Annotated in this window: 42 protein-coding genes (1 of these 42 running past the window's edge); 30 read left to right on the top strand and 12 right to left on the bottom strand. The window is 69.1% G+C overall.

What is annotated here, in order from left to right; all coding sequences use genetic code 11:
* The first annotated feature begins 424 nt into the window (after nt 1-424).
* The 3 genes from FHX60_RS25680 to FHX60_RS25670 all read left to right on the top strand — a co-directional run bounded on the left by FHX60_RS25680 (nt 425) and on the right by FHX60_RS25670 (nt 2,763).
* A complete protein-coding gene (locus FHX60_RS25680) occupies nt 425-811 on the top strand; it encodes a DUF488 domain-containing protein (RefSeq protein WP_112777110.1) in 387 nt (128 codons plus the stop codon).
* A gap of 64 nt (nt 812-875) precedes the next feature.
* Complete coding sequence (locus FHX60_RS25675) at nt 876-2,120, top strand: spore maturation protein (protein WP_112777109.1); 1,245 nt, start codon at nt 876-878, stop codon at nt 2,118-2,120.
* A gap of 364 nt (nt 2,121-2,484) precedes the next feature.
* A complete protein-coding gene (locus tag FHX60_RS25670) occupies nt 2,485-2,763 on the top strand; it encodes a DUF1488 family protein (RefSeq protein WP_018006086.1) in 279 nt (92 codons plus the stop codon).
* Nucleotides 2,764-2,784: 21 nt separating this feature from the next.
* On the opposite strand, the gene FHX60_RS25665 is transcribed toward FHX60_RS25670, so the two are convergent.
* Nucleotides 2,785-3,255, bottom strand: a complete 471-nt coding sequence (locus tag FHX60_RS25665; RefSeq protein WP_183285025.1) for a universal stress protein — start codon at nt 3,253-3,255, stop codon at nt 2,785-2,787.
* Between the two features lie 201 nt (nt 3,256-3,456).
* On the opposite strand from FHX60_RS25665, the gene paaA reads away from it, so the two are divergent.
* The 7 genes from paaA to FHX60_RS25630 all read left to right on the top strand — a co-directional run bounded on the left by paaA (nt 3,457) and on the right by FHX60_RS25630 (nt 8,993).
* Nucleotides 3,457-4,476, top strand: coding sequence for a 1,2-phenylacetyl-CoA epoxidase subunit PaaA (paaA, locus tag FHX60_RS25660; RefSeq protein ID WP_183285024.1), 1,020 nt, complete (start codon nt 3,457-3,459; stop codon nt 4,474-4,476).
* A gap of 26 nt (nt 4,477-4,502) precedes the next feature.
* The gene (gene paaB / locus FHX60_RS25655; protein WP_012354162.1) at nt 4,503-4,790 is read left to right on the top strand and encodes a 1,2-phenylacetyl-CoA epoxidase subunit PaaB; all 288 of its coding nucleotides are present in this window, start codon (nt 4,503-4,505) and stop codon (nt 4,788-4,790) included.
* Between the two features lie 10 nt (nt 4,791-4,800).
* Nucleotides 4,801-5,652, top strand: coding sequence for a 1,2-phenylacetyl-CoA epoxidase subunit PaaC (gene paaC, locus FHX60_RS25650; protein ID WP_183285023.1), 852 nt, complete (start codon nt 4,801-4,803; stop codon nt 5,650-5,652).
* Between the two features lie 31 nt (nt 5,653-5,683).
* Nucleotides 5,684-6,253 carry a 1,2-phenylacetyl-CoA epoxidase subunit PaaD gene (gene paaD, locus FHX60_RS25645; RefSeq protein ID WP_221210141.1) on the top strand — a complete coding sequence of 190 codons (570 nt, stop codon included), beginning with the start codon at nt 5,684-5,686 and terminating at the stop codon, nt 6,251-6,253.
* Nucleotides 6,254-6,277: 24 nt separating this feature from the next.
* Nucleotides 6,278-7,375 (top strand): 1,2-phenylacetyl-CoA epoxidase subunit PaaE, encoded by a 1,098-nt coding sequence (paaE, locus tag FHX60_RS25640; protein WP_092316564.1) that lies wholly within the window; start codon nt 6,278-6,280, stop codon nt 7,373-7,375.
* Nucleotides 7,376-7,570: 195 nt separating this feature from the next.
* A complete protein-coding gene (locus tag FHX60_RS25635) occupies nt 7,571-8,365 on the top strand; it encodes a DUF1835 domain-containing protein (RefSeq protein ID WP_092316566.1) in 795 nt (264 codons plus the stop codon).
* 10 nt (nt 8,366-8,375) lie between these two features.
* On the top strand, nt 8,376-8,993 hold the full coding sequence (locus FHX60_RS25630; protein ID WP_112777115.1) for a TetR/AcrR family transcriptional regulator: 618 nt from the start codon (nt 8,376-8,378) through the stop codon (nt 8,991-8,993).
* Nucleotides 8,994-9,020: 27 nt separating this feature from the next.
* Here the strand turns inward: FHX60_RS25630 and kefC are convergent, their stop codons facing one another.
* Complete coding sequence (kefC, locus tag FHX60_RS25625) at nt 9,021-10,835, bottom strand: glutathione-regulated potassium-efflux system protein KefC (RefSeq protein ID WP_183285022.1); 1,815 nt, start codon at nt 10,833-10,835, stop codon at nt 9,021-9,023.
* Nucleotides 10,832-11,386, bottom strand: coding sequence for a glutathione-regulated potassium-efflux system oxidoreductase KefF (gene kefF / locus FHX60_RS25620; protein WP_183285021.1), 555 nt, complete (start codon nt 11,384-11,386; stop codon nt 10,832-10,834). Before kefF ends, kefC begins: the two co-directional genes overlap by 4 nt.
* Before the next feature lie 331 nt (nt 11,387-11,717).
* Between kefF and FHX60_RS25615 the strand changes: the two genes are divergently transcribed.
* A complete protein-coding gene (locus tag FHX60_RS25615) occupies nt 11,718-12,416 on the top strand; it encodes a GNAT family N-acetyltransferase (protein WP_012354170.1) in 699 nt (232 codons plus the stop codon).
* 89 nt (nt 12,417-12,505) lie between these two features.
* Here the strand turns inward: FHX60_RS25615 and FHX60_RS25610 are convergent, their stop codons facing one another.
* The 5 genes from FHX60_RS25610 to FHX60_RS25590 form a co-directional block, all read right to left on the bottom strand.
* Nucleotides 12,506-13,000, bottom strand: coding sequence for an Lrp/AsnC family transcriptional regulator (locus FHX60_RS25610; protein WP_010813460.1), 495 nt, complete (start codon nt 12,998-13,000; stop codon nt 12,506-12,508).
* A gap of 415 nt (nt 13,001-13,415) precedes the next feature.
* Nucleotides 13,416-14,036 (bottom strand): EF-hand domain-containing protein, encoded by a 621-nt coding sequence (locus FHX60_RS25605; protein ID WP_115711178.1) that lies wholly within the window; start codon nt 14,034-14,036, stop codon nt 13,416-13,418.
* Between the two features lie 154 nt (nt 14,037-14,190).
* Nucleotides 14,191-14,994: a type II secretion system protein N gene (locus tag FHX60_RS25600; RefSeq protein WP_183285020.1), complete on the bottom strand. Its 804-nt coding sequence runs from the start codon at nt 14,992-14,994 to the stop codon at nt 14,191-14,193.
* 127 nt (nt 14,995-15,121) lie between these two features.
* On the bottom strand, nt 15,122-16,342 hold the full coding sequence (locus tag FHX60_RS25595) for a globin domain-containing protein (protein WP_183285019.1): 1,221 nt from the start codon (nt 16,340-16,342) through the stop codon (nt 15,122-15,124).
* Between the two features lie 93 nt (nt 16,343-16,435).
* On the bottom strand, nt 16,436-16,888 hold the full coding sequence (locus FHX60_RS25590) for an RrF2 family transcriptional regulator (RefSeq protein WP_092316581.1): 453 nt from the start codon (nt 16,886-16,888) through the stop codon (nt 16,436-16,438).
* A gap of 242 nt (nt 16,889-17,130) precedes the next feature.
* On the opposite strand from FHX60_RS25590, the gene gspG reads away from it, so the two are divergent.
* The 11 genes from gspG (at nt 17,131) to gspF (ending at nt 28,742) form a co-directional block, all read left to right on the top strand.
* Nucleotides 17,131-17,592, top strand: coding sequence for a type II secretion system major pseudopilin GspG (gspG, locus tag FHX60_RS25585; protein ID WP_092316583.1), 462 nt, complete (start codon nt 17,131-17,133; stop codon nt 17,590-17,592).
* Between the two features lie 33 nt (nt 17,593-17,625).
* On the top strand, nt 17,626-18,126 hold the full coding sequence (locus tag FHX60_RS25580; protein ID WP_092316585.1) for a GspH/FimT family pseudopilin: 501 nt from the start codon (nt 17,626-17,628) through the stop codon (nt 18,124-18,126).
* Nucleotides 18,123-18,536, top strand: coding sequence for a type II secretion system minor pseudopilin GspI (gene gspI, locus FHX60_RS25575; protein WP_112777098.1), 414 nt, complete (start codon nt 18,123-18,125; stop codon nt 18,534-18,536). The genes FHX60_RS25580 and gspI overlap by 4 nt, the downstream gene beginning before the upstream one ends.
* The gene (locus FHX60_RS25570; protein ID WP_183285018.1) at nt 18,514-19,221 is read left to right on the top strand and encodes a PulJ/GspJ family protein; all 708 of its coding nucleotides are present in this window, start codon (nt 18,514-18,516) and stop codon (nt 19,219-19,221) included. Before gspI ends, FHX60_RS25570 begins: the two co-directional genes overlap by 23 nt.
* Nucleotides 19,218-20,264: a type II secretion system minor pseudopilin GspK gene (gene gspK / locus FHX60_RS25565; RefSeq protein ID WP_183285017.1), complete on the top strand. Its 1,047-nt coding sequence runs from the start codon at nt 19,218-19,220 to the stop codon at nt 20,262-20,264. Before FHX60_RS25570 ends, gspK begins: the two co-directional genes overlap by 4 nt.
* A 270-nt stretch (nt 20,265-20,534) precedes the next feature.
* Complete coding sequence (gene gspL / locus FHX60_RS25560) at nt 20,535-21,980, top strand: type II secretion system protein GspL (RefSeq protein ID WP_183285016.1); 1,446 nt, start codon at nt 20,535-20,537, stop codon at nt 21,978-21,980.
* A gap of 16 nt (nt 21,981-21,996) precedes the next feature.
* Complete coding sequence (locus FHX60_RS25555) at nt 21,997-22,602, top strand: type II secretion system protein M (RefSeq protein ID WP_183285015.1); 606 nt, start codon at nt 21,997-21,999, stop codon at nt 22,600-22,602.
* Nucleotides 22,602-23,411 carry a type II secretion system protein N gene (gene gspN / locus FHX60_RS25550; protein ID WP_112777093.1) on the top strand — a complete coding sequence of 270 codons (810 nt, stop codon included), beginning with the start codon at nt 22,602-22,604 and terminating at the stop codon, nt 23,409-23,411. Before FHX60_RS25555 ends, gspN begins: the two co-directional genes overlap by 1 nt.
* Before the next feature lie 34 nt (nt 23,412-23,445).
* On the top strand, nt 23,446-25,935 hold the full coding sequence (gspD, locus tag FHX60_RS25545) for a type II secretion system secretin GspD (RefSeq protein WP_112777092.1): 2,490 nt from the start codon (nt 23,446-23,448) through the stop codon (nt 25,933-25,935).
* A 98-nt stretch (nt 25,936-26,033) separates the two neighbouring features.
* Nucleotides 26,034-27,509 carry a type II secretion system ATPase GspE gene (gene gspE, locus FHX60_RS25540; RefSeq protein WP_092316792.1) on the top strand — a complete coding sequence of 492 codons (1,476 nt, stop codon included), beginning with the start codon at nt 26,034-26,036 and terminating at the stop codon, nt 27,507-27,509.
* A gap of 15 nt (nt 27,510-27,524) precedes the next feature.
* A complete protein-coding gene (gspF, locus tag FHX60_RS25535) occupies nt 27,525-28,742 on the top strand; it encodes a type II secretion system inner membrane protein GspF (protein WP_092316601.1) in 1,218 nt (405 codons plus the stop codon).
* Between the two features lie 103 nt (nt 28,743-28,845).
* Here gspF and FHX60_RS25530 read toward each other — a convergent pair whose 3' ends face one another.
* On the bottom strand, nt 28,846-30,135 hold the full coding sequence (locus FHX60_RS25530) for an NYN domain-containing protein (protein ID WP_183285014.1): 1,290 nt from the start codon (nt 30,133-30,135) through the stop codon (nt 28,846-28,848).
* A 339-nt stretch (nt 30,136-30,474) separates the two neighbouring features.
* On the opposite strand from FHX60_RS25530, the gene FHX60_RS25525 reads away from it, so the two are divergent.
* The gene (locus tag FHX60_RS25525) at nt 30,475-34,092 is read left to right on the top strand and encodes an indolepyruvate ferredoxin oxidoreductase family protein (RefSeq protein ID WP_183285013.1); all 3,618 of its coding nucleotides are present in this window, start codon (nt 30,475-30,477) and stop codon (nt 34,090-34,092) included.
* 102 nt (nt 34,093-34,194) lie between these two features.
* Here the strand turns inward: FHX60_RS25525 and FHX60_RS25520 are convergent, their stop codons facing one another.
* Nucleotides 34,195-34,806 carry an HD domain-containing protein gene (locus FHX60_RS25520; RefSeq protein ID WP_183285012.1) on the bottom strand — a complete coding sequence of 204 codons (612 nt, stop codon included), beginning with the start codon at nt 34,804-34,806 and terminating at the stop codon, nt 34,195-34,197.
* 207 nt (nt 34,807-35,013) lie between these two features.
* On the opposite strand from FHX60_RS25520, the gene FHX60_RS25515 reads away from it, so the two are divergent.
* The 4 genes from FHX60_RS25515 (at nt 35,014) to FHX60_RS25500 (ending at nt 38,384) form a co-directional block, all read left to right on the top strand.
* A complete protein-coding gene (locus FHX60_RS25515; RefSeq protein WP_092316607.1) occupies nt 35,014-35,364 on the top strand; it encodes a GFA family protein in 351 nt (116 codons plus the stop codon).
* Nucleotides 35,345-35,788, top strand: coding sequence for a VOC family protein (locus FHX60_RS25510; protein ID WP_112777089.1), 444 nt, complete (start codon nt 35,345-35,347; stop codon nt 35,786-35,788). The genes FHX60_RS25515 and FHX60_RS25510 overlap by 20 nt, the downstream gene beginning before the upstream one ends.
* A 110-nt stretch (nt 35,789-35,898) precedes the next feature.
* A complete protein-coding gene (locus FHX60_RS25505) occupies nt 35,899-37,188 on the top strand; it encodes an MFS transporter (RefSeq protein WP_183285011.1) in 1,290 nt (429 codons plus the stop codon).
* Entirely contained in the window at nt 37,185-38,384 is a 1,200-nt protein-coding gene (locus FHX60_RS25500) for an MFS transporter (protein WP_183285010.1), read from the top strand. Before FHX60_RS25505 ends, FHX60_RS25500 begins: the two co-directional genes overlap by 4 nt.
* A gap of 4 nt (nt 38,385-38,388) precedes the next feature.
* Here the strand turns inward: FHX60_RS25500 and FHX60_RS25495 are convergent, their stop codons facing one another.
* A complete protein-coding gene (locus tag FHX60_RS25495) occupies nt 38,389-39,273 on the bottom strand; it encodes a DODA-type extradiol aromatic ring-opening family dioxygenase (protein WP_183285009.1) in 885 nt (294 codons plus the stop codon).
* A gap of 270 nt (nt 39,274-39,543) precedes the next feature.
* On the opposite strand from FHX60_RS25495, the gene FHX60_RS25490 reads away from it, so the two are divergent.
* The gene (locus FHX60_RS25490) at nt 39,544-39,882 is read left to right on the top strand and encodes a hypothetical protein (RefSeq protein WP_183285008.1); all 339 of its coding nucleotides are present in this window, start codon (nt 39,544-39,546) and stop codon (nt 39,880-39,882) included.
* A 78-nt stretch (nt 39,883-39,960) separates the two neighbouring features.
* Complete coding sequence (locus tag FHX60_RS25485) at nt 39,961-41,271, top strand: MFS transporter (protein ID WP_112777113.1); 1,311 nt, start codon at nt 39,961-39,963, stop codon at nt 41,269-41,271.
* Nucleotides 41,272-41,352: 81 nt separating this feature from the next.
* Here FHX60_RS25485 and FHX60_RS25480 read toward each other — a convergent pair whose 3' ends face one another.
* Nucleotides 41,353-41,709: a DUF2314 domain-containing protein gene (locus FHX60_RS25480; protein ID WP_183285007.1), complete on the bottom strand. Its 357-nt coding sequence runs from the start codon at nt 41,707-41,709 to the stop codon at nt 41,353-41,355.
* Between the two features lie 105 nt (nt 41,710-41,814).
* On the opposite strand from FHX60_RS25480, the gene FHX60_RS25475 reads away from it, so the two are divergent.
* A protein-coding gene (locus FHX60_RS25475; RefSeq protein WP_183285006.1) for a DNA-3-methyladenine glycosylase I crosses the window boundary here: on the top strand, nt 41,815-42,235 show its 5' portion. The gene runs 206 nt beyond the window's last position; the window shows 421 of its 627 coding nt (coding positions 1-421); the start codon lies at nt 41,815-41,817; the stop codon falls past the right edge of the window.

The following is a 42,235-nucleotide window of genomic DNA, read 5'->3' as shown; positions in this document are numbered from 1 at the left end:
ACTTATCGGTTGTTTGTTTGTTAAAGAACTTCGCCGCCCGGCTTTGCCGTTCAGCGCGCTGCGTTGTCTGCAGCAGAGAAACGAGATTATGCAGAACTTTCTTCGTTTCGTCAACCGTTTGCAGCAATCTTTTTTGCTGCCGTCAGCGCCGCGAACCTCGCTGCGCCAACCTCCCGGCCGACCCCGCAACCCTTGCTGCGCCTGCCTTGCAGGGGCCGCGTTGTGTTGCGAGGGGGCGAATAGTAAGCGAGCGCGGCGGGGTTGGCAAGCGTTTCAACGAAATAATTCGGTGACGCCGCAAAGCCCTCCCTAATGACACCAGTTTGTCAGCCGCAGCCCCATGATTCATGATCTGGGCCTGGAGCGAGCCAGGCACACCGCCGCCGCGGCACTGCATGGCGGACAGAGCCAAATCGGAATCCTCATGACCATCAGAATCGTAAGACTGGGTACGCCGCGCGCGGCGGACGAGGGCCTGCGCGTCGGGACTGTGCGCCGGCCGCCGCGAGGCGTGTCCAAATCGGAGTTTGCGAGCCGCGATTACTATGATGTCTGGTATCCGGCTCTTTCGCCGTCGCCAGAACTGGTCGCCCAGGCGCTGCATGCAACCGACGACAAGGAATGGCGCGCCTTCGTGCGGCATTTCCGCAAGGAAATGGCCCAGCCGGACGCCAGCCGCACGCTGGACCTGCTGGCGGCGTTGTCGCACCAGACCAATTTCTCGGTGGGCTGCTACTGCGAGAACGAAGCGCGTTGCCACCGCTCTGTCTTGCGCGAGTTGCTCGCCGAGCGCGGGGCCGTGATCGACTGAGTTGCGCGACGTGCCGGGATCTTCCCGGCCTTGTTTTCACGTTTTCCCCGCTTCCCTTCTTCCGATGGCGCTGAACGTAGTCTGGCTCGGCTTCTTCCTGATTTCCTTCTCCGCCGCCTGTGTCCGGGTGGCCCAGGGTGACCTCGCCGTGTTTCCGGCGATGTTGAGCAGTCTGTTCGACAGCGCCCGCACCGCCTTCGAGATCGCGCTGGGACTGGCGGGAGTCATGAGTCTGTGGCTGGGCATCATGCGCATCGGCGAGCGCGCCGGCGTTGTCGACGCCTTTGCCCGGCTGGTGAACCCGCTGCTGCGGCATTTCTTTCCCGGGGTGCCCCAGGGTCACCCGGCACAGGGCGCGATGATGATGAACGTGTCGGCCAACCTGCTCGGGCTCGACAACGCCGCCACGCCGCTGGGCCTGAACGCGATGCGCGAGTTGCAGACGCTGAACCGGCGCCCGGACGTCGCCACCGACGCGCAGATCATGTTCATCGTGCTCAACTCTGCCGGGCTGACGCTGATCCCGACTTCGGTCATCGCCATCCGCCAGGCCATCGCGGTCAAGCAGGGTCTGGTCGGCTTCAACGCCGCCGATATCTTCTTGCCGACGCTGCTGGCCACTGGCGGCGCCTGCCTCGCCGGGCTGCTGGCGGTGGCCTGGGTTCAGCGGATCAACCTGCTACGCCCCGCAGTGCTAGTGGCGTTCGGGCTGGTGCTCGCGCTGCTTGGGGCAATGTTCGCCTGGTTGCAGCATGCGCCGCCCGACCAGGTTGGTACCGTGACGGCGCTGGCGGGTGCCGGCTTCATCCTGTCCTTGATCACCCTCTTCCTGATTTGCGGGGCGCTACGCCGGGTCAATGTCTATGAGGCGTTTATCGACGGCGCCAAGGAAGGCTTCGGCGTAGCCGTACAGATCATCCCCTATCTGGTTGCGATCCTAGTCGCGATCGGCTTGTTCCGCGCCGCGGGCTGCATGGACGTACTGATGGCCTGGCTCACGCATGCGGTCGCGCTGCTGGGTGTCAACACAGACTTCGTCCCTGCGCTGCCGGTCGGGCTAATGAAGATCCTGTCCGGGGCCGGGGCGCGCGGGCTGATGGTCGACGTGATGACGACCTACGGCGTGGATTCGTTCCAGGGGCGGCTGGCTGCGATTATCCAAGGCTCGACCGAAACGACCTTCTATGTTCTCGCGGTTTATTTCGGCAGTATCAATGTACGCAACACGCGACATGCGCTCGGTTGCGCGCTGGTGGCGGACGCCGCAGGAATTGTTTGTGCCGTGGGCGCCGCATATCTTTTCCGATGACCGTGCAGGTTGCCGAATATTGTTGTTCCCATACAACGACATTGTGCGCATCATCCTACATTGACACATTGGACTTGGTGCGTCGCAACAAAGCATGTATAGTGAAGTCTGTCTCCTCCACCACCTCGGTGGATTCCAACCCACGCATAACCTGCGTGGGTTTTTTTTCGCCTGCATCCAACCTCAGGCACTAGGGATTTGCGCAGCGCAACAATAACGCCGAGGGCGACGGCACGGCCCCTCAACCGGACATGGCCGGTGATGGGAAATATCGGCAGGATGGGCCGCCTGGCCGCGGGACTTTACGGAATGCGGGCTTGGCCTATATTGATTGGATACGTCCGCCGCCAGCACGAGGCACGCCATGCCAGACATCACGTTCCCTCGCAGCCTTCCCACCTACTGTGCAGCCAGCCTGACGCTGTCCTGCCCCGCGACGGTCAACGGCAGTCCCACCTTGTATTCCGTCACCGCCGAGGCGCTCGAGGCCCACTTCGGCGCGCGCTCGCCGCGCGAAGAAGACCTGGTGGCGGCCTTCACCAATAACCGCCAGCGCATCGAGCGCCTGGCAGAAAGCCTGTTCGAACTGACCGAGGCGCGCGAAATCGTGCTGCGCAGCGGCCACTTCCGCTTTGCAGGCTGAGCGTAGCTGCGAAGGGCCGCTTCAATCGGCTTTCGCCGCGCCGCGCACCAGCAGCACTGGCACGGTGGACTGGCGGATCACCGCCTCGGCCACGCTGCCCAGCACCAGCCGGCGCACGCCGCGGCGGCCATGCGTGCCGATTACCAGCAGGTCTGCTCCCCATTGACGCGCGGCCTCATTGATGGAAGCACCGATGTCCCCCGGCACCGCAGCCGCGGTCACGAGTTGGGTTTCATGCGTGACGCCGGCACCAGCCAGTTGCTGTGCTGCAGCCTGCAGGGCGCGTTGCCCGCTTTCTTCGAAGGCCTTCTGCAACTGGCTTGGGTCATAGTAGCCGGCGTCGAACATGGGCGTGCCGGTATCGACCACATAGAGCGCCAGCACGGTGGCACCGCCGGGGGATGCCACGCGAATGGCTTCATCAACCGCCAGGTCCGACGTGCTGCTGCCGTCCACCGCCACCACGATCTTGCCGTATGCCGCGCTTGTCATGAGCGTACCTCCGTTGATGGACAAGAGATGCGGCATAGTGCCGCCTGTCTTGGATAGTACACATCGGGCGAAACCGGCGTCATGCGCCGAGGCAAACCTTCGCGGTCCCGGCCCCTTTAATTGACCGACCGGTCGGCTTTTATATAATAGGGCCAGCCGCGCCGGACCGAGTTGCCGCGGCGCCCCGCCAGAGGAGACGCTATGTACACGCAGAGTCTTGACCTGCCCGGCCAGCACGCCGATGCAGCGCAGGCCAGCGCGCCCCCCGATGAAGCCGCCTGCCAGGCAGCGTTCGACACCTGCATGGCCGCCGACGGCAAGATCGAGCCGCAGGACTGGATGCCGCAGGCCTACCGCAAGACCCTGGTGCGGCAGATCTCGCAGCATGCGCACTCCGAGATCGTCGGCATGCTGCCGGAGGGCAACTGGATCAGCCGGGCGCCGTCGCTCAAGCGCAAGGCGATCCTGCTGGCCAAGGTCCAGGATGAAGGCGGCCACGGCCTCTACCTGTATTCGGCGGCCGAGACCCTGGACGCCTCGCGCGACGACCTGGTCGACGCGCTGCACAGCGGCAAGGCCAAGTATTCGTCGATCTTCAATTACCCGACGCTGACCTGGGCCGACGTCGGGGTGATCGGCTGGCTGGTCGACGGCGCCGCGATCATGAACCAGATCCCGTTGTGCCGCTGCTCGTACGGGCCGTATGCGCGCGCCATGATCCGCATCTGCAAGGAAGAATCGTTCCACCAGCGCCAGGGCTTCGACGCGCTGCTGGCCATGATGCGCGGCACCGACGCCCAGCGCGAGATGGTGCAGGACGCGGTCAACCGCTGGTGGTTCCCGGTGCTGATGATGTTCGGCCCGCCCGATGCGGCCTCGACCAACAGCGCGCAGACCATGGCCTGGGGTATCAAGCGCATCTCCAACGACGACCTGCGCCAGAAGTTTGTCGATGCCACGGTCGAGCAGGCGCGCGTGCTGGGTGTGACCCTGCCCGACCCCGGGCTGCAATGGAATGCCGAGCGCGGCCACTATGACTACAGCCCGCTGGACTGGGACGAATTCTGGCGTGTTATCAACGGCGACGGCCCGTGCAACAAGGAACGCCTGGCCACCCGCGTGAAGGCGCACGAGGACGGCGCCTGGGTGCGCGAAGCCGCGCTGGCGCACGCCGCCAAGCTGGTCGAACGCGAAGCCGGCGCCGGCCGCGCCGCCGCCTGATCATTGACCTCGCCGAGGAGACCACGATGCAACGCAAGGAATGGCCGCTGTGGGAAGTGTTCGTGCGCAGCAAGCAAGGCCTGGAACACAAGCATTGCGGCAGCCTGCACGCGGCCGACGCGCAGCAGGCGCTGCACATGGCGCGCGACGTCTATACGCGGCGCCAGGAAGGCGTGTCGATCTGGGTGGTGCCGTCCGCGGCCATCACGGCCAGCGTGCCTGAGGAAAAGCCGGAGCTGTTCGATCCGATGGCGGACAAGATCTACCGGCACCCGACGTTCTACCAGCTGCCCGACGAAGTCAATCACATGTAAGGCCCGCACCATGACCGCGTCCCCACAGCCTGCCGTGCCTGCCTTGCTCGACCACCTGCCGCCGGCGCGCACCGCCGCGCTGCGCTACGTGCTGCGCCTGGCCGACAACGCCCTGATCCTCGGCCAGCGCAACGCCGAGTGGTGCGGCCATGGGCCGGTGCTGGAAGAAGACATCGCGCTGGCCAATATCAGCCTCGACCTGATCGGCCAGGCGCGGCTGCTGTATGGCCGCGCCGGCGAACTGGAGGGCGAGCTCACCGGCCTGCCCCGCCATGAGGATGACTACGCCTACTGGCGCACCGAGCGCGAGTTCCGCAACTGGACGCTGCTGGAACTGCCGCATCGCGGCCCGCTGTCCGGCAACGCCGCCGCCGAACGCGACTACGCCGTCACCATCGTGCGCAACTTCCTGTACAGCGCGCTGATGGTCGAGCTGTGGCAGGCCTTGCAGGCAAACCGGGACGAGCAGCTGGCGGCGATCGCCGCCAAGGCCATCAAGGAAGCGCGCTATCACCTGCACCATGCGGCCGGCTGGGTGGTGCGGCTGGGTGACGGCACCGAGGCCTCGCACGCGCGCATGCAGCACGCGCTGGAACACCTGCTGCCGTACATGAACGAGTGTTTTGCGGAGGACGCGGTCGAAAGCGAGGCCGCCGCGCAGGGGATCGGCGTAGTCACCGCCATGCTGCGCCCGGCCTGGGACGCCACCGTCGCCGAGACGCTGCAGGCGGCCACGCTGGCCTTGCCGGCGGCCACCGGCTTTGTCTCGGCCGGCAAGCACGGCGTGCATTCGGAACACATGAGCTACCTGCTGGGCGAGATGCAGGGGTTGGCGCGGGCCCATCCGGGCGCGCAATGGTGAGCGCACGCTTCAGCGCAAAGGGTTGATCCACATGAACGTCACCCCCCTCCCTTCCCACAACGTGAACGACGCAAGCGCCACCGGTGCACGCGTCGCGCGCGCGTGGGCGGCGCTCGAGGCGGTGCCGGACCCGGAGATCCCGGTGGTGTCGATCCGCGAACTGGGCATCCTGCGCGAGGTCGTGGCAGCGCCGGACGGCGCGTTGGAGATCGTCATTACGCCCACCTATTCCGGTTGCCCGGCGATGTCGCAGATCGGGGAGGACATCGGCCAGGCGCTGGACCGCGCCGGGCTGGCGCCGTGGCGCATCCGTACCGTGCTGGCGCCGGCCTGGACCACGGACTGGATCACACCGGCCGCGCGCGAGCGCCTGCGCGCGTTCGGCATCGCGCCGCCGGGACAGTGCGGCATGCCGGCCGGGGCGCAGCCGCTGCGCTTCGTGCCGCGCGCCGCGCGCGCCGGCGCGCCCGATGCCGTGGCCTGCCCGCGCTGCGGCAGCGTTCATACGCAGGAGATCTCGCGCTTTGCCTCGACCGCCTGCAAGGCGCTGTACCGGTGCCTGGACTGCCGCGAGCCGTTCGACTATTTCAAACCCTACTGAGCCCCCGGGCCGAGCCAGGCTGCCATGACTCCACAGTTCCACCCGCTGCGCGTGGCGCAGGTGCGCCCCGAGACCGCCGACACCATCTCGATCGCGTTCGAGGTCCCGGACGCGCTGCGCGACGCCTATCGCTTCACGCAAGGGCAGTTCCTGACGCTGAAGGCGCCGGTCGACGGCAAGGACCTGCGGCGCTCCTACTCGATCTGCTCGGCGGTGCAGGACTATGACGCGCACGGCGAATTGCGCGTGGCGGTCAAGCTGGTGGAGGACGGGCTGTTTTCCAGCCATCTGCACGATTCCATCGCCCCCGGGCAAGTGATCGACGTGATGACGCCCGACGGGCGCTTCCACGTGCCGCTCGACGCCAAGGCCGCGCGCCACTATGTCGCCTTTGCCGCCGGCAGCGGCATCACCCCGGTGCTGTCGCTGGTCCGCACCACGCTGCAGGCCGAGCCGCACAGCCGCTTTACGCTGGTCTATGGCAACCGCAATGTCGACAGCATCATCTTTTCCGAAGCGCTGGAGGACCTGAAGAACCAGTACCTGGCGCGCTTCACGCTCTACCACGTGCTGTCGCGCCAGCCGCAGGAGGTGGACCTGCTGCACGGCCGGCTCGACCATGCGCGCGTGACCGCCTTCCTGCAGACGCTGATCCCGGTGGACGACATCGACGCGGCCTTTGTCTGCGGCCCGGCCTCGATGATCGACGAGGTCGAGGCGGCGCTGCGCGATGCGGGCCTGGACCCGCACCGCATCCACGCCGAGCGCTTCGGGGTGCCGCTGGCACCAACCCGGCGCAAGCCGGCCGCCGCCCATGCCGCGCACGCGGACCATGCCGGCACGGCGGAGCTGGTGGTGGTGCTCGATGGCAAGCAGCACAGCATGCGCCTGCCGCTGGAGGACGCCAACGTGCTCGACACCGCGCTCGCCGCCGGGCTGGACCTGCCCTACGCCTGCAAGGGCGGGGTCTGTTGCACCTGCCGGGCCAAGGTGCTGGAAGGCAAGGTCGAGATGGAGAAGAACTACACGCTCGAGCCCTGGGAGATGGACAAGGGCTTCGTGCTCACCTGCCAGGCACGCGCGCTCACGCCGCGGGTGGTGGTCAGCTACGACGAACGCTGATCCCGGCACGCGCTCGCGTGCGTCGTCAGACAATCGCCGACATTGGCCAGCACTGGCCGTGACTACAATGGCGGCAGGCGGCGCCCTGCTGGCGCGATGCTTGCAGGCGGGTGATCGGGCGCGCGGTGCGGTCCGCTGTCGCGCCGCCGCCGCGGCGGCGCCAGCGAACCGCCCCACCCATATACAATCACGGCCATGCAATATATCCACGTCGTCAACGGTGATGTAGCAGGCACGACCCTGCGCCAGGCGCTGGCCCAGGCGGCGCGGCCGGACCCTGTCGTGGTGCTGCGCGACGATCTCGCGGTCGGTCCGCTGGCGGACATCGACAGCACCGGCATGATCCGCTCCGGCTTCTGGCAGCGCGTCGCCCCGCACACCGACATCGACTTTGCCGCCGAGATGCGCCAGGCGCTGGACCAGCTGCTGGCGCTGCGGCAGGACGACATGGAAGTGGCTATCTGGCACGGCCAGAGCGCGGCCGACCAGCTGATGCTGCGCCGGGTGGTATTCCACCTGTACCAGGCGCCACAGCGCATCAACGAGGTCGCGATGGACCTGCGTGAACTGGAAACGCCCGCGCAGGGCAACCTGGCGGCGATCGGCATGTACTCGCCGGCGCGGCTGGCGCGACGCTTCTCCACCATCGCGCCGGTCTCGGTGCTGCGGCTGGGGCGCCTGGGTTACGAATGGCAGCAGAACGTCAAGGAAAACGCCGACGTACGGCTGTGGAAGGGCAACACGCTGGTGCCGGCGGCCTACCGCACCATCGACGACATCATCATGGAGCGCGCCCCGGCCGACTGGACCCCCGCGGCGCAGGTGGTCGGCAGCGTGATGGGCGCGATCGAGGGCCTGCTGGCCAGCGACTGGTTCGTGTTCTGGCGCTGCCGGGAACTGATCGCCATGGGCCAGCTGGTGCTGCGCGGCAACGCCGACTCGCTCGATACCTGCGAGCTGCGCCGCCATGCCGGCGGCGGGGGCGAATAAACAAGAATATATGGCCCGTACCAAGGCACCCGATTTCGAGGCGCAGCGCGAGCAGATCCTGGACCTTGCCGCCGCCGCCTTTGCCAACAGCAGCTACCCCAGCACCTCGATGGCCGACCTGGCCGCGGCCTGCGGCACTTCCAAGGCGCGGCTGTATCACTACTACGAGAGCAAGGAAGCGATCCTGTTCGACCTGCTGGACCGCTACACGCGCCGGCTGATGCTGCTCGTCACCGAAGTCGAAGCCGACGCCGAGCGCCATGCGCGCACCGACAGGGACGCCTTCGGCAACCTGATCCGCGCCTTCCTGGCCGAGTACGAGACCTCGCAGACGCGCCATATCGCGCTGATCAACGACGTCAAGTTCCTGGCCGAGACCCAGCGCGACCTGATCCTGGGCCGCGAGCGCGACGTGGTCGCGGCGTTCTCGCGGCTGCTGCGCCGCGCCTACCCGGAGCGCGTCACGCGCGAGAACCAGACCGCGCTGACCATGACCATCTTCGGCATGATCAACTGGACCTTCACCTGGCTCAAGCCGGGCGGCCGGCTCTCGTACGCCGACTTTGCCGAGATGGTGGTCGACCTGCTCGAAGGCGGCCTGCCCGGGCGCGCGGCCGCCGGGCGCTGAGCCGCCGGGGCCGGGCTGCGCCCGCGCCTACATCCACTCGGCCTCTTCGCGCTGGCGCCGCTGCTCGCGGTCCTGGCGGAACATCTCTTCCAGCTCGTCGCGCGCCTGGCGCGCCAGCGAGACCAGCTTCTTCTGGTCGGTGTAGTGCGGGTAGAAGCGGTCGATTGCCTCGATATTGTGGCGGCGGAAGCGCAGCGCCACGTTGCGCGCCTCGCCCGGGTCGAAGCCCAGCCCTTCCAGCACGCGCCGGCCCAGCATCAGCGAGCCCTCGAACATCTCGCGCTCGAACAGCTGCACGCCGCGGTCCTTGAGCTGGTAGACATGCGAGACATGGCGCGCGCGGGCGTAGATCTGCAGATCGGGGAAGCGCTCGCGCACGCGGTCGATCAGCGCCAGGCTGTCGTCCATGCTGTCGATGGCCACCACCAGGATGCGCGCGTCCGCAATGCCGGCGGCCTCCAGCAGGTCCAGCCGGGTGGCGTCGCCATAAAACACCTTGAAGCCGTACTGGCGCAGGAAGTCGATCTGGTCGGGATCGTGGTCCAGCACCGTCACGCCCACGCCCTGGCTGTACAGCAGGCGCCCGATGATCTGGCCGAAGCGCCCGAAGCCGGCAATCAGCACCGGGTTTTGCTGCGGCGTGATGACTTCGTCCGGCCGCGCCTTGCCGGCGCCGATGCGTGGCGCTACCAGCCGGTCATAGGCCAGCAGCAGCAGCGGCGTGGCCACCATCGACAGCGCTACCACCAGCACCAGCAGGGCCTCGGTCTCGCGCGGCAGCAGTCCGGCGCCGCCGGCGACGCCGAACACCACGAAGGCGAATTCCCCGCCCTGCGAGATCAGCAGCGCAAACAGCAGGCGCTGGCCGCGGGCGATCGAAAAATGCCGCGCCAGCAGCGCCAGCACGGCGGTCTTGGCCACCACGAAGGCCGTCACCAGGCCCAGCACCAGCCACGGCGAGCGTGCCAGCACGGCGAAGTCGATCGACATGCCGACCGCCATGAAGAACAGCCCCAGCAGCAGGCCCTTGAACGGCTCCAGATCGGCCTCGAGCGCGTGCCGGTATTCGGAATCGGCCAGCAGCACGCCGGCCAGGAAGGTGCCTAGCGCCATCGACAAGCCCACTGCGTCCATCATCAGCGCGATGCCTACTACCAGCAGCAGCGCAAAGGCGGTGAACATCTCGCGCATGTCGGTGCGGGCGATAAACCGCAGCGCCGGGCGCACCAGGTAGCGGCCCCCGGCCACCACCGCGCCGATGACCGCCACCGCCTTGCCCGCCGCCAGCCACCCTGCCGCGCCGGCGCCGGCCCCTGCGGCGCCTTGCGTGGCCAGCAGCGGCAGCAGCGCGATCATCGGGATCGCGGCGATGTCCTGGAACAGCAGGATGCCGAAGCTGGCGGCGCCCGCCGGCGTGCCGAACAGGTTGCGCTCGGTCAGCGTCGCCAGCGCGATCGCGGTGGACGACAGCGCCAGCCCCAGGCCCGCCACCAGCGCCACCTGCCAGGGCGCGCCGGCCAGCGCCGCGACCGCGCCGATCATCAGCGCGCAGGCGGCAAGCTGCGCGCCGCCGTAGCCGAAGATGCTACGCCGCAGCGCCCACAGCTTGCGCGGCTCCAGCTCCAGCCCAATCACGAACATCATCAGCACCACGCCGAACTCGGAGAAGTGCAGGATCGATTCGACATCGGTCACCAGACGCAGCGCGAACGGCCCGATCGCCGCCCCGGCCAGCAGGTAGCCCAGCACCGCCCCAAGCCCGCCGCGCCGCGCCAGCGGCACCGCCACCACCGCGGCGACCAGGAACACCAGCAGCGCAACCAGGAAATCGTGCTGGTTCATGCCTGCACCTCCGCCGGCGCCGGATGCGTGCCCAGCCGCCCGCAGACGTGGGCGATATGGTCGACCAGCGCCTGGGCGTCGGCATTGTTGGCGTCGTGCAGCACCACCGGCGGCAGCCACGTCATGCCGCACAGCAGGGCGGTCTGCTCCAGCGGCAGCAGGAATTCGGCGATCGGGTGGCCATGCGTGCCGTCCGGCCCGTACGCGTCGGCCGTGCCGCCGGTGCTGACCACCGCCAGCAGCGACTTGCCACGCAGCGCGGTGCCGCCCGGGCCATAGGCCCAGCCGGGCTCGAGTACTTCATCCAGCCACAGCTTGAGCATGGCCGGCACGCTGTACCAGCGCACCGGGAACTGCAGCACGATGGTGTCCGACACCGACAGCACGCGCTGCTCGGCCACGACATCGATGTCGTAGTCGACATAGCTGCGGTAGAGGTCGCGTACCTGGACCTGCGGCAGTGCGTCCAGCGCGTCGGCCAGCGGCCGGTTCACGCGCGAGCGGCTGGGCGTCGGGTGCGCGTAGATCACAACGATGGGGGGCTCGGTCATGGAAAGACGTCAGGGCTGTCTGGATGATCGGAAAATTCACCGGGATATCGATGAATTGTCGCGTTGCACCAAATCCACACCTGATGGCGCGCAACAATTCATCACATTTTTTTAAGTCGTTGTTTTAATTGATTTTTATTTCACGGCGTGGGCGGAAGGATTTCTGCTGCGGCGCAGGAAGCTTACGTCAAACTGACAATTCCACTACAATACTTTTCGTGCTGCATCAAGTTGGTGTTTCCCCGAGTCTCGCACGGTTTCCCGGAAAAGTGCCTGGAAAAACACCACCGCAGTGCCTATTTTTTATCTGACTGCACCGGAAGGAATCATCGTGAACCCGCTCGAACTGAGCAAGGCCGTCGGCGCACTGACCGACGAAGATCTGCGCAAGGCAGCCGAAGCCGCCCAAGCCGCCCACCGCGCCACTGTCCTGGTGCGCGAGCTGTCGGCCCACCACCGCTCGCGCCTGCTGAAGCATTTCCTCGCCCTGGGCGAGGAGGATCGCCTGCTCCGTTTCGGCCAGTCGGTGGGCGACCATGTGATCGAGGCCTATGTCGACAGCATCGACTTCGACCATGACAGCGTGTTCGGCGTCTACGACGACAAGCTCGAGCTGATCGGCGTCGGCCATTTCGCCAACCTGCGCGACAACGCCCAGGGTCGCGTGGCGGAGTTCGGCGTGTCGGTGTCCGGCAGCGCGCGCGGCCGCGGCATCGGCAGCGCGCTGTTCGAGCGTGCCGCCATCCATGGCCGCAATACCAACGTGCGCACGCTCTACATGCACTGCCTGTCGCGCAACGCCGCGATGATGCATATCGCCAAGAAGGCCGGCATGAAGGTCCAGTATGCCTACGGCGAAGCCGACGCCTACCTGGAACTGCCGCCGGCGGATACCGCCAGCCGCCTGAGCGAGGCGCTCGACGAGCAGCTTGCCGACCTGGACTACGCGGTGCGCCGCAACCTGCGCGACGCACGCCGCTTCGGCCTGCGCTTCTGGCGCACCATGGTGCCGCAGAAGCATACCGCCTGAGCGGCCGGACCTCCGGTCCGCACGGCATCGACAAAAACGGCGCATCGCAACGATGCGCCGTTTTGCTTTGCCGGCCCGGGCCGCGCTGTTCAGGCCGCGCCGCCCACCGGCAGCGCCGTGGTGTCCTTGATGCTTTCCAGCGCGAAGCTCGAGCGCACGTCGATCACCGACGGGTGCGCCAGCAGCTGTTCCTGCATGAAGCGCGCGAAGTGCTCCATGTCCTCGACATAGACCTTGAGCAGCAGGTCCATCTCGCCGGTCATGGCATGGCACGCGGCCACCTCCGGCCACACGGCGATCGAGGCGCGGAACAGGTCCAGCGGGGCCTTGCCCTTGGGCGCGCCGCCATGCTTTTCCAGCCGCACATTGATATAGGCCAGCAGGCCGAGCCCGATCTTGTTGGGCTCCAGCAGTGCCGCGTACTGCCGGATCACGCCGATCTCTTCCAGCCGCCGGATGCGGCGCAGGCACGGGCTGGGCGACAGGTTCACGCGCTCGGCCACCTCCAGGTTGGTTAGCCGGCCGTTGGTCTGCAGCACTTCCAGGATCTTCCGGTCGATCTTGTCCAACTCCACCTTGCTCACGATATTGTTGCTCCGCAATATGTTTATTGGCAATTTTTTTGCGCAAATTTAGCAAGCCGTGCACAAGTACGCAATTTTTTGTGAAATTACATCCGATCCGCGCCCGATTTTGTGGGGTGGGCGGCCTTATCGGTCACTCGCGCGTCAGCCGTTCGGGCCGGGCAAATCCCAGTCTGGCGGCGCTGCCGGGTGTCGCGGAGGCGCGCTGACCGGAGAACGGGCGAGGTGGCGCGCAGGTTCCGGCAAACAGGGAAGCGGCATTCTACGGGCGTTTGCGTCCGCGCCAGTGCGTTCCTGTGCCGGAGCGATCCACGTTGTCCGCTGAACGGACAAAAAAAGCGCGCGGCCCTCGGGCTCGCGCGCTTGGTCGGTAGGCTGGCAGCGGCGCTCAGGCGGCGCTGCCGGGGCCGCCCGCTCAGCCGCCGCTGGTCGACGGCGCCGCCGGGTTGGCGGGTGCCGGCTGGTTGTCCGGGGCGGCCTGGCCGCGCGGACCGCGTTCGCCACGCTCGCCGCGATGAGGACGATCGCGGTGCATCTTCTCCATGCCGGCGCGGATTTCATCGCGGGTCAGCTTGCCGTCGCGGTTGGCGTCGAGCTGGTCAAAGCGCTTGGCCAGGCGCGGCAGGCCGGCGTTGGCCTCGGCCTTGGTCAGCGCGCCGTCGCCGTTCTTGTCGGCGGCCTTGAACTTCTCGTCGAAGGCGGCCTGCATGCGTGCGTGATGTTCGGCCATGGCGGCCTTGCGCTGCGCGTCCATTTCGGCCTTGTCGATCTTGCCGTCGCGATTGGTGTCGAGCTTGTTGAACCACGCGTCGGCCTCGGCCTTGGAAATGGCGCCGTCGCCATCGGTATCGATCGCCTTCATCCACATGCCGCCGCCGTGGTGGCGGTGGTGGTGGCCCATGCCGGGCTTGCCGGCCGGTGCTGCGCCCGGTGCAGCGGGAGCGCTGGCCTGGGCAAAGGCGCCGCCGGCGACCAGCAGCGCGGCCGAGGCGGCCAGGAACTGTTTCAGGATCTGCGGCTTGTGATTGCGTTGCATGTCGTGCTCCTTTTCATCACGTTGGCATGTACGGATTAGAACGCAGACGATGCAGCGAAGTTGGCGCTTTTAATACGATGTTACCCGCCTCACAGAAAGCCGGGAGCGGCGTAAGGGAACGCAAGCAAGGGCGAATATTCGATGTGCCGGCAGCCTAGGGCTGCGCTTTCGGCACGATCTGGCCTTCATCCGCCGCCTCGGGCGACATGCCGGGCTGGTACTGGCGCGGATCGACGGGTTGAGGCTGCGGCTGGGCCGGCTGGACCGATGGTGCCGGCTGAACCGGTTGTGGCTGGGGCTGGGGCTGGGGCTGGGGCTGGGGCTGGGGCTGGGGCTGGGGCTGGGCTTGCGGCTGCGGCTGGGCCTGTTGCCCTGGCGGCTGGCCGCGCGGCGGCTGGGCCGGTGCGGGCTGCGCAGCAGCCTGCGCCGGCGGCGGCATGGGCGTTGCCATGGGCGCCGCCGCGCCGGCGGGCGGCGTCGGCAGCGGGCTGGCGGCACGCGGCGCACCGCGCGTGGCAGCCGCCTGCAGCGGCAGGGCAATTTCCTGGCGCACGCCATTGCGCTCGATCACCACGCCGCGCTGGCGCACTTCCACCAGCCGGATCTGCGGCGCCAGGTCGGCACCCATGCGCACCGCCTTGGCCGGACCGCCGTCGATGGAGACGATTGCCGCGCTGGCGCCACCGCCGAGCTCGGCCACCACGCCGAGCAGCTGCACGTTGCTCGGTCCGGCCTGGGCCGAGCCGCCGAACAGCGTCGCGATCGCGCCGGTCTCGACCGCCTCGGTCTGCGCCACCCGCGCGCTCTTGGGCACCGGGATGGTCCGCATCGCACTGAACGTCAGCACCCAATAGGTGACCAGCGCGCACAGCGCGATAAACAGCGCCACGCTGGCCAGGCGCGGCAGCCACAGCGCGGAGGCATCGAAGCGGAACGAAGGCCGGAGGGACAATTGCATGGATCGGGACCCTGGAAACCCCGCCGCGGCGGGTCATGGCGCGAGAGCGCGGACGCGCCAAGCGTACCAGAGCCCCATGACGCTGTCTGCCGCGCCGGCGATGCTGCCGCCGGCGCCGCCGGGACGCTTACAGCAGGTCGTCCAGCAGGTCGGGGCCGAACACTTCGCGCTCAACGTGCGCCGCCGGCACGCCCGCGCTGAGCAGCGCGTGACGCTGCGCCTGCATGAAGCCGAGCGGTCCGCACAGGTAGAAACGGCCATCGACAAAGCGTTGCAGGTCGGGCTGGCGCAGCATCTCGTCCAGCGGCATGGTGCCGGCGTGGTCGTAATCGCGGCCCGCAAGGTCTTCCGCTTGCGGGGACTCATAGCTGATGTGCGTGACCAGCCCCGGCAGGCGCTCGCGCGCCCATTGCAGGTCGGCGCGATGGGCATGGTGCTGGCCGTCGCGGGCGGCGTGGGCGAACAGCACCGCCCGCTGCGAGCCTTGAGTGGCCAGCGTGCGCAGCACCGACAGCATCGGCGTGATGCCGATCCCGCCCGACAGCAGCACCAGGGGCCGGCGGCTTTCGAGCGCCGGCGTGAACTCGCCGAACGGCGCGCTCACCTTGAGCTCGGCGCCCTCGTGGGCGTTGGCGTGCAGCCAGTTGGACACCGCGCCGGCCGGCGTAGCCTGCCCGCCGTCCTCGCGCTTGACCGAGATGCGCCAGGTCGGCAGTCCGGCCTCGGCCGACAGCGAATACTGGCGCAGCTGGCGCGTGCCGTTGTCCAGGCGCGCCTCGACGCTGATGTACTGGCCCGGCCGGAAATCACGCAGCGGCTGGCCGTCGGCCGCGGCCAGCGTCAGCGCCACCACCTGGCCGCCCTGCGCCTCGCGGCGCACCACGCGCACCGGCATCAGCGCGCCGGCGGTCACGCCGGTGCGCTGGTACAGGCGCGCCTCGGCGGCGATCAGCTCGCCCGCCAGCAGCCAGTAAGCCTCGTCCCAGGCCGCCAGCAGCGGCGGCGTGGCGGCTTCGCCCAGCACCGCGGAGATCGCGCCGAGCAGGTGGCGGCCGACGATCGGGTAGTGCGCGGGCGTGATGCCCACGGCCGCGTGCTTGTGCACGATGCGCTCAACCACCGGCCCCAGGGCCGCCGCGTTGTCGATGTTGGCCGCGTAGGCGAACACCGCCGACGCCAGCGACTGCTGCTGGCTGCCGTTGGCCTGGTTGCCCATGTTGAACAGCTGGGTCAGCTCGGGCCGGTCGGCGAACATCTCGCGGTAGAAATGCGTGGTGATGGCCAGGCCATGCTCGCGCAGCACGGGCACGCTTGCATCGATATAGGGGCGGGAAGCGGCGGACAGCATCAGGTATCACTCCGTTTTATTCATGCAAACAGGATGCATGTTTTAGCACAACAAAAAACCGGCATTCGCCGGCCACGCGCGGATCCCGTCCGCTCAGGCCGAACGCCGGTTCAGGAAATCACGATGCAGGCGAATGATCGATTCGGCGGTGTGGCTGCCGGTGACATCGGCCAGCGTGACGTCGTCGAGCGCGCGGTAGAAGGCTTGCTCGGCCACGTCCAGCGCGCGTTTCAGGTGGCAGTTGCCGTTCAGCGCGCAGGGCGGGTTGTCGCAGTCGATCACAGGCCGGTGCCCTTCCAGCTCGCGCAGGATGGTGCCGATGGTGAGGCGCTCGGCGCCGGGGCCCAGCTGCAGGCCGCCATGGCGGCCGCGCGTGGCGCTGACCCAGCCCAGCTTCGACAGCCGCGCCGCCACCTTGACCAGGTGGTTGTGCGAGATGCCGAACTGCTGGCCCACCTCGGCGATCGTGATCGGCCGGCTGCCGTCGCCACGGGCGACGTACATCAACAGGCGCAGCGCATAGTCGGAGAAGCGGGTCAGTTGCATCGTGGCGTCATGTTAAAAAAGATGCATCCTGGATGCAAGTTATATTTTTCCCCGGCGTGCTAGGGTTCGGGTTCGCCAAAAAGCGCTGGCCGGCTTTGTGATTCATATCAGACATTGCCGCGACCCCGACGGGGGCTGCCCATAAAAGAGTCATAAGGCGCCGGTTATACTGATTGGCGAACCCGGCCCCGCCAGCCCCCTGGCGCGGGTCCCGCCATTCCAGCAACGAGGTCTTACCAACAATGCGCAGAATCACTTCCCAGCTTGCCCGCCCCGCCCGTCCTGCCCGCCGCGCGCGCGGCTTTACCCTGATCGAGATCATGGTCGTGATCGTGATCCTCGGCGTGCTGGCGGCACTGGTGGTGCCCAAGATCATGAGCCGTCCTGACGAAGCCCGCATCGTCGCGGCGCGCCAGGATATCTCGTCGATCATGCAGGCGCTCAAGCTGTACCGCCTCGACAACAGCCGCTATCCGACCACCGAGCAGGGCCTGGGCGCCCTGGTGGCCAAGCCTACCACCGAGCCGGTGCCCAACAACTGGAAGGGCGGCGGCTACCTGGAAAAGCTGCCCAAGGATCCGTGGGGCCATCCGTATCAGTACCTGAACCCCGGCGTGCGCGGCGAAATCGACGTGTTCAGCTTCGGTGCCGACGGCCAGGCCGGCGGCAACGCCAACGACGCCGATATCGGCAACTGGGAGTAAGCGCCCCTGCCGCCCGCCCCTGCCGCTTCCCTGATGACCACGGCGCCGCGCCGCCGCGCCTCCCGGCAGCGGCACTCCGGCTTTACGCTGCTGGAACTGCTGGTGGTGATGGTGATCGCCGGCATCGTGATCTCGCTGGTCGCGGTCAATGCCTCGCCCAACGAGCGCGGCCGCGTGCTTGACGACGGCCAGCGCATCGCGCGGCTGTTCGAGCTGGCGCAGGAAGAAGCGCAGCTGGGCGCGCGCCCGCTCGCCTGGGAAGGCGACGCCGGCGGCTGGCGCTTCCTCGAATCGACCCCCAACGGCTGGATCCCCCTGCGCACCGACGTGTTCGCGCCCGGCACCTGGCGCCTGGCGCTGGACCAGGTCATCGTCGCCGAAGGCGGCCGCAGCACCGGCACCAACAGCCCGCCGCGGCTGATTTTCGGGCGCGAGCTGATCGATGCCCCTCAGCGCCTGGTGCTGGTGCGCGGCGATATCCGCGTCGACGTGGCCGGCGACGGCAGCGGCCGCTATTTCGCCAGCACGCCATGACGCCCCCGCGCTTCCCCGCACGCCGGCGCGCCCGCGCGGCCGGCTTTACGCTGATCGAAGTGCTGGTGGCGCTGACCATCCTGGCGGTGGCGCTGACCGCGGCGATGCGCGCGATGGGCTCAATGATCGATGCCGGCGCGTCGCTGCAGACCCGCATGCTGGCCGAATGGAGCGCCGAGAACCACCTGGCCTCGGTGCGCCTGGCCAAGACCTGGCCCGAGCCCGGCGTCAGCGGCTATGCCTGTCCGCAGGGCGGCACGCCGCTGTACTGCGAGCAATCCGTGTCGGCGACGCCCAATCCGGTGTTCCGCCGCGTCGAGATCGCGGTCTATCCGTCGGCCACCGACAAGTCGGTGCGGCTGGCGTGGCTCGTCACCATCGTTCCCAATGAAATCCGCAACGTGCTCTGAGCGCCGGCGCGGGCGCCGATCCGCCGGCGGCTTCACGCTGCTGGAAATGCTGGTCGCCATCACGCTGCTGGCGGTGATGGCGGTGATCGGCTGGCGCGCGCTGGACAGCCTGACGCGCGGCCGCGAACGGCTGATCGACCATGACGCCCGGCTGGATGCGCTGAAGGTGCTGTACGGCCAGATGCAGGCCGATTGCGAGCACCTGGCCAACCCCACGCTGCTGCAGGGCAGCCCGGTCGAGATCGGCCAGAACCGCGTGCTGCTGGTGCGCGACCGCCGCGACGAAGGCCAGCCGCCGGCATGGCAGGCTCTGTCTTACCAGCTGGACGGCAACACGCTGGTGCGCGTGGCTGCGCCGCCGGTGAGCAACCGCGCCGCGCTGCAGTCGTCGCTGCTGGCACTGCGTCAGGGCGGCGGCAACAACGCGCAGGTGCGGCGCCTGCTGGCCAACGTCGACGGCATGAGCGCGCGCGCCTGGGTCGAACCCGGCGGCTGGCAGGCCGACAGCAACCGCATCCGCAACGTGCTGTTCAGCGGCAACGCGGCCAGCGCGGTGCAAGCGTCGGAGGCCGGCGCGGCGGTGCCCAATACCGCGGTGCGGGCGGTGGAACTGACCATCCTTGCCCGCATGGGCGACGGCGACGCGCCGCGGCAGTTCCAGAAGATCTGCATGTCGGGGCTATGACGTACACCCGCAGCCCCCTCCGCTTCCGGCCTTTGCGCCGCGCGCGCGGCGCGGCCGTGGTTACCGCGCTGCTGATGGTGACGCTGGCCGTGGTGGTGGTGTCGGGCATGCTGTGGCGGCAGCAGGTGCAGATTCGCGCCATCGAGAACCAGCGGCTGCTGGCCCAGGCCACCTGGATCGAGCGCGCCGCGGTCGACTGGGCGCGGCTGATCCTGCGCGACGACCAGCGCCGCAGCAACGTCGACGAACTGGGCGAGCCGTGGGCAGTGCCGATCGCCGAGACCCGCCTGTCGGATTTCCTGGGCGCGTCGCTGCGCACCGACGTTGCGGGCGAGACCTCGTTCCTGTCCGGGCGCATCCTCGATGCGCAGGCGCGCTTCAACCTTGCCAACCTGGTGACATGGTCAGCCACCGGCGGCCAGGGCGCGCCGGTCGGGCGCGTTGCCAATATCGACCAGTCGGCGCAGGCCGCCTATGGCCGGCTGCTGCGCACCGTGGGCCTGAACCCGGCGCTGGCCGAATCCACCGCGCGCCACATGCTGCAGGCCGCGCAAGGTGGCCACGGCGGCGAGGGCTCGGGCCGGCAGGCGCCGCGCCCGCTCGACAGCGTGCAGGGCCTGCTGGCGCTGCCCGGCTACACGCCCGAGATGGTGGCGGTGCTGGAGCCCTTCGTGATCGTGCTGCCCGAGCGCACCCTGGTCAATGCCAACACCGCCGAGGCCGAGGTGCTGGCCGCGATGATCGACAAGCTGCCGCTGGAACGCGCGCGCGAGCTGGTGCGCCAGCGCGACCGCGCCTACTTCAACAACATCGGCAACCTGCAGACGCAGCTGTCCGCGCTGGCGCCGCAGGCGAGCAGCGGCAACCTCGGCAACCTGCTCGACGTGCGCTCGCATTACTTCCTGGTCTACGGGCTGGTGCGGCACGAGCGCGCCAGCCGGCTGCAGGTGTCGCTGATCTATCGCGGCGAACCGCTCGGTGCGGCCAACACCACCCGCGTGGTCTGGATCCAGGACGCGGACCGGCTGCCGGACCTGCGCTGAGCATGGCAAGGCGGCCTGGCCCACATATGAATACAGCACACCGGGGCAACCGGGGAGAATGGTATTGACGCGATTTTGTCACGCAGGCAAGGTATGCTGCGGCGCTGGCGCGAGCCTGACACCAGCCCGCTCGCCGCTGATCGGCCTCCCAGGCCGCCCGCCGGCATCCCCGCACTCCGGCAAGTTTCCTGCGCCGGGGCGTTCCCGGGCGCACCCCCATGGGCCATGCGCCTTATCGAGCCGTTCTACTGAAGCCAAAGCAAGGACACCTTGAGCACCACTCTGTACGTGCGCTTGCCGCACCGGCCGCATGACCAGCCGCAACCGTGGCAGTTCGGCGCCCTGCCCTTTGCGCTGGTGCGCACGGCGGCAGCCGATGCCACGCGGCGCGGCTTGCCCCGTGCCGCACCGGAAGTGTTGCGAGAAGGCCACGCCCGCATCACTGACCTGCCCGCGGCGGAGCGGTTGGTGCTGATCCTGGCCGCCAGCGACGTACTGCTGACCAGCGCCAGCGTGCCGCCGCTGCCGCCGGCGCGTTTGAAGCAGGCGCTGCCCAACCTGGTCGAGGATGCCCTCGCCACTGACGCGCAGCCCTGCCATATCGGCATCGGCCCCACCCTCGACGGCGCCGCGTCCGCGCGCGGGCCGCGCCAGCGCCTGTTGATGGTGGCGGACCGCGCCTGGCTGCGCGCGGTGCTCGATGCCTTTGCCGAGCACCGCCATCGCCGCCGCCACGTGCTGCCCGCGCAGCTGTGCGTGCCCCTGGCCGTGCCCGCAGAAGAGGAAGCCGGCGCCGAGCCGACGCTGGCGCCGCCCGGGGCGGCGCCGGCTGCGGTGCAGCCGGCCACGCTGGTGGTCGAGGCCGCCGCCAGCGCACTCGCCGAAGGCGGCGCGCTCGGCGACGCATTGGGCGAAGCCTTGCCGGACACCGCCAGCAGCACCGCACGCCAGTGGCAGCTGACCGTGCGCACCGGTGCGTACACCGGATACGGCCTGCTGCTGGGCGACGACGCGCTGGCCGCATGGCAGGCGCTGGCGCCTGAAGGCACCTGGTATGCCGATGGCGAGGCCGCGGCAATGGCGCCGGTGCCCGGGCTGCGCCAGGCCGGTCGCACCGGCTGGCGGCTGTGGATCGACGGTGCGCAGGAATGCCTGCGCGAGCCGGGGCTGAACCTGGCCCAGTTCGAATTCGCGCAGGGCCGCGCCGACCGCTGGAACCTGGTGGCGTGGCGCCTGCCGCTGGCACTGGCGGCGGGCCTGGTGCTGGTCCAGCTGATCGGCATGAACACCCACTGGCTGCTGCTGCGCAACGAACAGCAACGGCTCGAAGCCGCGCAGGCGCAGACGCTGCGCGGCACCTTCCCGCAGACGCCGACGGTGATCGACCCCCCGCTGCAGATGCGCCGCCAGGTCGAGCAGCTGCGCATCGCCAGCGGACGCAGCACGCCCGATGATTTCCTGCCGCTGGCCGACCGCTTCGCCCAGGCCGCGCGCCGGCTGCCGCCCGACGCGCTGCAGGCGCTCGAGTACCGCGGCCGCATGCTGGTGGTGACGCTCAAGCCCGGCACCGACACCGCCGGCCTGCGCAGCGCGGCGCGCCAGGCCGGACTGCAGATGGATGAAGACAAGGCCGGCAATGCCGCGGGCAGCACCGGCTCCAGCGCAGGCACGCCTGTGACACCCGGCTCGCGCTGGACCATCAAGCCTGGCCTTTGACCGGCGCACGCCCGACATGAACCCATTGAAAGACTCCACCCGCAGCCCTTCGCCCGCCGCCCGCCGCAGCGGCGCCGCCACGCTGCGCACGCGCATGGCGCGGCTGCGCCCGTCGGTGCCGCAAGCCTGGCGGGAACGCTTCGACGCCTTCTGGTCGGCGCGCAACCCGCGCGAGCAGGCCATCCTGGGCGGCGGTGCCGCGGTGCTGGCACTGGTGCTCGGCTACCTGCTGCTGTGGGAGCCGGCCGCCGACGGCCGCGCGCGGGCCGCGCGCAACCTGCCGCAACTGCGCGCCGACCTGGCCGAGATGGAAACGCTGGCGCAGGAAGCCCGCGGCCTCAAGGCCACGCCGGCGCCGTCGCTGCGCGGCGATGCGCTGACCGAGGCGCTGCAGGAAAGCCTGGGCCAGTACGGCCTGGAAGCCACGCGCCTGGCGGCCGCCGCCGACAACAGCGTGCAGGTGCAGCTGGACAAGGTCCCGTTCGGGGCGGTCAGCACCTGGCTGCAGGACGTGCGCCAGCAGCAGCGCATGAAGGTGATCGATGCGCGCGTGGTCTATGTCGGCGCCACGGCGCTGGTGAACGTTACCGCGACCCTGCAGGGTCCGGGCGGCCGCAGCTGATGGTGCGGCTGGAAACCCTGCGCCTGCCGCGGCGCGCGCTGCGACAGCCGGCCGCCGCGCGGCGCCTGCGCTGGCTCGGGCTGGGCCTGGCTACGGCCGCGGTGACCACGGTGGCGATGCTGCCGGCAACATGGATCGCCACGCGCGTCGCCACGCAGACGCAGGGACGCGTCCTGCTGGCCGATGCCAGCGGCTCGCTGTGGCGCGGCAGCGCCACGCTGGCGCTGTCGGCCGGCGCCGGCAGCCAGACCGCCACCGTGCTGCCCGGGCGGCTGCACTGGACGCTGGCGTTCTGGCCGCTGCTGACCGGCCGCGCGCGGCTGGTGCTGACCCATGCCGAGGCCATGGCCGCGCCGGTCGCCATTACCGCGACCCCGGGCGGCTGGACCGCGCAATCCGGCGCGATGCGGCTGCCCGCGTCGCTGCTCGAGGGCGTGGGCGCGCCGTTCAACACGCTGCGCCCGGACGGCCTGATGCGGGTGGACTGGTCCACGCTGCAGGGCCGGTTTTCCGGCCAGGGCATGACCGGCCATATGACGCTGCGCATCGAGCAGGTATCGGCCGCGGTCAGCCGGCTGCGCCCGCTCGGCAGCTACCGCGCCGAGATCGACTGGACCGGCGCAGGCGGCGGCAAGCTGCAACTGAGCACCATCGATGGTCCGCTGCACCTGGAGGGCAGCGGCACCCTCGGACGGCAGGCGCGCTTCGAAGGTACCGCGCATGCCGAACCCGAGGCGGCGACGCAGCTGACCAGCCTGCTGAGCCTGCTGGGACGACGAGACGACAATGTGACTAGGCTGCGTTTCTGATGCCACGCAGAGCGCACAGCCCACGGAAATGACTATGACCACCCACGCCAACCGACCTGTTTTCAAGACCGCCTGCGCCCGCGCCGTGGCATTGCTCTGCGGGCTCTCCTTGCTGGCGCCCGCGCCGCTGTGGGCCCAGCCCGGCGCGCCGGCCGCGCGCAGCCAAGGCACGCCACCGGCGCCGCCCGACGTCACCCCGGCCAATCGCGACCAGGTGGTGCTGAACTTCGTCAACGCCGACCTCGACTCCGTGATCAGGGCGGTCGGCCAGGCCACCGGCAAGAACTTCGTCATCGACCCGCGCGTGAAGGGCACCGTCAACCTCGTCACCGAGCAGCCGGTCTCGCGCGCGCAGGCGCTGCAGACGCTGGGCTCGGTGCTGCGCATGCAGGGCTATGCGATGGTCGAGAGCAACGGCTTCACCAAGGTCGTGCCCGAGGCCGACGCCAAGCTGCAGGGCTCGCCCACCGTGATCGGCGGCAGCCCCAGCCGCGGCGACCAGGTGGTGACGCAGGTGTTCCGGCTGAACTACGAGTCGGCCAACAACCTGGTGCCGGTGCTGCGGCCGATGATCGCGCCCAACAACACCATCACCGCCTATCCGGCCAACAACACCCTGGTCATCACCGACTACGCCGACAACCTGCGCCGCATCGCCCGCATCATCGCCGCGGTCGATGCGCCGGCCTCGGGCGAGGTCGAACTGGTGCCGCTCAAGCATGCGCTGGCCAGCGATACCGCGGCGGTGCTGCAGCGCCTGCTGGACCCGGCCGCCGCGGGCGCCGCCGGCGGCGGCGGCGGTGGCGCGGCCGTCGACGCCAGCCTGCGCACCTCGGTGGTGGCCGAGCCGCGCAGCAATTCGCTGATGATCCGCGCCACCAGCCGCGCGCGCCTGCAGCAGGCGCGCCAGCTGATCGAGAAGCTCGACCAGCCCTACGCGCGCCCCGGCAATATCTGGGTGGTGCCGCTGAAGAACGCCGATGCGATCAAGCTGGCGGCCACGCTGCGCGCCATCGTCGCCGCCGACAGCAGCTTCGCCACCTCGACCCAGCCCGGCGGACAGCCTGGCGGCATCGGCGGCGCGGCGGGCATGACCAATGTCTCGACGCCGACCGGCGGCCAGTTCACCGGCGGCGCCACCACCACCCAGACCGGCATGCGCAGCGGCACCGGCACCGGGAGCGGCACCGGCGCCTCTGGCAGCTCGGCCTTTGCCGCCTCGTTCGGCACCAATACCCAGCCGACCACCGGCGGCATCATCCAGGCGGATCCGTCGACCAACTCGCTGATCATCACCGCCAGCGAACCGGTCTACCGCAACCTGCGCGGCGTGATCGACGACCTCGACGCGCGCCGCGCGCAGGTCTACATCGAGTCGATGATCGTCGAGGTGACCGCGACCCAGGCGAGCGAGCTGGGGATCCAGTGGCAGGGCCTGATCAGCTCGCCCGGCGGCAACAACAACGTCTTTGCCGGCACCAACTTCGGCACCGGCGGGCAGAACATCCTGAACCTGACCCTGGCCGGGGCGCTGGCCGACAGCAACCGCACCGCCGGCATCGCCGCGGCGCAGGGGCTGGTGCAGGACATCGGCGGCCTGAACCTGGGCATCGTCAACCGGGCCATGGGGCTGGGTGCGCTGCTGCGCGCCCTGGGCACCAACGGCAGCGTCAACCTGCTGTCCACGCCTAACCTGATCACGCTGGAGAACGAAGAAGCCAAGATCCTGATCGGCCAGAACATCCCGATCACCACCGGCTCCTACGCCCAGACCGGCGGCGCCGCCTCGGTCACGCCGTTCCAGACTTTCGACCGCAAGGACGTCGGCATCACGCTGCGGGTGAAGCCGCAGATCACCGACGGCGGCCTGGTGAAGATGCAGATCTTCCAGGAGTCGTCGAACGTGGTGCAGGCGACCGCCAACCTGATCCAAGGCCCGACCACCAACGTGCGTTCGATCGAGACCAACGTGCTGGTCGACGACGGCCAGATCATCGTGCTGGGCGGCCTGATCGAGGACTCGTACGGCGACGGCGTGCAGAAGGTGCCGCTGCTGGGCGACATCCCGCTGATCGGCGGCCTGTTCCGCTACGAGAACAAGAACCGCTCGAAGACCAACCTGCTGGTGTTCCTGCGGCCCTATGTGATGCGCACGGCCGGCGCGGCCGACCGCCTGACCGCGGACCGCTACGACTATATGCGCGCGCAGCAGCAGGGCTTCGTATCGCCTAACATCATGGTGCGGGACACCAACACGCCGATGCTGCCGCCGGCCGACGCGCCGACCACGCCGTTCGTCAACCCGCGCACCAACGGCGCCGTGCCCGGGCCGCTGCCGCTGCCCCAGACGCTGCCGCAGAGCGCGCCGCAAGCGGGCGTGCCGGGTCAGCCACAGCCGCTGCAGGCGGCCCCGCAACCGGTGCCGGAACCGGTCCCGCAACCCCTGCCGCAACCCGCGCCGCAAGCGCCGGTGAGCGCCCCGCAACCGCTCAACCAGCGCGGCGAAGCCGCACTTCCGTACTGAGGCCCGTCATGGCCAGCGAAGTCCAAACCGCCCTTTCCACCGGCAGCGCCGGCATCGCCGGCATCAACCCGCCGGCCGAACTCGAGCCACCCTCGCCGATGGCGGCGCGGCTGGTTTCCTACGGCTTCGCGCGCGAGGCGCCGCTGCTGATCGCGCACCAGCGTCCCGACGGGCTCGAGGTGTGGGTCAGCCGCGCCACCTCGCCCACGGCGCTGGCCGAAGTGGCGCGCGTGCACGGCGCGCTGCGCCTGCGCGTGCTGGAACCCGAGGCGCTCGAGCATGCCATGTCCGACGCCTACAACCGCCAGGACGGCAGCGCCGCGCAGGTGGTGGGCGAGGTCGAGGGCGAGGTCGACCTGTCGCGCCTGATGCAGGACATTCCCGCGGTGGAAGACCTGCTGGAATCCGAAGACGATGCGCCGATCATCCGCATGATCAACGCGCTGCTGACGCAGGCCGCGCGCGAGGGCGCCTCGGATATCCATATCGAGCCGTTCGAATCGTCGTCGGTGGTGCGCTTCCGCGTCGACGGCACGCTGCGCGACGTGGTGCGGCCCAAGAAGGCGCTGCACGGCGCGCTGATCTCGCGCATCAAGATCATGGCGCAGCTCGACATTGCCGAGAAACGCCTGCCGCAGGACGGCCGCATCACGCTGCGCGTGGGCGGGCGGCCGGTCGACGTGCGTGTGTCGACGCTGCCCACCGGCCACGGCGAGCGCGCGGTGCTGCGCCTGCTGGACAAGGAAGCCGGCCGGCTGGACCTGGCCAAGCTGGGCATGGCGCCCGACACGCTGCGCGGCTTCGACCACCTGATCCGCCAGCCGCACGGCATCGTGCTGGTGACCGGGCCGACCGGCTCGGGCAAGACCACCACGCTGTATGCCGCACTGTCGCGGCTGGATGCGCGCACCACCAACATCATGACGGTGGAAGACCCGGTCGAGTACGACCTCGACGGCATCGGCCAGACCCAGGTCAACCCGCGCATCGACATGACCTTCGGCAAGGCCCTGCGCGCGATCCTGCGCCAGGACCCGGACGTGGTCATGATCGGCGAGATCCGCGACCTGGAAACCGCGCAGATCGCGGTGCAGGCGTCGCTGACCGGCCACCTGGTGCTGGCCACGCTGCACACCAACGACTCGGCCTCGGCGGTGACGCGGCTGGTCGACATGGGCATCGAGCCGTTCCTGCTGTCGTCGTCGCTGCTGGGGGTACTGGCGCAGCGGCTGGTACGGCGCCTGTGCCCGCACTGCAAGCGCGAGGAGGTGATCGAGGTCACGCCCGCCGAGGCCGACGTGCTGCACGCGCAAGGCAAGCCGCTGCAGACCCTCTGGCATCCGGTCGGCTGCGACAAGTGCAGCCAGTCGGGCTACCAGGGTCGCATGGGCGTCTACGAGCTGCTCACGGTCGACGATGAAATCCGCACCATGATCCACCGCCAGGCGCCCGAATCGGAAATCAAGCACGTGGCGCTGGCGCACGGCATGCACACCATGCGCGGCGACGCGCAGCGCTGGATCGACAGCGGCGCGACCTCGCTCGAGGAAGTGCTGCGCGTCACGCGCGACTGACGCGGAGCCGCCCGCATGCCAGCTTTCCGCTATGAAGCCGCCGACGCCGCCGGCAAGACCGACCGCGGCGTGATCGAGGCCGACAGCGCGCGCCAGGCCCGCACCCAGTTGCGCGCGCGCGGGCTGACGCCGCTGACCGTCGATGCGCTCGCCGGCGCCGGCCTGGCGCCGCGCGCCGGCAGCCAGCTGTTCGCGCGCAAGCTGTCGACGCAGGAGCAGGCGCTGTTCACGCGCCAGCTGGCCAGCCTGATCGTCGCCGGCCTGCCGCTGGACGAGGCCCTGGGGGCGCTGGCCGACCAGGCCGAGCGGCCCTATGTGCATGAACTGCTGGCCGGCATCCGCGCCGAGGTGATGGGCGGCAGCGCGCTGTCGGTCGCGCTGGCGCAGCATCCGCGCGATTTTCCGGACATCTACCGCGCACTGGTCTCGGCCGGCGAGCACTCCGGCCACCTGGGCGTGGTGCTGGAGCGGCTGGCCGGCTATATCGAGTCGCGCAACACGCTGACCTCCAAGATCCGGCTGGCCTTCACCTATCCGGCCATCGTCACGGTGGTGGCGTTCGCGATCGTGATCTTCCTGCTGTCGTACGTGGTGCCGCAGGTGGTGAGCGTGTTCGCCAACACCAAGCAGAAGCTGCCCACGCTGACCATCATCATGCTGTGGCTGTCGGATTTCGTGCGCAACTGGTGGTGGGCCGCGCTGGCGGTGATCGCGGTGGCCGCGTTCAGCATCCGCCGGCTGCTGCGCCAGCCCGCGGTGCGGCTGGAATGGCACCGCTGGCTGCTGACCGCGCCGCTGCTGGGCAAGCTGGTGCGCGGCTACAACACCGCGCGCTTTGCCGGCACGCTGGCGATCCTGGTTTCCGCAGGGGTGCCGATCCTGCGCAGCCTGCAGGCCGCCGGCGAAACCCTGACCAACGAGGCGCTGCGCGCCAACGTGGAGGACGCCAACACCCGCGTGCGCGAAGGCGCCTCATTGGCGCGCGCGCTGGCGGCGCAGAACCAGTTTCCGCCGGTGCTGGTGCACCTGATCCGCTCGGGCGAAGCCACCGGCAACCTGCCGATCATGCTGGAGCGCGCCGCGCAAGGCGAAGCGCAGGAACTGGAACGCCGCACGCTGTTCCTGACCAGCCTGCTGGAACCGCTGCTGATCCTGACCATGGGGGTGGTGGTGCTGCTGATCGTGCTGGCGGTGTTGATGCCGATTATCGAGATCAATCAGCTGGTGCGGTAGCGGCCCTGGCGCCGGCATACCGGCAACCCTCGCATGGCCTGACGCCCCTGGTGAGGGCGCCCTCTCCCGCGCGCGGGAGAGGGAAGCAAACCGGCGCGTTGCGTTATTCAGCGGCCGGTTCGGCCTTCTTGCCGGGCCGCTTGCGCGGCTTGCGTGCCGGAGCCGGTGCAGGCGCCGCCTCGGCGGCTCCGGTTTCCTTCGGAGCCGGCACAGCAGCCTCCGCCTCCACCGTCGCCGTCAACACCGTAGTCCCCGGCGCCGCGAACACCGACTGGTCGATCGGCCACGGCGTCTCGCTCAGCGTCACCTCCGGCCGGCGCGCCGCGCGCTTGCGCGCGCCGCTGCGGTTGCCCGCCTTGGGCTCCGGATCGGGCTGCGGCGCGGCTTCCAGCGGCGGCACCGGTTGCGGCTCCGGCTCGGCCTGCACCGCGTCGGCCGCGACAAACGGCGGCTCGGCTTGCGCCAGCGCCTCGGGTTCGGGGTCAACCGTCTCCGGCGTGGGCAGCGGCTCGACCCCGCGGGCCGGCTCCGGCGCTTCCGCCGGGGCGGGAGGGGCCTGGCGGCGCGCCGGCTCGGCATGCTGGGCCGGCGGCTGCGGCGCGCGCTGCTGCGGCTCTCCGCCCTTGGCGCGCTTCTTCAGCCGTACCCAGATGGTCTTGTTGTTGCCGCCATTGCGGGTCTCGACCTCGAACAGGCCGGTCGCCGCGACCAGCTCCGACAGCTTGCCGTAGCCGTAGTTGCGCGAGTCGAATTCCGGCGCCTGCTTGGCGATGTGGTTGCCCATGCTGCCCAGCGTCAGCCAGCCGTCTTCGTCCGATACCGCTTGCGCCGCGTTCTGCAGCAGGCGCACCAGGCGCGAGTCCTGGCGCAGCTCGCCGGTGCTGCGCTTGCGCGTGGGCGCGGCGGCGCCGTCGGTGCCGTCCGCGCCGTCGGTGTCGACCTCGGCGCGCAGCACGTCGGAATAGATGAACTTGTCGCAGGCGGTGACGAAGGGCTTGGGCGTCTTGCGCTCGCCAAAGCCATACACCGTCAGGCCCTGCTCGCGGATGCGCGAGGCCAGCCGGGTGAAGTCGCTGTCGCTGGAGACGATGCAGAAGCCATCGAAGCGCCCGGTGTAGAGCAGGTCCATGGCGTCGATGATCATGGCGCTGTCGGTGGCGTTCTTGCCGACGGTGTAGCGGAACTGCTGGATCGGCTGGATCGAGTGCGACAGCAGCCGCTCCTTCCAGCCGGCCAGGTTGGGCCGGGTCCAGTCGCCGTAGATGCGCTTGACGGCGGCCACGCCGTACTTGGCGACCTCGGCCAGCAGGCCTTCGACGATGGCGGGCGCCGCGTTGTCGGCGTCGATCAGCACGGCCAGGGTCGCGGTGCCCTGGCGGGGGGAAATGGTCATGTTCGGATATTCGCTGGCAAGCCGCGCACCAGCGCGGGCGGACAAGGGATCGGGTTGCACCAGGCTGGCAACGCAGATATGACGCACAAGAGACCGCCCGGCCTTGGCGCGGGCGCTCTCGATGCAACGCAGTGTACACGCCAGGCCCTGTCGATACGGGAAATCACGGGCCCGGCCGGCACGCTTTGTGCTGCATTGCAAGGTACCGCCGGTTTTGTGGCGGTGCTACCATGCCGCGCAGAGACACAGCCACCCGGCGCCTTCACAAGAGGCAACGAGGCGGTTGCCCACAACTGCAGGTTTCGGTGATCCCGACAGCACGCCCATAGAGGAGCACGCATGAATGCCCCCCTGACCTCGCCGGTCAGCGACGCCATCCGCCAGGCGCTCGCCAACGTTTCCCTCGAAGACAAATACACGCTCGAACGCGGCCGCATCTATATCAGCGGCACGCAGGCGCTGGTGCGCCTGCCGATGCTGCAGCAGGAGCGCGACCACGCCGCCGGGCTGAACACCGCCGGCTTTATCTCCGGCTACCGCGGCTCGCCGCTGGGCGCACTGGACCAGTCGCTGTGGAAGGCCAAGAAGCACCTGGCCGCGCACAACATCGTGTTCCAGGCCGGCCTGAACGAAGACCTCGCCGCCACTTCGGTATGGGGCTCGCAGCAGGTCAACATGTACCCCGATGCGAAGTTCGACGGGGTCTTCGGCATGTGGTACGGCAAGGGGCCTGGCGTGGACCGCACCGGCGACGTGTTCAAGCATGCCAATTCCGCGGGTTCCTCGAAGCACGGCGGCGTGCTGGTGCTGGCCGGCGACGACCACTCCGCCAAGTCGTCGACGCTGGCGCACCAGTCCGAGCACATCTTCAAGGCCTGCGGGCTGCCGGTGCTGTACCCGTCCAACGTACAGGAGTACCTGGACTACGGCCTGCACGGCTGGGCCATGAGCCGCTACTCGGGGCTATGGGTGGCGATGAAGTGCGTGACCGACGTGGTGGAATCGTCGGCCTCGGTCGAGCTGGATCCGCATCGCGTGCAGATCGCGCTGCCGGGCGACTTCATCATGCCGCCGGGCGGCCTGAATATCCGCTGGCCCGATCCGCCGCTGGAGCAGGAAGCGCGGCTGCTCGACTACAAGTGGTACGCCGGCCTGGCCTATGTGCGCGCCAACAAGCTGGACCGGATCGAGATCGATTCGCCGCATGCGCGCTTCGGCATCATGACCGGCGGCAAGGCCTATCTGGATACGCGCCAGGCGCTGGCCGACCTGGGCCTGGACGACGCCACCTGCGCGCAGATCGGCATCCGGCTGTACAAGGTGGGCTGCGTGTGGCCGCTCGAAGCGCATGGCGCGCGCGCCTTTGCCGAGGGCCTGCAGGAAATCCTGGTGGTTGAAGAAAAGCGCCAGATCATGGAGTACGCGCTCAAGGAAGAGCTGTACAACTGGCGCGACGATGTCCGTCCCAAGGTCTACGGCAAGTTCGACGAGAAGGACAACGCCGGCGGCGAATGGTCGATTCCGCAGGGCCACTGGCTGCTGCCGGCGCACTATGAGCTGTCGCCCGCGATCATCGCCAAGGCCATCGCCACGCGCCTGGACAAGTTCGACCTGCCGGTGGACGTGCGCGCGCGCATCACCGCGCGCCTGGCCATCATCGAGGCCAAGGAAAAGGCGCTGGCCACGCCGCGCGTGGTGGGCCCGGGGAAGGGCCAGCAGAAGGCCGAGCGCAAGCCGTGGTTCTGCTCGGGCTGCCCGCACAACACCTCCACCAACGTGCCCGAGGGCTCGCGCGCGCTGGCCGGCATCGGCTGCCACTACATGACGGTGTGGATGGACCGCAGCACCAGCACCTTCAGCCAGATGGGCGGCGAAGGGGTGGCGTGGATCGGCCAGGCGCCGTTTGCCGGCGACAAGCATGTGTTCGCCAACCTGGGTGACGGCACCTACTTCCACTCCGGGCTGCTGGCGATCCGCGCGTCGATCGCCGCGGGCGTCAACATCACCTACAAGATCCTGTACAACGACGCGGTGGCGATGACCGGCGGCCAGCCGGTCGACGGCCAGCTGTCGGTGCAGGACATCGCCTGGCAGGTGCACAGCGAGGGCGCGAAGCAGATCGTCATCGTCAGCGACCAGCCCGAGAAATACAACGCGGCGATCAAGCTGCCGCCAGGCATCGACATCCATCACCGCGACCAGCTCGACCGCGTGCAGCGCGAGTTGCGCGAGGTGCCAGGCTGCACCATCCTGATCTACGACCAGACCTGCGCCACCGAGAAGCGCCGCCGCCGCAAGCGCGGCACCATGGAAGACCCGCCGCGGCGCGCCTTTATCAACGATGCGGTGTGCGAGGGCTGCGGCGACTGCTCGGTCAAGTCCAACTGCCTGTCGGTGGAACCGCTGGAAACCGAGTTCGGCACCAAGCGGCAGATCAACCAGTCGTCGTGCAACAAGGATTTCTCGTGCCTGAATGGGTTCTGCCCCAGCTTTGTCACGGCCGAGGGCGCGCAGGTGCGCAAGCCCGAGCAGCATGGCGTGTCGATGGACAGCCTGCCGCCACTGCCTGAGCCGCAACTGCCCGCGATCCGCCGCGCCTACGGCATCCTCGTGACCGGCGTCGGCGGCACCGGCGTGGTGACCATCGGCGGCCTGCTCGGCATGGCCGCGCACCTCGAAAACAAGGGCGTCACCGTGCTCGACATGGCCGGGCTGGCGCAGAAGGGCGGCGCGGTGCTGTCGCACGTGCAGCTGGCCGCGCGCCCCGACGACCTGCATGCCACCCGCATCGCCATGGGCGAGGCCGACCTGGTGATCGGCTGCGACGCCATCGTCTCGGCCACCGACGAGGTCATCTCCAAGACCCAGGCCGGCCGTACCCGTGCCGTGGTCAACACCGCGCAAACCCCGACCGCGGACTTCATCAAGAACCCGAAGTGGCAGTTCCCGGGCCTGTCGGCCGAGCAGGACGTGCGCAATGCGGTGGGCGACAAGTGCGACTTCATCAATGCCTCGGGCCTGGCCGTGGCGCTGCTGGGCGACGCGATCTACACCAACCCGCTGGTGCTCGGATACGCCTGGCAGAAAGGCTGGATCCCGCTGACGCTGCAGGCGCTGGAGCGAGCCATCGAGCTGAACGGGGTGGCGGTGGAAAAGAACAAGGCCGCCTTCGACTGGGGCCGCCATATGGCGCACGACCCGGAGCACGTGCTGTCGCTGAGCGGCAAGCTCAAGAGCGCCGCCGAAGGCGCGGCCGTGGTCAAGCTGCCGGCGTCGACCGGCGCCCTGCTCGACAAGCTGATCGCGCGCCGCGTGGAACATCTGACGGCGTACCAGGATGCGGCTTATGCCAGCCGCTACCGCGAAGCGATCGAGCGCGTGCGCGCTGCCGAGGGCGCGCTGCTGGGCAGCGGCAAGGCCCTGCCGCTGACCGAGGCGGCGGCGCGCAACCTGGCCAAGCTGATGGCGTACAAGGACGAGTACGAAGTGGCGCGCCTCTATACGGACCCGGTCTTCCTGGACAAGCTGCGCGCGCAGTTCGAGGGCGAGCCCGGGCGCGACTACCAGCTCAACTTCTGGCTGGCCCCGCCGCTGAACGCGAAGCGCGACGACAAGGGCCAGCTGGTCAAGCGCAGGTTCGGCCCGTCGACGATGAAGCTGTTCCGCGTGCTGGCGAAGCTGAAGGGACTGCGCGGCGGCATCTTCGACATCTTCGGCAAGACCGAAGAGCGCCGCACCGAGCGCGCGCTGATCGGCGAGTACCGGGCCTTGCTGGATGAACTGGTCGCGGGCCTCAATGCCGCCAACCACGACACCGCGGTGGCGCTGGCCGCCCTGCCCGACGACATCCGCGGCTTCGGCCACGTGAAGGAAAACAACCTGAAGGCGGTGCGCGCGCGCTGGGCGAAACTGCTGGAGCAGTTCCGGCATCCGGAGACGGCGCAGCGGGCGGCCTGACGGCGAGAAGTTTGCAGGCCCCCCGCGTTTTCTCCCCTCTCCCGCTTGCGGGAGAGGGGCCCGGGGAGAGGGGAACGCCATGGGCGAGCGTGCGTCGTCGCCTTACGCCTGTGCCAGCGTCGTCTCCCCCGGCTTCACATACATGGAGTTCTTCGGCTGCGACAGTACCCGGCGCACCATCGGCTCGAAGAACGACAGCGGCAGCGTGTCGTAGTCGGTCATGAAGGCGGCGGCGTCGTACTTGCGGCAGAACTCCGCGGTGCGCTCGAACAACTCCGGCTGGCTGCGGTACTGCTCGCGCAGGTTGCGATCGAGCCCGAGGTGATGGAAGAAATAGTAGCCCTGGAACACGCCATGCTTCTCCACCATCCACAGGTTCTCGGCGCTGACGAAGGGCTTGAGGATGGCGGCGGCGATGTCGGGATGGTTGAAGCTGCCCAGCGTATCGCCGATATCGTGCAGCAGCGCGCAGACCACGTATTCCTCGTCCTGGCCGTCGCGGTGGGCGAGCGTCGCGGTCTGCAGCGAATGCGTGAGCCGGTCCACCGGGAAGCCGCCGCAGTCGCCGTCGAGCAGGCGCAGGTGCGCCAGAACGCGGTCGGGGAGCGCGCGTGCGAACGGCATGAACTCGGCGGAGATGGCGGCCCAGTCGTCGCGGGTGCCGTGTTCCATATGGCTGAAGGTGGCGCGTGCAGGCATGTGGGTGTCGCTCATGCGGGTCTCCTTTTGTGGGCGATTTCTGTGGGCGATTTTTGTGGGCGATGCGTGGGCGTGCCGCCATCGTCTTGAAACAGCTTGCAGGCATTGTGGCACCCGTGACCGGACTACACTGTCAAAAACCAAACAATGTGCCGGCATATTGCGGCGCAGCAGCGTTGCTGTGATGCCGGTGCGAACGAACCCAGTCGCAAGGAGTCAGACATGACCTTCAACGGAAGCTGCCATTGCGGCAACATCGCCTTCGCGGTCGAGGCCGACAGCATTCCCAGCGTGATCCGCTGCAACTGCTCGATCTGCCGCCGGCGCGGCCACTTGCTGTGGTTCGTCCCGCGCGCGTCCTTCAAGCTGGACACGCCCGAGGGCAACGCCTCCACCTACCGCTTCAACACCATGAAGATCGCGCACCGCTTCTGCCCGGTGTGCGGCTGCGGCCCGTATGCGGATGGCCAGGACAAGGACGGCAAGCCGATGGCCGCGGTCAATGTGCGCTGCCTGGACAATGTCGACCTGGATAACCTCAAGATCATCGACTATGACGGACTACACCACTGACGCGACGTTCCGCATCCTCGGCCTCGACCACCTGGTGTTGCGCAGCGCCGATGTGGACGCGCTGCGGCGCTTCTATGTCGACGTGCTCGGCTGCAGCGTCGAGCGCGAGCAGACCGACCTGGGCCTGACCCAGTTGCGCGCCGGTGGCAGCCTGATCGATCTGGTCGCGCTCGACGGCCCGCTGGGCCGTGCCGGGGGCGCGGGGCCAGGCGCCGAAGGCCGCAACCTCGATCATTTCTGCCTGCGCATCGATCCGTTCGACGCCGCGGCGCTGCGCGCGCACCTGGCGGGGCATGGCGTCGACGCTGGCGAAGTGGCGCAGCGCTTCGGCGCCGAAGGCAAGGGGCCCTCGCTCTATGTGCAGGACCCCGACGGCAACGTGGTCGAGCTGAAAGGGCCGCCCACGCCGGTGACCGCACAGTAACGCGCGCGGCGGCCGGCGCGCCGCGAGCAGCCGGCGCGCAGCATCGCTACAATTTGCGACTGGCCCCAGGCGCGCCGCTTCTGTGGCGGCCATCCCCCGCCGGGCCCGCCATGACCACACTCGAAGCCAGCACCGGCACGGACGCTGCCGACACCGATCCTGACGCCAGCCCGGCCCGCGCCGGACCCGCGCAGCCCGCCACGCCGCCGCGCCGGCTGGTGTGGATCCTCGGCCTGACCGAGACCATCTCCTGGGGCACGCTGTTCTTCGCCTTCACCGTCTTCATCGACCCGATGATCCGCAGCCTGGGCTGGTCCAAGCCTTTCCTGGCGGGCGGCTATTCGCTGGGACTGCTGGTGTGGGCGCTGTGCTCGTTCGCGGTCGGGCGGCTGCTGGACCGCGCGCCGGCGCGCAAGGTGATGGGCGCGGGCTCGGTGCTGGCCGGGCTGGGCCTGCTGCTGTGGGCGTGGACACCGTCGCAGTCCGTATTCCTGCTGATGTGGGTGCCGCTCGGCCTGGCCATGGCGACCACGCTGTACGAGCCCGCCTTCGTGGTGCTGCGCCAGGCCTATGGCGACCAGTACCAGAAGCCGATCGTCGCGGTCACGCTGATGGCCGGCTTTGCCAGCACGATTTTCGTGCCGCTGGCGCAATGGCTGGTGCTGCATGTCGGCTGGCGCCCGACCCTGGTCGGCTTTGCTTTGCTCAACCTGCTGGTCTGCGCGCCGCTGCATGCGCGCATGCGCTACGCCCTGCATCCCTCTTACTCCGGCGCAGGCGCCGGCACGGCCGCCGCCGGCGGCCGCGACATTGCCCGCGCCACGCTGCGCCAGCCGGTGTTCTGGGCGGTGGTGCTGGCCTTTACCGCGACCGCGGTGGTGGCGTCGCTGCTGGGCGCGCACCTGATCCCGATGCTGACGGAGAAGGGCATGCCGGTGGCGCAGCAACTGGCGGTCGCGGCGCTGATCGGGCCGGCCCAGGTGGCGGGCCGCATGCTGATGATGCGCGCGGGCATGCGCCACCCGGTGCGGCTGTCGCTGCCGGTCTATGCGCTGATGAGCGTCGGCCTGCTGTGCTTTGCGCTCGGGCATGGCGCATGGCTGATGGTGGGGGCCGTGCTGTACGGCTGCGCCAACGGCGTCAACACCATGCTGCGCGCGATGGCAATGCCCGAGCTGATTTCGCGCCACCACTATGCCACCCTCAACGGCCTGATGATGACGCCGGTGCTGCTGATGCAGGCGGCGGCGCCGTGGCTGGGGGCGCTGCTGTGGCGCGCGGCCGGGGGCTACTGGCTGATGCTGTGGGTGATGCTGGCGCTGGCGCTGGCCGCGCTGCTGGCCTTCGGCTACGCGCTGCACCGGCGCGGGCTGCTGCGCGTGGAGGCGGGCCGCCCATGACCAGCTCCCCGGCGTCCGCAACCGCGCTGCCTGCCGGCCAGGTTGCGCGCGCCACGCGCGGCACCATGGCGCTGTTCTTCGTCAACGGCGCCACCTTCGCCACCTGGGGCGTGCATATCCCCACCATCAAGGCGCGCTTCGGCCTGTCCGACGCGATGCTGTCGCTGGCGATGCTGGCGGTGGCCGGCGGCGCCATCGTGGCGATGGGCCCGGTCGGGCGCTGGGTGGCGCGCGCCGGCAGTGCGCGCGCCTCGATGGCCGGCGGGCTGCTGTTCGCGCTGGCCACGGTGGCGATCGTGGCGATGCCATCGTTCTGGCTGCTGCTGCCCGCGCTGCTGGCCTTCGGCATGACCAATGCGGCCTTCGATGTCGCCATGAACGCGCAGGCCGCCACGGTCGAGGCCAGCCGCACGCGGCCGGTGATGTCGTCGCTGCACGGCATGTTCAGCCTGGGCGGCATGGCGGGGGCGGGTTTTGGCGGCCTGATGCTGGCGCTGGACGTGGCGCCGCTGGCGCATGCGGCGATGATGGCCGGCGTGACCGCGGCGGTGGCAGTGGCCACGCTGCCGGGGCTGCTGGCCGACCATCCGGTGCCGCCTTCCGCGCCCCACCATCGCGACCATGCGGTGCGGGCGCTATGGCTGCTGGGGCTGCTGGCCTTTCTCGGGCTGATCGGCGAAGGCGCGATGTACGACTGGACCAGCGTCTACATGCGCGACGTGGCACGCGCGCCCGACGGCTGGATCAGCCTCGGCTATGCCGCATTTTCGGGCGGCATGGCGTGCGGGCGCTTCGGCGGCGACCGCCTGCGCGCGCGCCTGGGCGACAGCGCCACGCTGACCGGCAGCGCCTGGCTGGGCTTTGCCGGCATTGCGCTGGCCCTGGCGGTGCCGTTGCCGCTGTCCGCGCTGGCAGGCTTCGCGCTGATGGGGCTGGGCGCGGCCAATATGGTGCCGATCTTCTTTGTCGCCGCGTCGCGGCTGCCGGGCGTGGCGCCGGCGGAAGCGATTGCGCGCGTGGCGCGCTTCGCCTACGTGGGGCTGCTGCTGGGTCCGGTGCTGATCGGCGGGGTGGCGCACCTGGCCAGCCTGCGCGCGGGGCTGGCGCTGGTGGCCCTGACCATGGGCTGGATCGCGCTGGCGGGGGCGCGCTCGGCGCGGCGCTACCTGCCGCCGCGCGCGCCGTCGCGCCGGTAAGCGTTCAGGCCGCGGCGCGCAGCGGCGCCCCGGCGCCCATGCCTTCGAACACGAAGCTGTCCATCGCCAGCACGCCATAGGTGACCTCGTCGGCCACCCGCGACACCGTGGCCGGCCCCGTCAGCACCGGGTCAGCGCCCTCAGGGCCGAGCGCCGCACCCAGCGCCACATAGAACGGCAGCAGGTGCTCGTCGGTCGGGTGCGCCCGGCGCGCATAGGGCGCCTGGGCACGGTAGTCGGCAATCAGGCGGGTGTCGCCGGTGGCCAGGGCCTGGTCCAGCGCCTCGCCCATCCACTTGCGGAACGCTTCGACGTACGGCTCGGCCTGCGGGCCGTGCTGCTCGCGCCGGCCGCCGCCAAACACCTCCTGCAGGTTGTGCGTGAAGCTGCCGGAGGCCAGCACCAGCACGCCCTCGTCGCGCAGCGGTGCCAGTGCGCGCCCGATCGCGATCTGCGTCGCGGGCGGCAGGTAGGGATTCAGCGCCAGCTGCACCACCGGCATGTCGGCATCGGGAAAGAAGTGGCGCATCGGCATCCAGGCGCCATGGTCGAGCGGGCGCTCGTCGTCGTGGCCGACAAAGCCCGCGCCGGGAATCGCCGCCGACTTGACCAGCGCCTTCACCCGCGCCGCCAGTTCCGGCGAACCCGGCGCGTCGTAGCGCAATGCGTACAGCTCGCGCGGGAAGCCGCCGAAATCGTGCCAGGCCTCCTGGCGTTCGCGGCTGGTGACGGCGAGCGTGCTGTAGATCCAGTGCGCCGAAATCACCAGCACCGCGCGCGGGCGCTGCGCGCGCAGCCGGGCGCCCAGGGCCTCGAACGCGGCACCGGTGGGGCCGGGATCGATGGCCAGCATCGGCGAGCCGTGGGAGATATATAGCGAGGGAAGCATGGCAATACCGCCTTCAAACGGTTTGTGTACTGGCTTCCAGTTTGGCAAAGAACGGGGGCGCTCGCGGACGCCGTTTGCGGACACCTCATGCAAAAAAATTGAACCCGCGGGACGCTCCGTGGCCCGGCCCACACAACCCGCTCCGCACCGGCACCGTGGCCGATGCGAGAGGCTTATGCTGCAGCCGGAAGCCCGCTACAGGCGCTTCGCAGGAACCTCCGCAACGCAGACGCCACGGCGCTTTTCCCGCGCGCATGGCAGGAGACTCAGGTGGCCTCGCGCAACCCGCGCCGCGCCGGACGGCACAACCGCATTCCCAGCCAATGGTGGCAGCCGGGCGTCTACGGCAGCATGCCCGCCGTCGCGCTATGGATTCTGGCGCGGCTGCCGGCCGGCCTGCTGCTGTCCGTGACCGGCATGCCGGCCGCGGCCGCCTGGCTGAACCTGGCCGGGGACACGGTATTCGTGGCGGGCTGGGTCGCCAGCGCCCTGCTGCTGTGGCTCACGCGACGCCGCCCCGCCCCCGTCCGCTCGGCGGATGCCGCCACCGTCGCCGAGAGTTCGCCAAAGCCCGACCACCGGGCGACTGAACCTGCACTGCCCGGCTGAAGTCGCGCACGAGGGCGCGGCGGGCCCGGGATTAAGGAATCGCTTAATATGGCGATTTCCCTGCATGACCAACGCTTCATGACCGCGACTACCGCCCCCGTTCCAGAACTGACCAACGCCACCCGACGCAAGGCGATCATCGCCGCCACCATCGGCAATGGCCTGGAGTGGTTCGACTTCACCGTCTACAGCTTCTTTGCCGTCATCATCGCCAAGCTGTTCTTTCCCACCGGCAATGACCTGACCTCGTTCCTGCTCACCGTCGCCACCTTCGGCGTGGGCTTCTTCATGCGCCCGGTCGGCGCCATCGTGCTGGGCGTCTATGCCGACCGCGTCGGCCGCAAGGCGGCGCTGACGCTGACCATCCTGCTGATGGCGCTGGGCACGGCCATCATCGGCCTGGCCCCGACCTACGACCAGATCGGCCTGTGGGCCCCGGCGCTGATCGTGATCGCGCGCCTGATCCAGGGCTTTTCCGCCGGCGGCGAAGTCGGCGGCGCCACCGCCTTCCTGATCGAGCACGCGCCCGACGCCGAGCGCGGCGCCTATGCCAGCTGGCAGCAGGCCAGCCAGGGCATCTCGTTCATGCTGGGCGCGGCCATGGGCGCGCTGGTCACCAATGGCCTGTCGCCCGAGCAGATCGACGCCTGGGGCTGGCGCATCCCGTTCCTGTTCGGCTTGCTGATCGGCCCGGTGGGCATGTATATCCGCTCGCACCTGCACGAGCCGCCCGAGTTCGAGGCGCGCCAGGCCGCCCGCAAGGCCGCGCAGGTAAAGTTTTCGCCGCTGTCGCAGGTGCTGCGCGACCACCCGCGCGAAGTGCTGGCGGGCCTGGGCGTGACCATCCTGTGGACAGTCTGCACCTACGTGCTGGTGTTCTACATGCCGTCGTACGCCAAGCAGCAGCTGGGCCTGCCGCTGGGCGCCACGTTCCAGTCGACCGCGCTGTGCGGCGCCATCATCCTGGTGCTGTGCCCGCTGATGGGCATGCTGTCGGACCGCGTCGGCCGCAAGCGCATGCTGGGCGTGGTGGCGCTGCTGATCGGCGTGCTCGCCTATCCGCTGTTCCACTGGCTCAATGTGGCGCCGACCACGCAGACGCTGCTGCAGGTGCAGATCGTGCTGGGCATCCTGCTGGCGGCCTTTACCGGCCCGGCGCCGGCGGTGCTGGCCGAGCAGTTCCCGACCGAGGTGCGCTCCACCGGCCTGTCGCTGGCCTATAACTTCGCCGTCACCATCTTCGGCGGCTTTGCCCCGCTGATCGTGACGTGGCTGATCGAATCGACCCAGAACAAGCTGGCCCCGGCCTACTACGTGATCGCCGCCGCCGTGGTGAGCTTTGTCGCGCTGGTGTTCATGCACGACCGGACCGGCAAGCGCCTGGCCTGAGCGCGCCGCGTGTCTGCATCGAAAAAGCCAGCCGCGAGGCTGGCTTTTTTTGTGGCCGGCGGCTGGCCGCTCGCGTGCGGCTCAAGCGTCCTCGTCGCCTTCCCGATAGATATTGATCACGTGCCGGGCCTCGAAACAAAGCGGCATGCCGGGATTCATCTCGTCGGTGCAGTACGGCTGGTTGTCGAGTTCGCCGGTATAGAGCACGCCTTCGCGTCCGGTCACATTGACCCACATCCGCTCGACGTGGACTTCCTCGTTGCCATCCTCGTCCGCGACGAGGATGCGGAAGATCAGCTTGACCTGCTGGCCCGCGGCAAGCGCGTCGCGTTCCGCGCGCGGCGGCATCCAGAAGGTGTCGGGGTGGGCGGCGGCGATGGGCTCGGCGTCGTCGAGCTCCCATCCGTCCTCGTCCAGGGTGGTCAATCGCATGTCCATTTTCAGCCTTCCGCAATCTCTCAGGTGCGGGCATGATCGCAGCAAATGCGCCGGCCGGCGAGAGCCAGACCGGCGCCCCATTCATTCAATACTGGAAAGGTACGCATGACGAGCAACAAGGAAGCGCTGGCCGCGCCGGTGCGCTGCGGCTGGTGCGGCACGCTGGAGGACTATTGCCACTACCACGACAACGAGTGGGGCTTTCCGGTAGCCGACGACCGCCGGCTGTTCGAGAAACTGTGCCTGGAGGGGTTCCAGTCCGGCCTCAGCTGGCTGACCATCCTGCGCAAGCGCGAAGCCTTCCGCAAGGCGTTTGCCAATTTCGACATCGAGAAAGTCGCGCGCTTCACCGAGCGCGATATCGCGCGCCTGCTGGGCGATGCCGGCATCGTGCGCCATCGCGGCAAGATCGAGGCCGCGATCAACAATGCCCAACGGGCCCGCGAACTGCTGGAATCGGAGTCCTCGCTGGCGGCCTACTTCTGGCGCTTCGAGCCCGATCCCGCCAACCGGCCGAAGGTGCTGA

The organism is Cupriavidus alkaliphilus, assembly GCF_014191175.1.
Lineage (GTDB): Bacteria > Pseudomonadota > Gammaproteobacteria > Burkholderiales > Burkholderiaceae > Cupriavidus > Cupriavidus alkaliphilus.
The sequence above is the reverse complement of the archived record's forward strand: the minus strand, read 5'-3'. Positions and strand labels throughout refer to the sequence as shown.

Coding starts and splice junctions, on each gene's coding strand:
- FHX60_RS25680 (WP_112777110.1), top strand. CDS start 425: ATGACCATCAGAATCGTAAGACTGGGTACGCCGCGCGCGGCGGACGAG.
- FHX60_RS25675 (WP_112777109.1), top strand. CDS start 876: ATGGCGCTGAACGTAGTCTGGCTCGGCTTCTTCCTGATTTCCTTCTCC.
- FHX60_RS25670 (WP_018006086.1), top strand. CDS start 2,485: ATGCCAGACATCACGTTCCCTCGCAGCCTTCCCACCTACTGTGCAGCC.
- FHX60_RS25665 (WP_183285025.1), bottom strand. CDS start 3,255: ATGACAAGCGCGGCATACGGCAAGATCGTGGTGGCGGTGGACGGCAGC.
- paaA (WP_183285024.1), top strand. CDS start 3,457: ATGTACACGCAGAGTCTTGACCTGCCCGGCCAGCACGCCGATGCAGCG.
- paaB (WP_012354162.1), top strand. CDS start 4,503: ATGCAACGCAAGGAATGGCCGCTGTGGGAAGTGTTCGTGCGCAGCAAG.
- paaC (WP_183285023.1), top strand. CDS start 4,801: ATGACCGCGTCCCCACAGCCTGCCGTGCCTGCCTTGCTCGACCACCTG.
- paaD (WP_221210141.1), top strand. CDS start 5,684: ATGAACGTCACCCCCCTCCCTTCCCACAACGTGAACGACGCAAGCGCC.
- paaE (WP_092316564.1), top strand. CDS start 6,278: ATGACTCCACAGTTCCACCCGCTGCGCGTGGCGCAGGTGCGCCCCGAG.
- FHX60_RS25635 (WP_092316566.1), top strand. CDS start 7,571: ATGCAATATATCCACGTCGTCAACGGTGATGTAGCAGGCACGACCCTG.
- FHX60_RS25630 (WP_112777115.1), top strand. CDS start 8,376: ATGGCCCGTACCAAGGCACCCGATTTCGAGGCGCAGCGCGAGCAGATC.
- kefC (WP_183285022.1), bottom strand. CDS start 10,835: ATGAACCAGCACGATTTCCTGGTTGCGCTGCTGGTGTTCCTGGTCGCC.
- kefF (WP_183285021.1), bottom strand. CDS start 11,386: ATGACCGAGCCCCCCATCGTTGTGATCTACGCGCACCCGACGCCCAGC.
- FHX60_RS25605 (WP_115711178.1), bottom strand. CDS start 14,036: ATGCAACGCAATCACAAGCCGCAGATCCTGAAACAGTTCCTGGCCGCC.
- FHX60_RS25600 (WP_183285020.1), bottom strand. CDS start 14,994: ATGCAATTGTCCCTCCGGCCTTCGTTCCGCTTCGATGCCTCCGCGCTG.
- FHX60_RS25595 (WP_183285019.1), bottom strand. CDS start 16,342: ATGCTGTCCGCCGCTTCCCGCCCCTATATCGATGCAAGCGTGCCCGTG.
- FHX60_RS25590 (WP_092316581.1), bottom strand. CDS start 16,888: ATGCAACTGACCCGCTTCTCCGACTATGCGCTGCGCCTGTTGATGTAC.
- gspG (WP_092316583.1), top strand. CDS start 17,131: ATGCGCAGAATCACTTCCCAGCTTGCCCGCCCCGCCCGTCCTGCCCGC.
- FHX60_RS25580 (WP_092316585.1), top strand. CDS start 17,626: ATGACCACGGCGCCGCGCCGCCGCGCCTCCCGGCAGCGGCACTCCGGC.
- gspI (WP_112777098.1), top strand. CDS start 18,123: ATGACGCCCCCGCGCTTCCCCGCACGCCGGCGCGCCCGCGCGGCCGGC.
- FHX60_RS25570 (WP_183285018.1), top strand. CDS start 18,514: ATGAAATCCGCAACGTGCTCTGAGCGCCGGCGCGGGCGCCGATCCGCC.
- gspK (WP_183285017.1), top strand. CDS start 19,218: ATGACGTACACCCGCAGCCCCCTCCGCTTCCGGCCTTTGCGCCGCGCG.
- FHX60_RS25555 (WP_183285015.1), top strand. CDS start 21,997: ATGAACCCATTGAAAGACTCCACCCGCAGCCCTTCGCCCGCCGCCCGC.
- gspN (WP_112777093.1), top strand. CDS start 22,602: ATGGTGCGGCTGGAAACCCTGCGCCTGCCGCGGCGCGCGCTGCGACAG.
- gspD (WP_112777092.1), top strand. CDS start 23,446: ATGACCACCCACGCCAACCGACCTGTTTTCAAGACCGCCTGCGCCCGC.
- gspE (WP_092316792.1), top strand. CDS start 26,034: ATGGCGGCGCGGCTGGTTTCCTACGGCTTCGCGCGCGAGGCGCCGCTG.
- gspF (WP_092316601.1), top strand. CDS start 27,525: ATGCCAGCTTTCCGCTATGAAGCCGCCGACGCCGCCGGCAAGACCGAC.
- FHX60_RS25530 (WP_183285014.1), bottom strand. CDS start 30,135: ATGACCATTTCCCCCCGCCAGGGCACCGCGACCCTGGCCGTGCTGATC.
- FHX60_RS25525 (WP_183285013.1), top strand. CDS start 30,475: ATGAATGCCCCCCTGACCTCGCCGGTCAGCGACGCCATCCGCCAGGCG.
- FHX60_RS25520 (WP_183285012.1), bottom strand. CDS start 34,806: ATGAGCGACACCCACATGCCTGCACGCGCCACCTTCAGCCATATGGAA.
- FHX60_RS25515 (WP_092316607.1), top strand. CDS start 35,014: ATGACCTTCAACGGAAGCTGCCATTGCGGCAACATCGCCTTCGCGGTC.
- FHX60_RS25510 (WP_112777089.1), top strand. CDS start 35,345: ATGACGGACTACACCACTGACGCGACGTTCCGCATCCTCGGCCTCGAC.
- FHX60_RS25505 (WP_183285011.1), top strand. CDS start 35,899: ATGACCACACTCGAAGCCAGCACCGGCACGGACGCTGCCGACACCGAT.
- FHX60_RS25500 (WP_183285010.1), top strand. CDS start 37,185: ATGACCAGCTCCCCGGCGTCCGCAACCGCGCTGCCTGCCGGCCAGGTT.
- FHX60_RS25495 (WP_183285009.1), bottom strand. CDS start 39,273: ATGCTTCCCTCGCTATATATCTCCCACGGCTCGCCGATGCTGGCCATC.
- FHX60_RS25485 (WP_112777113.1), top strand. CDS start 39,961: ATGACCGCGACTACCGCCCCCGTTCCAGAACTGACCAACGCCACCCGA.
- FHX60_RS25480 (WP_183285007.1), bottom strand. CDS start 41,709: ATGGACATGCGATTGACCACCCTGGACGAGGACGGATGGGAGCTCGAC.